The 52,017-nt window shown below is 32.3% G+C and carries 46 protein-coding genes; 32 read left to right on the forward strand and 14 right to left on the reverse strand.

All coding sequences use genetic code 11. The features are described 5' to 3' along the window. The 13 genes from SPJ17_RS06295 to dnaA form a co-directional block, all read right to left on the reverse strand. On the reverse strand, nt 1–1,298 hold a 1,298-nt coding region (locus SPJ17_RS06295; protein ID WP_321093719.1), incomplete at its 3' end, for a nitrilase-related carbon-nitrogen hydrolase. Further along, complete coding sequence (locus SPJ17_RS06300) at nt 1,298–1,816, reverse strand: adenylyltransferase/cytidyltransferase family protein (RefSeq protein ID WP_321093722.1); 519 nt, start codon at nt 1,814–1,816, stop codon at nt 1,298–1,300. The genes SPJ17_RS06295 and SPJ17_RS06300, both read right to left, overlap by 1 nt. Next, nucleotides 1,813–2,328, reverse strand: coding sequence for an isochorismatase family cysteine hydrolase (locus SPJ17_RS06305; protein ID WP_321093725.1), 516 nt, complete (start codon nt 2,326–2,328; stop codon nt 1,813–1,815). The genes SPJ17_RS06300 and SPJ17_RS06305 overlap by 4 nt, the downstream gene beginning before the upstream one ends. 2 nt (nt 2,329–2,330) lie before the next feature. Then, entirely contained in the window at nt 2,331–3,521 is a 1,191-nt protein-coding gene (pncB, locus tag SPJ17_RS06310) for a nicotinate phosphoribosyltransferase (protein WP_321093727.1), read from the reverse strand. A gap of 18 nt (nt 3,522–3,539) precedes the next feature. Next, nucleotides 3,540–5,855 (reverse strand): helicase C-terminal domain-containing protein, encoded by a 2,316-nt coding sequence (locus SPJ17_RS06315; RefSeq protein ID WP_321093728.1) that lies wholly within the window; start codon nt 5,853–5,855, stop codon nt 3,540–3,542. A gap of 254 nt (nt 5,856–6,109) precedes the next feature. Next, on the reverse strand, nt 6,110–6,409 hold the full coding sequence (locus SPJ17_RS06320; RefSeq protein WP_321093730.1) for a type II toxin-antitoxin system RelE/ParE family toxin: 300 nt from the start codon (nt 6,407–6,409) through the stop codon (nt 6,110–6,112). Then, entirely contained in the window at nt 6,399–6,656 is a 258-nt protein-coding gene (locus SPJ17_RS06325) for a type II toxin-antitoxin system Phd/YefM family antitoxin (RefSeq protein ID WP_321093732.1), read from the reverse strand. Before SPJ17_RS06325 ends, SPJ17_RS06320 begins: the two co-directional genes overlap by 11 nt. A gap of 392 nt (nt 6,657–7,048) precedes the next feature. After that, entirely contained in the window at nt 7,049–9,595 is a 2,547-nt protein-coding gene (gyrA, locus tag SPJ17_RS06330) for a DNA gyrase subunit A (RefSeq protein WP_321093734.1), read from the reverse strand. Nucleotides 9,596–9,610: 15 nt separating this feature from the next. Beyond that, a complete protein-coding gene (gene gyrB, locus SPJ17_RS06335; protein ID WP_321093735.1) occupies nt 9,611–11,611 on the reverse strand; it encodes a DNA topoisomerase (ATP-hydrolyzing) subunit B in 2,001 nt (666 codons plus the stop codon). A 1-nt stretch (nt 11,612) separates the two neighbouring features. Continuing rightward, nucleotides 11,613–12,653 carry a DNA replication and repair protein RecF gene (gene recF, locus SPJ17_RS06340; protein WP_321093738.1) on the reverse strand — a complete coding sequence of 347 codons (1,041 nt, stop codon included), beginning with the start codon at nt 12,651–12,653 and terminating at the stop codon, nt 11,613–11,615. Next, on the reverse strand, nt 12,650–12,856 hold the full coding sequence (yaaA, locus tag SPJ17_RS06345) for a S4 domain-containing protein YaaA (RefSeq protein ID WP_321093740.1): 207 nt from the start codon (nt 12,854–12,856) through the stop codon (nt 12,650–12,652). Before yaaA ends, recF begins: the two co-directional genes overlap by 4 nt. Before the next feature lie 209 nt (nt 12,857–13,065). Continuing rightward, nucleotides 13,066–14,208, reverse strand: coding sequence for a DNA polymerase III subunit beta (dnaN, locus tag SPJ17_RS06350; RefSeq protein WP_321093743.1), 1,143 nt, complete (start codon nt 14,206–14,208; stop codon nt 13,066–13,068). A 134-nt stretch (nt 14,209–14,342) separates the two neighbouring features. Continuing rightward, nucleotides 14,343–15,665 carry a chromosomal replication initiator protein DnaA gene (dnaA, locus tag SPJ17_RS06355; RefSeq protein ID WP_321093745.1) on the reverse strand — a complete coding sequence of 441 codons (1,323 nt, stop codon included), beginning with the start codon at nt 15,663–15,665 and terminating at the stop codon, nt 14,343–14,345. Nucleotides 15,666–16,015: 350 nt separating this feature from the next. Here dnaA and rpmH point away from each other — a divergent pair, with 350 nt between their 5' ends. The 17 genes from rpmH to ispE all read left to right on the forward strand — a co-directional run bounded on the left by rpmH (nt 16,016) and on the right by ispE (nt 28,932). Continuing rightward, nucleotides 16,016–16,150: a 50S ribosomal protein L34 gene (gene rpmH, locus SPJ17_RS06360; protein ID WP_119016491.1), complete on the forward strand. Its 135-nt coding sequence runs from the start codon at nt 16,016–16,018 to the stop codon at nt 16,148–16,150. 96 nt (nt 16,151–16,246) lie between these two features. Further along, on the forward strand, nt 16,247–16,600 hold the full coding sequence (rnpA, locus tag SPJ17_RS06365) for a ribonuclease P protein component (protein WP_321093753.1): 354 nt from the start codon (nt 16,247–16,249) through the stop codon (nt 16,598–16,600). After that, entirely contained in the window at nt 16,593–17,588 is a 996-nt protein-coding gene (locus tag SPJ17_RS06370; RefSeq protein ID WP_321093755.1) for a YidC/Oxa1 family membrane protein insertase, read from the forward strand. Before rnpA ends, SPJ17_RS06370 begins: the two co-directional genes overlap by 8 nt. A gap of 10 nt (nt 17,589–17,598) precedes the next feature. After that, entirely contained in the window at nt 17,599–18,204 is a 606-nt protein-coding gene (locus tag SPJ17_RS06375) for a R3H domain-containing nucleic acid-binding protein (RefSeq protein WP_321093759.1), read from the forward strand. 79 nt (nt 18,205–18,283) lie between these two features. After that, a complete protein-coding gene (locus tag SPJ17_RS06380) occupies nt 18,284–19,045 on the forward strand; it encodes a hypothetical protein (RefSeq protein ID WP_321093762.1) in 762 nt (253 codons plus the stop codon). 11 nt (nt 19,046–19,056) lie between these two features. After that, nucleotides 19,057–20,946, forward strand: a complete 1,890-nt coding sequence (gene dnaX, locus SPJ17_RS06385) for a DNA polymerase III subunit gamma/tau (protein ID WP_321093766.1) — start codon at nt 19,057–19,059, stop codon at nt 20,944–20,946. Nucleotides 20,947–20,950: 4 nt separating this feature from the next. Further along, the gene (locus SPJ17_RS06390) at nt 20,951–21,244 is read left to right on the forward strand and encodes a YbaB/EbfC family nucleoid-associated protein (RefSeq protein WP_321093769.1); all 294 of its coding nucleotides are present in this window, start codon (nt 20,951–20,953) and stop codon (nt 21,242–21,244) included. Beyond that, the gene (gene recR / locus SPJ17_RS06395) at nt 21,244–21,846 is read left to right on the forward strand and encodes a recombination mediator RecR (RefSeq protein WP_321093772.1); all 603 of its coding nucleotides are present in this window, start codon (nt 21,244–21,246) and stop codon (nt 21,844–21,846) included. The genes SPJ17_RS06390 and recR overlap by 1 nt, the downstream gene beginning before the upstream one ends. After that, a complete protein-coding gene (locus SPJ17_RS06400) occupies nt 21,846–22,205 on the forward strand; it encodes a DUF1934 family protein (protein ID WP_321093773.1) in 360 nt (119 codons plus the stop codon). Before recR ends, SPJ17_RS06400 begins: the two co-directional genes overlap by 1 nt. A 68-nt stretch (nt 22,206–22,273) precedes the next feature. After that, complete coding sequence (gene rpoE / locus SPJ17_RS06405) at nt 22,274–22,792, forward strand: DNA-directed RNA polymerase subunit delta (protein WP_321093776.1); 519 nt, start codon at nt 22,274–22,276, stop codon at nt 22,790–22,792. Nucleotides 22,793–23,031: 239 nt separating this feature from the next. Further along, entirely contained in the window at nt 23,032–23,703 is a 672-nt protein-coding gene (locus SPJ17_RS06410) for a response regulator transcription factor (protein WP_321093778.1), read from the forward strand. Next, nucleotides 23,700–25,109 (forward strand): HAMP domain-containing sensor histidine kinase, encoded by a 1,410-nt coding sequence (locus SPJ17_RS06415; protein ID WP_321093781.1) that lies wholly within the window; start codon nt 23,700–23,702, stop codon nt 25,107–25,109. Before SPJ17_RS06410 ends, SPJ17_RS06415 begins: the two co-directional genes overlap by 4 nt. A gap of 11 nt (nt 25,110–25,120) precedes the next feature. Continuing rightward, nucleotides 25,121–25,444: a metalloregulator ArsR/SmtB family transcription factor gene (locus SPJ17_RS06420; protein ID WP_321093783.1), complete on the forward strand. Its 324-nt coding sequence runs from the start codon at nt 25,121–25,123 to the stop codon at nt 25,442–25,444. Nucleotides 25,445–25,520: 76 nt separating this feature from the next. Beyond that, nucleotides 25,521–26,735 (forward strand): HD domain-containing protein, encoded by a 1,215-nt coding sequence (locus SPJ17_RS06425; RefSeq protein ID WP_321093786.1) that lies wholly within the window; start codon nt 25,521–25,523, stop codon nt 26,733–26,735. Between the two features lies 1 nt (nt 26,736). Next, entirely contained in the window at nt 26,737–27,270 is a 534-nt protein-coding gene (rnmV, locus tag SPJ17_RS06430) for a ribonuclease M5 (protein WP_321093788.1), read from the forward strand. Further along, nucleotides 27,255–28,121 carry a 16S rRNA (adenine(1518)-N(6)/adenine(1519)-N(6))-dimethyltransferase RsmA gene (rsmA, locus tag SPJ17_RS06435; protein WP_321093791.1) on the forward strand — a complete coding sequence of 289 codons (867 nt, stop codon included), beginning with the start codon at nt 27,255–27,257 and terminating at the stop codon, nt 28,119–28,121. Before rnmV ends, rsmA begins: the two co-directional genes overlap by 16 nt. Beyond that, nucleotides 28,111–28,932, forward strand: coding sequence for a 4-(cytidine 5'-diphospho)-2-C-methyl-D-erythritol kinase (gene ispE / locus SPJ17_RS06440; RefSeq protein WP_321093793.1), 822 nt, complete (start codon nt 28,111–28,113; stop codon nt 28,930–28,932). Before rsmA ends, ispE begins: the two co-directional genes overlap by 11 nt. A 13-nt stretch (nt 28,933–28,945) precedes the next feature. Here ispE and SPJ17_RS06445 read toward each other — a convergent pair whose 3' ends face one another. After that, the gene (locus tag SPJ17_RS06445; protein WP_321093795.1) at nt 28,946–31,183 is read right to left on the reverse strand and encodes a U32 family peptidase; all 2,238 of its coding nucleotides are present in this window, start codon (nt 31,181–31,183) and stop codon (nt 28,946–28,948) included. A gap of 210 nt (nt 31,184–31,393) precedes the next feature. Here SPJ17_RS06445 and SPJ17_RS06450 point away from each other — a divergent pair, with 210 nt between their 5' ends. From SPJ17_RS06450 to mnmE, 15 genes are all read left to right on the forward strand, one after another. Then, a complete protein-coding gene (locus SPJ17_RS06450) occupies nt 31,394–31,774 on the forward strand; it encodes a hypothetical protein (RefSeq protein WP_321093797.1) in 381 nt (126 codons plus the stop codon). A gap of 36 nt (nt 31,775–31,810) precedes the next feature. Then, nucleotides 31,811–33,082: a hypothetical protein gene (locus SPJ17_RS06455; RefSeq protein WP_321093799.1), complete on the forward strand. Its 1,272-nt coding sequence runs from the start codon at nt 31,811–31,813 to the stop codon at nt 33,080–33,082. Between the two features lie 5 nt (nt 33,083–33,087). Then, complete coding sequence (locus SPJ17_RS06460; protein WP_321093801.1) at nt 33,088–34,392, forward strand: ABC transporter ATP-binding protein; 1,305 nt, start codon at nt 33,088–33,090, stop codon at nt 34,390–34,392. Then, nucleotides 34,392–35,414: a sugar ABC transporter permease gene (locus SPJ17_RS06465; protein WP_321093803.1), complete on the forward strand. Its 1,023-nt coding sequence runs from the start codon at nt 34,392–34,394 to the stop codon at nt 35,412–35,414. Before SPJ17_RS06460 ends, SPJ17_RS06465 begins: the two co-directional genes overlap by 1 nt. An 8-nt stretch (nt 35,415–35,422) precedes the next feature. Beyond that, nucleotides 35,423–36,370 carry a carbohydrate ABC transporter permease gene (locus SPJ17_RS06470; RefSeq protein ID WP_321093805.1) on the forward strand — a complete coding sequence of 316 codons (948 nt, stop codon included), beginning with the start codon at nt 35,423–35,425 and terminating at the stop codon, nt 36,368–36,370. A 65-nt stretch (nt 36,371–36,435) separates the two neighbouring features. Beyond that, a complete protein-coding gene (locus SPJ17_RS06475) occupies nt 36,436–37,941 on the forward strand; it encodes an extracellular solute-binding protein (protein ID WP_321093808.1) in 1,506 nt (501 codons plus the stop codon). A gap of 2 nt (nt 37,942–37,943) precedes the next feature. Next, nucleotides 37,944–39,329 (forward strand): thermonuclease family protein, encoded by a 1,386-nt coding sequence (locus tag SPJ17_RS06480; protein WP_321093810.1) that lies wholly within the window; start codon nt 37,944–37,946, stop codon nt 39,327–39,329. A 36-nt stretch (nt 39,330–39,365) separates the two neighbouring features. Beyond that, nucleotides 39,366–43,076, forward strand: a complete 3,711-nt coding sequence (locus SPJ17_RS06485; protein ID WP_321093812.1) for an immunoglobulin-like domain-containing protein — start codon at nt 39,366–39,368, stop codon at nt 43,074–43,076. Nucleotides 43,077–43,269: 193 nt separating this feature from the next. Next, the gene (locus SPJ17_RS06490) at nt 43,270–44,322 is read left to right on the forward strand and encodes a hypothetical protein (protein ID WP_321093814.1); all 1,053 of its coding nucleotides are present in this window, start codon (nt 43,270–43,272) and stop codon (nt 44,320–44,322) included. 21 nt (nt 44,323–44,343) lie between these two features. Then, nucleotides 44,344–45,651 (forward strand): tRNA lysidine(34) synthetase TilS, encoded by a 1,308-nt coding sequence (tilS, locus tag SPJ17_RS06495; protein ID WP_321093815.1) that lies wholly within the window; start codon nt 44,344–44,346, stop codon nt 45,649–45,651. After that, a complete protein-coding gene (gene hpt, locus SPJ17_RS06500; RefSeq protein ID WP_321093818.1) occupies nt 45,641–46,177 on the forward strand; it encodes a hypoxanthine phosphoribosyltransferase in 537 nt (178 codons plus the stop codon). The genes tilS and hpt overlap by 11 nt, the downstream gene beginning before the upstream one ends. A gap of 10 nt (nt 46,178–46,187) precedes the next feature. Continuing rightward, entirely contained in the window at nt 46,188–48,221 is a 2,034-nt protein-coding gene (ftsH, locus tag SPJ17_RS06505) for an ATP-dependent zinc metalloprotease FtsH (RefSeq protein ID WP_321093820.1), read from the forward strand. 2 nt (nt 48,222–48,223) lie between these two features. After that, nucleotides 48,224–48,478, forward strand: coding sequence for an RNA-binding S4 domain-containing protein (locus SPJ17_RS06510; protein ID WP_321093823.1), 255 nt, complete (start codon nt 48,224–48,226; stop codon nt 48,476–48,478). Nucleotides 48,479–48,573: 95 nt separating this feature from the next. Continuing rightward, entirely contained in the window at nt 48,574–50,229 is a 1,656-nt protein-coding gene (locus tag SPJ17_RS06515) for a hypothetical protein (protein ID WP_321093826.1), read from the forward strand. A gap of 63 nt (nt 50,230–50,292) precedes the next feature. Then, nucleotides 50,293–51,633, forward strand: coding sequence for a tRNA uridine-5-carboxymethylaminomethyl(34) synthesis GTPase MnmE (gene mnmE / locus SPJ17_RS06520; RefSeq protein WP_321093829.1), 1,341 nt, complete (start codon nt 50,293–50,295; stop codon nt 51,631–51,633). Nucleotides 51,634–52,017 lie beyond the last annotated feature (384 nt).

The following is a 52,017-nucleotide window of genomic DNA, read 5'->3' on the forward strand; positions in this document are numbered from 1 at the left end:
ATATCAAATACACCATCCTTATGATGAATATCCTTAAAATGCTGAATACATGCATCCTTTATGGATATTTCTCTAAAATCTGCACCATAGGATTGAATCAAAGTCTTAGAATTATTATAGGTTCTACCACTCGTGCCAAAGCCAGGCATAGTAATTGCAATAACATTCTTTTTATCTAAATTTAAGATGTTGCATACTCTCATAGTAATTAAGAAGGCAAGGGTAGAATCTGCACCACCAGATATACCAATAACCATCTTAGAATTACCTAAATGCTTTACTCTTTTTGCTAAAGCATAGGATTGAATGTTTAAGATTTCCTCTAAGCCTTCCTTTGTATGAGATAGGAATGGCTTTTTATTATATACTCTTAATAATTCATTCTTATGTGTTGCAAGACTAAAATAGGTTTTTGGAAAAGTAATACCAAAATCCATTTTTTCATAGGAATTTTGTTTTACTCTATCATTTTTTATTTTTTGAATATCAACATCCTGGAATATCATATTCGATTCAAATTTAAATCTTTCATTTTCTACCATAGTTCCGTCTGGTTCTGCAATAAGTGCATGACCAGAGAATAAAATATCTGAGGTAGATTCACTAATTCCACTAGATGCATATACATATGCAGATAATGTTTTTGCTGCCTGCATGGAAACTAATTTTCTTCTATAGGATACCTTACCTATCGTTTCATTTGAGCTAGATAAATTAAAGATAATTGTAGCACCGTTTAAGGATGTGAAATTCGATGGCGTATTCGCCACCCATAAATCCTCACAAATATCTATTGCATAGGATACATCATAATTATCGCATTGATAGCATAGCATATTGGATATTTTAACATTCTCACCGAAAAGATTAATTTCATTAACCTTTAAATCATTTGCAGATTTAAACCATCTTGCTTCATAGAATTCATTATAATTAGGGATATAGGTTTTAGGTGTAATACCTATAATACTTCCCTTATAGAAGGATAATGCGCAATTATATAATGAATGAAATACCTTAATTGGAGCACCTACAATAAATACTAAGGAGGAATTTTTTGAATACTCCTTTAGCATTTCTATTGCCTTTAATACTCCTTGATATAAATCATCATTTAAAAACATATCCTGTGCTGTATAGCCAGTTAAGGATAATTCTGGTGTAGTTACAATTTCTACACCCTTTTCCTCTGCAATTTTTAAGTTTCTTATGATTTCTAATGCATTCCAGATAGGATCACATAAATGTATTTCATTTACAATTGCACCAACTCTGATATAACCATATTCCTTTAGCATTATTCCACCTCCAATAAATATTTTCTTAGCCCATCAAAATATTTATGAATGAGAGGATTTGTATATTTTTCAAATTCCTCTTTTTTGTTCTTTCTTATAAAGGATCTTAGGGTAGTACCATTAATAGGTATAAGCTTTCTATCTACACTCATATAGGATATCTCACTATAATTCTTATACCATGTGTTTAATTTTGGCTCCTCACCATAAAGAATTAAATCTGGCATACCCAATACCTTAACTGCGTTTTCAATGACATAATCTCCCCATTTCGGTACATTTCCAACACCTAAATCCGGTAAAGGAAATATAGAAATAGAATCCTTATAAATATCATGTAACATATTATATCTTATAGAATAAGGAAAAGGATTTTCCTTTGTTCCTTCCTTATCACTTGAACCAATGAATACTAATACCTTATCACATAAGGCTAAGGCATGCTCAATTATAGATTCATGGCCAATGTGAACTCCTTGAAATCTACCTAAAACTAGTCCTAATTTATATTGCTTCATATTATATCTACCTGACACATTTTCATTGTAGCAATTGCATCCTCGTGGGATTTTTTTGTAACTCCCATACATAATCTTTCAATTACCCTTACAGGGATTTCTGGATATGCAATCTTTAAGGATAATGCATTCGATATTACACAAATATCTGTACAAAGACCAACTAAGGTAATGGATTTAACATCAATATCCTTTAATATATTTCTCCAGGTTCCACTACCAATACCAAAATTTGGTTTATTTATAATTCTATTATATTTAAAGTCCTTTAGCTCATCCACAATTTGCCAGCCCCATGTATTAAACAAACAGTGAGGAATAGGCAAATGTAATCCTTCGTTTGATTCCATATAAGATTCATCGTGTGTATCTCTTGTTAAAATGACATAAGTATCTTCCTTAAGGCTATTTAAATATTCCTTTAGGGGTATAACGATTTTTTGTGCAAGAGAAGATCCTAAGGCGCCTGTAACAAAATCATTTTGCATGTCAACAACAATTAAAACATCCATAATTATTTCTCTCTTTCAAGTCTGAATTTTACTGCATCTTGTAAATATTCAAAATACTTTTCATCATCACACATGGACTTTGTTGGCGCATCAGAAATCTTAGCTACTGGTCTACCATTTACATATTGTAGCTTAATTACGATATTTAAGGCATCAACCTTTGTATCGTTTGTTACAAAGGTACCAATACCAAAGGATACCCTACATTTATCCTTGAAATATTCATAAATTTCCTGTGCCTTATCAAAATTTAAGGAATCCGAGAATAGTAGCGTTTTTGTCTTAGGGTCTACGCCAAATTTCCTATAATGTGCTAACATCTTTTCTCCCCATACATATGGATCTCCACTATCGTGTCTTACACCACTATAGTTATTTACCATAGATCTATTGAAATCCTTTAGGAATAAATCTGTAGTAACGGTATCTGTAAGGGCTGTACCATTATCTCCTTCATATTCTGTATACCAATCCTTCATTGCATAATAATTTGTATATGCTAAAGGTATAGAATCAATTCCTTGGAACATTTGAACATATTCATGTGCATAGGTTCCAATTGGAGTTAAATTATATTTATATGCATAATATACATTGGATGTACCAACCATATTCTTTGTTTTATCCTTTAATTCCTTTAAGGCATAACCCTCAAATTCCTTAGATAATCTTCTTCTACAACCAAATTCAGCCCATTTGAAGGTGTATTTGCCTGTGTTAAAGAATTCAATCTTCTTTGCTAATCTTTCCTTAGCAGAAGCTAATAATTCATTGTAATCATATTGAAATCTAAAATATACCTCATTAATAATTTCTAAAAGATAGATTTCAAATTGCATTGCACTAAATAATGGACCAGAGACAATAAGCTTTAAAGTACCATTATCTAAACTTGTAGTTACATAATCACGGATAGGATGCCATAATCTTAAGAATTCAACATAGTCATTTTTAATAAAACGAATGCTTCTTAAATAATTAAGCTCATCCTCTTTAAATGTTAGCTTACATAGATAATCAATTTGCTCATTGATTTCATCTAGCATTTCTTTTGTAAACACTACTTCTTCATTTCTACATTTAAAATGATAAACTCCATTTAAATTGGTATGCTTATGGAAAATAACCTGATTCATATTAAATTTATATAAGTCTGTATCTAATAATGATGTAACAATCGGTTCTAGCTTCATAGTATTTTCTCCTCGTATTTATTTATTATAAAAACTGAATAGTTCTTTTTTCAATAAGTAAGTGTTTGTAATAACCTTTTTATTCTTCCAATGTGGCGGAAATAAAGCTAAATAGGAAGAATAGGTAAATCTTTCATCCATCAATATGGCAATACCCTTATCCATCTTATCTCTTATAACTCTACCTACGGCCTGAATGACCTTAGTAAAGCCTGGGTATTGGTATGCATATTCAAAGCCTTTACCATATTCTAATTGGAAATGATCCTTCAAAATATCATTTTCACTACATACCATAGGAAGTCCTACTCCTACAACAATAACTCCATTTAGTGCATCTCCAATTAAATCGATTCCCTCACTGAAGGCTCCACCCATTACAAAGAATCCAAATTTGGTATTCTTTGTATTTTTAAATTTATCTATAATCTCATTCTTTTCCTTATCCTTCATTGAATTCTTTTGAATAATAATTTCATAATCTGAATCATTTATAGAATCGATTACCATATTCATATATTGGTAGGATGGAAAGAATACAATATAATTTCCTGGCTTAACACTTGCAATAGAATCTATAGTTTCTATGATTTCATCAACGGTATTGATTCTATTTTTATATTTTGTAGATATTTTATTATTTATAATGATATCTAAATTCAAAGGATCAAAGGGGCTTTGTAATTCTATATATTTCCCTTCTCCATGGGTAATTAAATTCGAATGGTATTCTAAAGGATATAGGGTTGCAGAAAAGAATACAATTCCATGCATGGAAGATTTTATTGTTTCTAATATATATTTTGATGCGTCTAAGCAATAATATTCTATAGATATAATATCATCATCAAGCTTAATAATTGTTTTATGATTTTCCCCATAAATATCTGCAACATTTAAAAAGCTTAATATTTTATAATATATCTCTATTGCATCATCCTTATTCTTTATCTTTTTATTCTCCTTAAAGCATTCATCACATTTATTCGATAAATTCTTTAGGAAGGTGTTAAAATCTAAATCCATTGTATTTTGACAAATTAAAGCATTCTCTGTTAATAAATCCATATATTTTTCTAATGCTTCAATCGATTTATTCGCATCACTTCTTATACTAGGCTTTAAGCCGGTTAGGCTTCTTCTTAAAATCCTTAAATCCTCTGTTGTAATTTTTGCTGAATACATATCCTTAGATCTTTGAATTAAATTATGTGCCTCATCGACTAAAATTTTAGGATTATAGGTATCATCATCAAAATATCTTATTAAATGTGCATGTGGATCAAAACCATAATTATAATCCGCAATAATTACATCACAAAAATAAGATAAATATAATGAGAATTCAAATGCACATATATTATGCTTATTGGCTATTTTTAATATGGTATCCATATCATAAATATCATATTCATCAAAGATTTCTATAGTAGCATCCTTTAGTCTATCAAAATAGCCTAATGCGAATGGACACTCCTCAGGTGTACAGCTTTTACTTCCCTTATTGCATATTTTATTCTTAGCTGTAATATCGATAGTTTTAATCTTTAATCCATTTTTCGATAATAATTTAATTGCATCTAGTGGTGCATTTTTACCTGATCCCTTCGCTGTTAAATAGAATAATTTATCATTCTTTTTTAACGCTTTTAATCCAGAAAACATAGTAGCCATCGTTTTACCTATTCCTGTTGGCGCAATAGCATATAGAATGTCTTCATTATTTAAAGTATCATATACAGCCTTCATTAATTCCTTTTGGCCATGTCTTTTTTCTTTAAAAGGAAATTCCATTTCCTCTATCGTTTTTTCTTTTATGCTTTCTGCATGATTCATCATTTTTATGAAGCGAATATATTCTTCTAATACCTTAAAGAAGAAATTTTCTAATTCTTCTTGACGAATTAAGGAATCAAAGCTTTTGGTTTCATAATCAACAATAGATATATAAGTTAATCTTATATGCATTAATTCCATATTGTTTTGTATAGAATATAAATAAGCATAAAGCTTTAGCTGAGCTAAATGCTCCTTATGATATTCCTCTGTAATGAAATCTAAATCCTCTGCAGTGGATTTAATTTCTTCTATTATTTTTTCACCATGAATATCTAATACTCCATCCATAAAGCCATGAAGTAGATATTCCTCTTGCATATAAGTAATCTTTTCCTTTATATACACCTCAGAAATAGAATTCTCGTTATATTTACTTTGAAGATAATCATGGCATTTCGTGCCCATTCTTAAATCCTTGTTGGAGAAATATTCATTTGTAAGATTACCACTTGCGCAAATAAAATAAGCAAGCTCCTTAATAGCAATTTTGTGCATGAATCGTCACTCCTATAGTTAATTTCTATTATAATAGAAAAAAACTTTTTAATCTATAAAGAAATACGTTATCGCAAACACTTTCATTAAAATAAAAACACCAAAGCATTTTTTTACTTAGTGTTCATTTTTATATTGACTTTAATATTGTTTGAATAAAAATCAACTGTTGGTTGTTTTTAATTGTATGTTAGATAGTAACGAAATGGAATAAAGTTACCTCAAAAAAATCAAGTGTAACATAACACTTGATCTTATAATACTTTATTTTGTTTTGAATATTTAAATCTAAGAAAAACTATCTTTGTTTCATAAATCTTAAAAACCAAAATGTAATTGTTAATCATAGCATGTCTAATATTTTCATCATTAATATAATAATATTTACAATCAGGATATGCCTTTGGAAACATACAAATATTATAAATGCTTTTTTCGATAGCTTTCATCAAATCTACTGCTGCTTTTTTATTGCAAAGGTTATTTGTAATATAATTTAATGTTTCATCAATGTCATTAATAGCTAATTTTGTAAATTCATAATTACAAATCATATTTAGCTTTTAACTCCTTTAATACACATGGACCATCTTTTAATTTGCCTTCTTCTAAATTTGTAAGACCATTAAGTATAGATTCATACATTTCAATTCTTTCTAATTTTTCTTCATATGTTTTTATACTCATAATAACCATATCACCATACCCATTTTTAGTAATAAAAATTGGTTCATTGCTTTCCTTACATAAATCTGATATTTTATTTGTATCTCTTAAATCTTTTATTGGAATTATTTGCATAACAGTACCTTCTTTCTTTGACATAATTATAGCATAATTATGTTTATTTTTTCAACATTATTCGTATAATATTTGTGTTTCCTAATTTTTTAATTCATGTAAAAAAATGCCAAAATTATGCCATTCTAAAGGGAACATGCATTACAGTAAATAAATCCCTTTTTCGAGGTTTTCTTTTGAGATATAATTGATTGAAATATCATATGAAAGAAAAAAGAACAGATTTGTGTTATTAATAAAATAAGCTGAAAAAATTTTGAAAACTACGGTTTTCCTTTTAAGTATGCCCAAAATTGGGTATTTTTTTATTATTTAAGTCTTTGGGCAAAAAGAAAAGAGCTGTAAGCTCTAAATCTCATTGCTGAAATTTATTTTTTTACAGCCCCTAATTCTTATTCATTTACTTCTGGATTCTCATTAAGTACTTCAGTTACTACATCTTCTTTATTTTCTATTTCTTCTAATTCTTCATCTTCCTTTTCTACAACGGCAATTGTAGAAATAGCTTGATTGTCACGAATAGAAATTAATTTAACACCCTGAGTTGCACGTTTTGTTTGAGAAATAGTATCACAGTGCATACGAATGACTACACCTCTATCGGTTGTGATGATTAAGTCGTCATCCTCTGTTACACCTGCAAGACAAACTAAATTACCGTTCTTTTCGGTTACGTTCATAGTCTTAACACCAGAACCACCTCTACCCTGTAATCTATATTCATCTGCAGCGGTTCTCTTACCATACCCCTTCTTTGATACAACTAAAATAGAATCCTCTTCAGATTTTACGATAGCACAGCCTACAATTTCATCTTCCTCACCTAGAAGCATACCACGTACACCAGCACCACTTCTACCAATGGATCTGATTTCTTCTGCAGCAAATCGTATTGCCTTACCATTCGATGCACCAAGCACGATGGATTCATTCCCCTTAATTAGATAAACTCTAAATAATTCATCGTGCTCGTCTAAGGTAATTGCGATAATACCTGTAGAACGAATATTTGCAAATTCCTTCATTTGTGTTCTCTTTACTGTACCACGCTTTGTAACGAAGAATAGATATAAATCATCATTAATTTCTTCTACCTGCGTAATGGTTTGAACATGCTCATTCTCCTGGAGTGGTAATAAATTTACAATAGGAGTACCCTTTGCTGTTCTAGAACCCTCTGGGATATTATAGGCCTTCATGGAATATACTCTACCCTTATTTGTAAAGAACATCAAATAATTATGAGTAAATGTAGGAATAATCATATTAACATCATCATCGGCATGAGTTTTCATACCAGATACACCAACACCACCTCTAGATTGAGCACGGTATTCACTTTGCTTCATTCTCTTTACATAACCCTTGGTTGTTAATGTAATGATAACATCTTCCTTTTCAATTAAATCCTCATTAGAAATATTCAATGCTGTATTAAGGGCAAGCTCACTTATTCTTTGATCTGCATATTTATTTTTAATTTCTTCCATTTCAGATATTAATAATTCATTCTTCTTTTCAGGTGATGCTAGAATTTCTCTATATTCATCTGCAGCCTTTAATAAGCTATCACGCTCTTCTTTAAGCTTAGTGTAGTTAAGACCTGAAATTCTTTGAAGCCTCATATCTAAGATAGCCTGTGCTTGTGCATCATCTAAATTGAACCTGTTCATTAATTTTTCTTTTTCTGTACCATCCTTGGTATTTCTAATTAAATGAATAACCTCATCAATATTATCCTGTGCAATTAATAAACCATCTAGAATATGAATTCTATCTAATGCCTTATCTAAATCGTATTGTGTTCTTCTTGTAATAACATTTAATTGATGCTTTAAATATACATCTAATGCATCATGTAATGTAATATTTACAGGTCTGTTATCTACAATACATACCATATTCATACCATAGGAGGATTGAAGTGGTGTGTATTTATATAGCATATTTAAGATAACCTCTGGGTTTACATCTCTTCTAAGCTCAATGACAATTCTTAAGCCTGCCATAGAGGATTCATCTCTTAAATCGATAATTCCATCGATAATTTTATCCTTAGCAACCTCGGCAATTCTTTGAACAATTCTTGTTTTATTAATTCCATAAGGAATCTCTGTAACAACAATTTCAGCCTTGCCATTATCGAATGTATCAATATGAGCTTTAGAACGAATTGTAATCGAACCTAAGCCCTTTGTATAAGCATCAATTAAGCCTTCCTTACCTAAAATTAATCCACCTGTAGGGAAATCTGGACCCTTTACATATTCCATTAATTCTAAGCTTGTTAATTCAGGATTTCTTATTAATGCAATGCATCCATCAATAACCTCACCTAAATTGTGTGGTGGAATATTTGTTGCCATACCTACAGCGATACCTGTTGTACCATTGACAAGTAGGTTTGGAAATCTTGCAGGAAGTAATACTGGCTCAATTTCAGTTGCATCGTAGTTTTCAGCAAAATCCACAGTGTTCTTATCGATATCTCTTAGCATTTCCATAGCAATTTTTGATAATCTTGCCTCAGTATAACGCATGGCTGCAGCACCATCACCATCGATGTTACCAAAGTTACCATGTCCATCAACTAAAGGATATCTATAGCTAAAATCCTGTGCCATACGTACCATAGCTTCATAAATAGATGAGTCACCATGTGGGTGATACTTACCCATTACATCACCGACGATACGAGCAGATTTTTTATGCTGTACATTAGAAAATATTTTAAGCTCATTCATTCCATATAGAATTCTTCTTTGAACGGGCTTTAATCCATCTCTTGCATCGGGTAATGCTCTTGCGATGATAACACTCATCGCATAATTTAAGAAGGATTTCTTCATTTTAGAATTCACATCTAACAATTCAACGGCTTCATCTTTTCTTTCCTCAAGAGCCTTTTCAAATTCAATATCTTTTTCATTCATAGCCATTTTGAATCACCATCCTTAAATATCCAAGTTGTCTGCAAAATGGGCATTTTCTTGAATGAATACCTTACGTGGATCAACCTCTTCACCCATTAATTCTTCAAATATTCTATCTGCTTCTACAGCATCCTCTAAATGTACTCTTACTAAGGTTCTATATCTTGGGTCCATCGTTGTATCCCATAATTGCTCAGCATCCATTTCACCTAGACCTTTGTATCTTTGTACATCATATTTCTTGCCTTGATATTTTGTCTTCTTTAATGTCTCTAAATCTTCATCAGAATATACATAATCCATTTGTTTTGCATATTGAATTCTATATAGTGGTGGTTTAGCTACATAAATATATCCAGCCTCAATTAAGCCCTTCATAAAGCGATGGAAGAAGGTTAATAATAAAATACAAATATGCTCACCGTCGACATCGGCATCGCTCATAATAATAATCTTATGATATCTCGCCTTAGTAATATCAAATTCCTCACCAATACCTGTACCAATCGCACGAATCATTGTTTGGATTTCTTGATTTTCTAAAGCTCTTGCAAGCTGTACCTTTTGAACATTTAAAACTTTACCACGAAGTGGTAGAATTGCTTGGTAATTTGAGTTTCTACCCGATTTTGCAGAACCTCCCGCAGAATCTCCCTCGACCAAATACATTTCGCATTTTTCAGGGTCCTTACATCTACAATCCGCAAGCTTTGAGGATAGCATTAAATTATCTAAAGGCGATTTTCTTCTTGTTGCTTCTCTTGCCTTTCTTGCATTAATTCTTGCACGAGATGCAAGTAGGCACTTTTCAATAATCGTCTTTGCATCCGCTGGATGCTCTGCCATATATCTTTCTAGAGTTTCACCCCAAGCCTTTGAAACTAATCCTCTTACCTCAGGGTTACCAAGCTTTGCCTTTGTTTGTCCTTCAAATTCTGGGTTTGGATGCTTAATAGAAATAACTGCAACAATACCCTCTAAAGTATCCTCTCTTGTTAATTCTTCATCCTTCTTTAGCATCTTATTATCTTCTGCATATTTCTTTAATACTCTTGCTAAGGCCATCTTGAAGCCCTCTTCATGATGTCCTCCTTCATGTGTATTAACATTATTAACAAAGGAATAAATTGTCGTATTATAGGATTCATTATATTGCATTGCAATTTCAATAATAACATCTCTTGTAACTTCATTACCCTCGCTATTTAATTCCTTATAAGAACCGATAGAATTATTATAAATAATATCCTTATTTAGGGTTGTCTTTTGACCAGTTAGGAAGGTTACATATTCCTTTACACCACCCTCGTAATGATACGTATTGGAAATAATATTAGAACTATCTCTTCTATCCTCAACCGTAATCGTTAAAATACTGTTTAGATATGCAGTTTCCTGCATTCTCTTTCTTATCGTTTCATAATTGAATACAAGAGTTTCATGGAACATTTCATAATCTGGCTTAAATGTAACAATAGTACCTGTATGATCTGATGTATCATGCTCATATAAATCCTCTACAACAAGACCACGCTCAAATCTTTCTGTATATTGCTTTCCATTACGCATTACAGTTACTTCTAGCCATTCGGATAATGCATTAACTACAGATGCACCTACACCATGTAATCCACCAGATACCTTGTATGCACCATCATCAAATTTACCACCTGCATGAAGAACTGTAAAAATAGCCTCTAGTGCTGGTCTTTTTGTTTCTGGGTGAATATCAATAGGCATACCACGTCCATCATCAGTAACCTGAATTACATTATCTGGTAGTATTTCAACCTTAATATGAGATGCATAGCCAGCTAGTGCCTCATCTACAGAGTTATCTGCAATTTCCCAAACTAAATGATGTAATCCAGTTTCACCAGTAGAACCAATATACATACCTGGTCTTTCTCTTACTGGCTCTAGGCCCTTTAGAATCTTGATTTTATCCGCACCATAGTTTTCACTATTTGGATTATCACCAGTTAATTCTTCAATTTCTTTTTTAACATTGTTTTCTTCCATGTTATCTCTCCTTTTTTTCTAATCTAATAACTAAAGCATTTTTTAATAGCTCATCAGGTATTTCTAAAACGGATGTCGTAGTAATAAATGCTTGATAGGAATTATGAATATAACCAACAAGCTTTTCTATTCTTGTTTTATCTAATGCCGCAAATACATCATCTAAAAGTAAGATAACATCCTTTTTACTTACTTCCTTGATATATTCCATTAAGGCTAATTTTATTGCAATACAAATCAATCTCGATTGACCCTCAGATGCATATTCTTTTGCATCTAATTGATTCATTTCAATAATAAATTCATCTCTATGGGATCCAATACCTGTAGATTTCATAAATAAATCGCTTTTTTCGTGTTTTTTTATAGAATCCAATACATCGTTAGGATTATAAGTAGATTTATAAATTAAACGAATATTTTCACTATTTAAATTTAAAGTAATATCCTTTAATAATTCATTCATTCTATCTAAGAATAAAATTCTTCTATTATAAATTGCTTTTATATATTCACTTAATCTTTCATTTATGACATTTAACAAATTAAAATCAATAGTATTTTGCTTTAGAATTTCATTTCTTTCCGCAAGTATTTTTCTATATGCATTTAAATTTCTTAAATAAATTTTATCTAATAAGGATATTTCTATATCTAGGAATCTTCTTTTATCTAGCTTAGAGCCCTTAATTAAACTTATATCATCTGGTGAATATAAAACCTCAGGAAGATTACCTACAAAATCACTTATTTTTTTAATTTCATTTTTATTAATAAATAAGCTTTTGGAATCCTTAGATATAACATATTTAAATTGCTTATCCCCTTTCACTTCAACAATACTAAAGGGATCGTCCTTACGTATTAAGGTAGATAAATCATTCGTTCTATGACTTTTACCTGTTGAGCATAAATAAAGAGCCTCTAAAATAGAAGTTTTTCCTGTGGCATTTTTTCCACTAAGGATAACTAATGGATTAGAAACATCTAGGTCTAGGGAATCAAATAATCGAAAGCTCTTTAGCTTTATTTTAGATATCATACAATTTTGTATTCTTCTTTATCAATTAAAATGATATCTCCTACCCTAAGCTTCCTACCTCTTCTATTTTCTTCTTCGCCATTGACAAATACCTTATTCTCTAAAAGAAAATATTTTGCCTGCCCTCCAGAAGAAATATAATTTTCCATTTTAAGAAGCTGCTGCAGCTCTATATATTCTGTTTTTATGCTAACATTTTTCATAATTTCTACCTTTTCTTTCTATATGATTATATCATATAGGTAAAAATTTTTCAAGAAATTTGGCTTATTTTTGATTTTTTTATTTTGTGAGGTAAATATTAAGTAAAATAACAAAAATTCATTTATAGTTAAAAATATAACGATTTTAAGGATATATTTTAGAAAAATAAAAAGAAAACAAGAAAAAAAGACACCCGAAGGTGTCTAAATTATTCCATATTTACTGGTAAGATTAGTTGTGTTAGATTTGCATCTCTATCGCCACGAATGATAAATGGACGAATCGCTCCAGATAGATTTAAGGATACCTCAGTTGAAATGAAGCTTCTTAAAGCTTCAATTAAATATCTACTCGAGAATCCAATGGTAATAGGATTTGTTGAATCTATAGATGTAGGAATTAATTCTTCCTTAGCATCACCTACAGATGCGTTTGTTGTAGATATTTCGATGATTCTATCCTTTTTGATAGAAAGCTTGATAATAGAATATGTGATTTCTCTATCCGATGCCTTATCTCTAGGAGATAATAAGGATACTCTTTCTACAGCCTCAACAAGCTCATCCTTGTTGAATTTTAAAACGATTGGGAAATCCGCTGGAATTAATCTTGATGTATCCGGATAATTACCATCTAATAATCTTGTTTGGAAAGAAATATTCTTAAATGAAACTAATAATTTGTTTGTTCCAAAATATAATGTAATTCTTTCAGAGTATTGGTCGATCGTCTTTAATAATTCATCAAAGCTCTTATTAGGCACTGTAATGTTGAAATCCTTATATTCAGGATCAATAGATACTACCTTTTGGCTTAATCTAAAGGAATCGGTAGCAGTAGCAATTAATTTACCACCCAAGTTCTTTAAATTAACACCAGTTAATATAGGCTTCTTTTCACTTGTTGCAGTAGCAAAGACCGTTTCTTTAATAACTCCCTTTAATACATCTGCATCAATTGTTAATGGATTTTCATGTAATACGAAATCAATCTTTGGATAATCTACAGCATCCATAATCTGTAGCTTATATTCACCACGGTCTGCCTTAATAACTAAAACCTTGTCATCCGATACATATAGATTTATTTTTTTGGAATTAATCTTACGAATGATATCAATAAATACCTTTCCTGGTACTACAGTTTGACCAGGCTCTTGGATATTTAAGGATTGATCGTTAATAACAACCTCAACGCTGATATCCGAATTCGAAGAAGTCATATATAAATCTGTATCTGTAGCATAAAGCTTAATTCCTGTTAATATAGGCATAGGGCTTCTTACGGGTAAGCCTCTTGCGATAGTGTTTAAATTTTCAAGTAAGATTTCGCGGTCAATTGAAATGTTCATATTGGTCTCCTCGTAAAAATGTATTTATGTTTTATATAATAATTATAATAATGTAATGTGGGTTTGTGGAAAACTCTAAAAACCCTTATATAATCAAGATTTATTATACCATAAGGAATGTGGAAAATGAAGAATTATCCACCAATCTTTTTTAAAACAGTTTCTATAGCAAGCCTTAATTCCTTGTTTTCATTGATATCCTTTTCTATTTTTGCAACACCACTCATTACAGAGGTATGATGACATGAGAAAATGGCTGCAATTTGCTGATAGGTAAGGTCATACTTACTTTTCAAAACATACATTGATATATGACGTGGAGTAACATATTTTTCTTGTCTAGATTTACCTAGCATATCCGCTTGTGGTATTTGATACATATCTGCAACTACAGATAATGCATTTTCGTAATTATTATCCTCTTTAGGCTTTTTAACCTTAATTAGAATTTGAAGCTCATCTTTAGCAAATTGTAATGTAGGCTCTGTATTAAATAGCTCAGACATACGAATAACTCTATTTAATGCGCCCTCAAGATCTCTAACGTTATCGGTAAAGTTTTCAGCAATAAAGGTTAAAACATCATCATGAATCGTTTTAGATGTCATTTCCTCTGCTTTTTTCTTTAAAATAGATACTCTTTGGTTAAAATCTGGTTGATTAATATCAACGACAATTCCCATTTGAAATCTAGAGGTTAAACGATCCATAAATCCATTAAGCTTAGATGCTGGTCTATCGGATGTTATGACCACTTGTTTTTTATTGTTGATCATTTCATTAAATAAATTAAAGAATTGTTCCTGTGTAGAATTCTTTTTTTCAAGCATTTGAATATCATCAACTAATAAACAATCGATATTTGAGTATTTCTTTTCAAATTCTTGGAAATTATTATTCGCACAAGCCTTTGTGTAATCAGAAAAATATTCCTGTGCCTGAATATATAGAATTTTAAATTCAATGTGCATTTCTGAAATGAAATTACCAATCGCCTGCATTAGATGGGTCTTACCTAGTCCTACGGAACCAAATATATATAAAGGATTTACAAAGAATCCTGGGGTTTCAGCAACCTTAGTTGCGGTCAACCAGCTTCTTTTATTTGATTCTCCTACGACAAAGGATTCAAAGGTATAATTTAAATTTAAATTGTTTACGGATATTTTTGGTGTATCGGCAGAATCTTGCTTCTTTTCTACAATTTCATTTTCCAAAACAAATTTAAATTTTACCTGTCTTGTGGTAATTTTTCTCAATATGCTTTGAATATTTGGATAGTAAACCTGATTGATTTTAAATTTGGTTACCGAATTCGGACAAACAATGTATATGAGCCCATTTTCTTCCTTCGCTGTACGTCTAACATTTTCAAAAGTCTCCTCAAAGGTAGAAGGTGCTAGTATATTTTTTAGTTCGTCTCTAACGGAATTCCATAATGCTTGGTATTCCTGCATAGTATCACCTGCTATTCTCGGCTATTAGTGTATCATAAAACAAGGGCATTTCAATAAAAAGTTATTCACAAAAAATGTGGAAAACTCTATAGGTTGTTTCATATCATAAATAGTAAAATGTGGAAAACTTTTTTTAAATATTTATTTTAGGTAAGCCATTTTTTAAAATTATATACTTATACACAAAAAAATTAAAATGTGGAAAAATTATCCACAATTACATCACATTTTCATAAAAAAAAGTAATGGAATATTTTAAAGGTATAAAAAAATAAATAATTGTTGACATCATAGGTGTATTTTGATAGAATGAGATAGCATGGTTTCTTAAAGAAAGGCAGGTAAATGAGATGAAAAGAACTTATCAACCTAATAAAAGAAAAAGAAAAGTAACTCATGGTTTCCGCGCTAGAATGGCAACTAAGAATGGTAGAAAGATTTTAGCTGCTAGACGTAAAAAGGGCAGAAAACAATTAACAGTTTAATTTCATATTTTTAATAATTGACATAACTAGTACGACCAGAACAATTAATAAAATATTTTTGGTCGTATTTTTTATTGTTCATTTTGGAGATATTCTATGAAAAAACAATATCGCGTAAAAAAATCAGAAGAAATTGAAAAGATTATTAAGGAAAAGAATTATAAATCGAATCCTTATATAACCTTATATAAAAAAGAAAATACAGAAACCGGCCACTTCCGTTATGCGATTAGTGTAGGAAAGAAAATAGGTAATGCTGTTGAAAGAAACCGAATCAAAAGGCTTATAACAGCAGTTATAGATAACCTCAACATTGATTTGGATTCTTCTACAGATGTTTTTATCATTGCTAGAGTTGCAATTAAGGATTTATCCTATCTTGAACTAAGAAAGCAGTTAGAATATCTATTTAGAAAACAAAAATTAATAAAAGGAGAAAAAAATGGTTAATTTTTTCTATAGGAATAGACATAAATTAATTTTGATTGCTCTTTGTGCATTTTTGGCTATAGGTTTAACAAGCTGTAGATGGGATTCTAATGTTTGGTATCCAAAGGCATATACTTCTTATGGACAGGAATGGATTGACTTATGGGATGGTGGAAAGGGATTTTGGTTTGCCCTATGGGCATGGCCAATCAATATTCTATCATGGCCAATTGCTTGGCTTTGCTCAACAATTGGTAAAGGAATGGGGAATTCTTACTTCTTTGGTATTTTATTTACTACATTAATTGTAAGAACCTTAGCTTGGCCTATTTATTCTAAGCAGAATAGCTCATCCTTAAAGATGCAGCTAATGCAGCCTGAAATGCTAAAAATTCAAGCAAAATATGCAAACCGTAAGGATCAAAGAAGCCAGCAGATGATGCAGCAAGAAATGATGAAGCTGTATAAGAAGTATGGTATGAATCCTCTTGGTTGTATGGGTACAATGATTCTTCAGTTCCCAATATTTATGGCTATGTATGAGGTTGTTCAGAGAATTAATGCAACAACTACTGTTGTAGTGAATAATGCAGTAAGCTACACTTATTCTGGTGCTTTTGCATTAACAAATACTAAAGTATTTGGTTTATTCGAAATGAACACAAGCTTCTTCCAAGCAACAATGTGGTATGACAAGGTATTTGCTGCCGTTGTTGCCTTATTATTCATTGGTATGACTATCCTTTCTCAAAAGCTTAGTCAGCGTCCTCAGAAGTATCAAAAAACTCATCCACAAGACAAACTTAAGAAAAATGATCAAGGTAAGCAAATGCAATACATGATGATCATTATGAATGTTATGTTTGGTTTTATGGCATTATCCAATACTTCTTTAGGTATTTATTGGTTAATTGGTAGTATTTATCAGATATTCCAATCTCAGGTAGGTCGTTGGATTAATGCTTATAAGTGGGAAAAGGCTCAAAAAGCAAATAATATTATTGACTAGGTGAAAAGGTATGCAGAAAAAAATTGATTTTACTGCTCCAAGTGCTGATTTAGCAATGGAAACTGCAGTACAAAAATTACATATTGCTAGTGATAAAATTTACATTAATGTTCTTGGTGAGACTGCTGAAGGTGTTAATTGCGAGGCTTTAATTGATTTAAATCTAACTCTTGAGGGTAAAAAATACCTAGAAGGTATTTTAAAGGCTTTAGGAATTGGATACCAAATTGAGGCTAGAAGCATTAATGGCGAAGAACAAATTTATTATATGATTGATTCTTATGAGAATTCATTATTAATTGGAGTAAAGGGTAAAACTTTAGAGGCATTACAAATTTTACTTCGTAATTTGATTTCTATTTATTCTAAGGATCATGTGATTACTTCCTTAGATGTTGGTGGATATAAGTCAAATAGAGCTCGTCAGCTTGAAATTTTAGCTACAAAAACAGCAAAAGAGGTTGTAAAGACTAAGGTTGCTGTTAAGCTTCAGCATATGAATTCATATGAGCGTAGAATCATTCATGAAAAGCTTTCGGATTGGAGAGATGTATATACGGAATCTGAAGGCGAAGGCGAAAATAGAGCGATTGTTGTTAAGCCAAAAACAAAGTAATAGTGTATAGTTATAAAATTGTCAGTTTACTGACAATTTTTTCTTTCTCATTTTTCTATTTTTGTGGTAAAATATTATTATGAGAAAATTTTTAAAAATTTCTTGGATTGTATTAAGAAGTATACTTCTTTTTATATTCCTTACATTTACTACCTGTGTTATTGTAGAACATATTTCAAAGGATATTTTAGTAAATCAATTTATAAATAAGGGAGTATATCAAGAAGAACTTTCCACGGAAAAAATCAAATATTATAAAATTTCATATGATGGTAGTCCAACAATGGTTTATAATCCTGTGACACATGATTGTTATCCAGGTGGGAAGGGGGATATTCTTGTAAGTGCTGAACAGACGACAATCGCACCAATTTTAAATGAGATTATTACCTTTTATGCTGGTGGACACGCCGCATATTGTGTAGGTGATTATCAGGATTATAGCGTAAAGGTCGAGGATGATAAAACTATTGAAACTACAGAGACACTTGAAATCCATTCTGCTAAAATTTATAGTAAAGAGGATTGGATGACAAATAAGTATTTCAATACGGTAATCGGACTTAGAGTTGATATGACAGAGGAGGAATACGAGATGGTTACTTCTGTCATTATGTCCTATCTTGATGATCCCTATAATTCTACATTTTTCTTTAATACAACAAACGCAAAATACTGCTCAGATTTAATATCTAGTGGTTTTTCATACATTGGAAGAAATTTAAATAGAGATTCTTCTACTACTTCCATTTATGATTTAATTGTTTCACCAGAAACATATATATCCTATTATCATTATTTTGATGGTAATGGAGTTAAGCATATTTATTATCTTGGATAGGAGGAATAAAAATGGCATATGTAGCATTATATAGAGCCTATAGACCACAAAAATTTAGTGATGTCGTAGGACAGGAGCATATTATTAAAACACTTCAAAATGCAATAAAATTAAATAAGGTGGCACATGAATATTTATTTTGTGGTCCAAGAGGTACAGGAAAAACAACTCTAGCAAAAATTATGGCTAAGGCCATGAATTGTGAAAAAGGTCCTACAATAGAGCCTTGTTGTGAATGTGATATTTGTCAAGGAATTACTAAGGGAACAATTTCTGATGTTGTTGAAATCGATGCTGCATCGAACAATGGTGCAGATGATATTAGAGCCTTAAGGAGTACAGTAAAATTTTTACCATCTCAGGGTAAATATAAGGTATATATCATCGATGAGGTTCATATGCTATCGGAGGCGGCCTTCAATGCTCTTTTAAAGACACTAGAAGAACCACCAGCACATGTAATCTTCATTTTAGCTACAACAGAGCCTTATAAATTACCAAATACAATTCTTTCTAGATGTCAAAGATTCGATTTTCAATCGATTTCTATTGATGACATTTTAAAAAGATTAGCAATTGTAGCTAAGGAAGAAAATGTATCCATTACGGAAGAGGCAATGCATCAGATTGCAATTAGTGCCGAAGGTGGTATGAGAGATGCATTATCTTTATTTGATCAATGTATATCCTATTCACAAAATCCAGAGATTACATTAGATGATGTATTGAGTGTAAGTGGAAATATATCTTATATAAAGATTATTGAATTATTGAATGCATGCATCAGCAAGGATGAAACAAACGCAATTGTTTTATTAGATAATATTATTAAGGAAGGTAAGGAAGTACCACGAATTATTAATGATATTATCCTATTCCTAAGAGATTTATTATTATTCAAGAATAATGCAGTCTTAGAAGAAAAGCTAATGTTTAAAAATAAAGAATTTATTAATTTAGCGAATAACGTCCCTAAATCGGTTATCTATCAGTGGTTAGATATTTTAAATGACACGACAAATCAAATGAGATTTTCAACGCAAAAGCGTGCATTTATTGAGCTAGCTATATTAAAGATGAATGATAATGAGCAAAACGATATTGCATCCTTTAAATCAAGATTAGAATCTTTAGAACAAACCATTCAAATGATGAGTGAAAATAGACTTGGCCTAAGGAGCACGCAGAAGGAAAATCGCTATTCAAATATTCAAAAAATTCCTTCCAAAGAGGAATTGATGTCATATAAAAACAACACGATAGAAACATCTAAAAATGTTGTAAATACAACAAAACAAAGCATTAATAATGATATAAATAAACCAAATAGTGTTGTAAATACAACAAAAAATGAGGTAATACAAGAAAACATACAACCTCAAACTGTTGCAAATACAACAAACTTAGATGGTGTTATACCCGTTACAGTTAAAGAGGTTGAGAATGTAATTAATAATGCATCTAAGGAAAAAAGAGAAGCCTTATTAAAGATATGGCCATTAATATCTACAAGATATGATATCGTTGGAATTCAAATTCTTGTAAATGGTAAGCTTATGGCAGCAAGCGAGGATTCCTTTATTGTAGAATTAAAGGATACTTCCTTCTGCAATCGTGCAATGCAGCATGAAAATTTTGTAAAAATTATTGAAATTTTGAACGAATATGGTTTAAATATTAAAGATTACATATGTTTACCACAGCAAGCTTGGAGAAGAATTATCCAAGATTATAAGAGTAAATATAGTAAGGATAATCCAAAGCCTGTTTTAGAGGAATTCAATTTAGGAGTTGTAAGAAGAAATACGCCAAAGGCAAAGATGATAGCTCCTGAGGAAAATTTGGTGAATCAGGTTTTAGAATATTTTGATGATAATGAATTGAAAATAGTGGAGGAATAAGAAAATGAATCAACAGCAAATGATGAGATTAAGGAAAATGCAAAAACAAATGATGGAGGCTCAGGAAAAGCTTGAGTCAACGGTATTTACAGGTACTGCAGGCGGTGGAGTTGTTTCTGTAAATGTAAAGGGCTCTCACGAGGTCGTATCTATTGAAATTGATCCTGAGGCAGCTAAGGATGATTTAGAAATGGTTGAGGATATGCTTGTTTTAGCATTAAATGATGCAAATAAGAAGATTGAAGCTGAATCTCAGAAGCTACTTGGTGGCTTTGGTGGAATGGGACTTGGATTTTAATGAATAAATATCCATCCTCATTAGAAAATTTAATTGAATGCTTCTCTAAGCTTCCCTCTGTAGGTAAAAAAACTGCAGAACGCTTTGCCTTATATACATTTTTTCATATGGACGAGGTAGAACTTACGGATTTTTCTAATGCTTTGCTTAGTATAAAGAAGGATATTCATATTTGTCCATCCTGTGGAAATATGACAGAAGATAGTCTTTGTAGTATTTGTCAAGATAGCACAAGAAATCATAGACAGGTACTCGTTGTTGAAACCATTAAGGATTTAATTACCATTGAACGAGTCAATGAATTTAAGGGAATATATCATGTATTAAATGGTGCAATTTCCTTTTCTCGAGGAATAGGTATTCATGATTTAAATATAGAATCCTTAACTAAGAAGGTTAAAAATAAGGAAATTGATGAGCTTATTTTAGCAACAAACGCGACCATTGAGGGTGAAACAACCGCAAGATATCTCTATGAGCTCTATCGAAATGATGATGTTAAAATCACAAGAATTGCTCATGGTCTTCCGGTTGGTTCTGATTTATCCTATGCCGATGAAATGACAATTTTAAAGGCCTTTGAGGGTAGGAGGGAATATTAATGGAATTGGTTTTTTATAGCTTAGATAATGATAATAATAAGGTATTTTTTCGTGCGAATTATGAGAAAATAAATAATCAAATTATTTTTCCTGATAAGGCAACAGAAAATACGATGATTTATTTAACTATAAATGAGGATTCCTTACTATTTGAGCGTAAAGGAAATACCAGTATGACAATGACTTTAAAGGAAAATATAGAAACATTTGGTCATTATGAAAACTCTACTGGTCTTTTTTTTGATTTTAGTATAGTAACGAAGAAATTAATGGTTTCAGATAAACGTATTGAAATCGAGTATACATTATTCATTTTAGGCGATGTAATCGGTACGCATAAAATATGGATTACAAAGTAAGAAATCACTTGCAAATTGCAAGTCTTTTAGGTAAAATATAATAGCATTTTTATTATGGAGGCAATATTATGGAAAATATTTCGCAGATGTCATTATTAGAAGTTGCTTTAAAAATCATGGAAGAAAAGGGAGGAGTTGTAAATATTTACAACTTAATTGAAGAGGTTTTAGCATTTAAGGGTCTAGAAGATCCAGACAATATCCTTGCAACTCAGCTATATGTTGACATCACAACAAGTTCGAAATTTGTATATATGGGCGAAGACAATTGGGATTTAAAGTCTCGCCAATCCTTAGATCAATTTGATAAGGATGGAGCTTCATTCAATCCTAAGGATGGTCTAGTCGAAGAAGATGATGAAACGGATGAGGACGATCTAGACGAAGAGGAAGAGACTGACGAAGAGGATGAGGATGAAGACGAGAAGGATGAATCTGATGAGGATGAGGAATCTGAGGAAGAAGAGGAATACTTCGAGGATGAAGAATCCTATGATGAAGAGGATGAGGCCGATGAGGATGATTCCATCGACGAGAAAAAATATAACGAATATATGGATGATTACGAGGACTTATACGAATCATAATTCGATAATTTCCCACAAAATTTTGGAAATTCCCCAATTTTGTATGATAAATTAACAATATTTACTTGGTAGAATATAGTTGTCTTAGGAAAGACCAATTGTCTCTTTTGAGATATACTTTTTCATAAGCAACCTAAAACTCTCCCAATCTCTGATAAAGAACAACTTTCCTGAGTTGTTCTTTATTGCTTTTAGGGAATAAATAAATTAAAATATAAGAATAGAAAGATGGTGGAATTATGTATAAAATTGCTTTCGTAGAAGATGAAAAGAATTTATCTTCCTTAGTAGAAAAATATTTAAAAAGTGAAGGATATGAGGTATTTTTATTTCACGATGGTGAGGATGCAATTCCTCATATATCTGAAGATTTTTCCTTGTGGATTTTAGATATAATGCTACCTGGAACTATATCTGGCTATGACTTAATTAAGAATATCAGAAAGGAAAAGCCCAATATGCCTATTATTTTCACCTCTGCAAGAGATCAAGAAATTGATAAGGTTATGGGACTTGAGCTTGGTTCAGATGATTATGTTGCAAAGCCATATTCTGTTCGTGAATTAATGCTTAGAGTAAAAAATTTATTAAATAGAACCTATGCGATGAGCACGAAAAAGGATTCCAACAAGGAAGAATTTAATGGTTATGAAATTGATTATGATAAAAGAATAGTTACAGAAAATGGTGTAAATATTAATCTTACATCCAAGGAATATGATTTATTATTATTCCTATTACAAAATAAGACAAAGGCCTTCTCTAGAGATCAAATTCTAGATAATGTATGGGGTATGAATTATTTTGGCTCGGATAGAGTTGTAGATGATTTAATGAGAAGGCTTAGACAAAAAATGCCAAATCTTTCTGTTGAAACGATTTATGGCTTTGGGTATCGTTTATTAGTATGATGAAGAAATTTTCTATATCCTCACAATTATTGATCTTAGTATTTACTCTTCTATTATCTACATCGGTTCTCTTTATCATAATCACTTATTTTTCTTTGCAAAGAATCGCAACAGAACAAGCGGTAACTCGCATGTTCTCTATAAAAATAAATAATGTAATTGCGGATGATACGACAGTTGCTCTATCCGATTACCCAGATATGCCACTTTACTATATTGATTTTAAGAGAGAATATGTAGGCAAGAATGAAAATAATTATGTTGATGGCTATAAATTTTCGGAGAATGCGGATAATTTTATTACAAAAGAGGAATATGAGAGCTTCTTAAATAGTGTTTTATTTCCCCAAATGGATTCTAAATTTAATGAAGAAGAAGGAAGGGGAAATCCTAATATTAGTCCAAAGGATAATAAAGAGTCCCCTGAGAGTTTATATAAGGGCGCGAACATATATAGAACCAATTCCGGGGCTACTATATATTATTTCTTCTCTTGTAATAAGGAAAAAACCAATTATACCTTTATTTTTACGGATAATACCTTTGTTGGTGGTTTCATAAAAAGTGTAACTGTAAGAATGTTTTCAACATTCTTGGCCATATTATTTGTTGCGGTAATGTGTATTTATTATTGGAGTACAAGAGTTACTAGAAGATTAAAAAATATTCAAAATCACATTTTGGATTTACCAAAGAATAAATACGAAAAGGAATATGTGGATGACGGAGAGGATGAAATTGGTGATTTATCTAGATCCGTTGAGGAAATGAGAAAGGAAATTGGTCATAACGAAAAAACAAAACAGGAAATGCTTCAAAATTTATCTCATGATTTCAAAACTCCTATTGCAGTAATTAAATCCTATGCAGAAGCATTAGAAGATGGAATGGCCCAGGATGAGGCCATTGGTATTATTATTGAACAGGCAGATTTATTAAAGAAAAAGGTAAATCGTTTATTACAATATAATTCACTAGAATATTTAACAAAGGATAAACCTTTTGAAGAAATTAATATGACAGAGCTTGTAAATCGTGTGGTTACAAACTATAAATTTCAAACAAGCATAAACTTTAATTTGGATTTAGAAGATGATATCATCTTCATGGGGTATGAGGAAAACTGGTCAACTGTCGTTGAAAATATTATAGATAACGCAACGCGTTATGCAAAATGTGAAATTAAAATAACACTAAGAAATAATTGCTTAAGGATATATAATGATGGTGAGGCAATAGATGAGCAATTCTTAAATTCAGTATTTAGGCCATATGAAAAGGGCTCTAAGGGTCAATTTGGCTTAGGCATGTCTATTGTTAAGAAAACCATTGATTTCTTTGGAATGAATTTAAGTGTAAGAAATGAAGAGGGTGGAGGAGTATCCTTCATCATAAACAAGCTATAGGGGGGCTTATTATGGAAAAGAATTTAAAGCTTGATAAAGAGGATATTGATTCCTTTTTAGTTGAAATTGATTTAATGAGCAATTTCTTTAAGATGATGGCAGATCCTACAAGATTAAAAATACTATTATTTTTAGGTAATGAAGAGGTTTGTGTCAATGATATTGCAGCAGGAATTAATATGACAAAATCTGCAGTATCTCACCAGCTTGCATTACTTAGAACTGCAAGATTGATTAAGAATCATAAGGTTGGTAAAGAAGTCTTTTATTCCTTAGCCGATGATCATGTTAAAATCTTAATAGAAGCAGCCTTCGAGCATGTCAATGAGAGATAGCCTATTGTATAGGCTTTTTCTTTTCCTAGTGACTTATCATGTTTTTTTGATATAATTGTAATGCGAGGTGGTATTCGTGTTTACAAAGCTAAATCGTGCAAAGGTATTTAGAGACCCATTATATGGGTATATTCAGGTAAATTATAAGATTATCAGCGATTTAATCGATTCTAAAGAATTACAAAGATTGAGAAGAATTAGGCAATTAAGTGGTGTTGCGATGGTTTTTCAGACGGCCGAGCATTCTAGATTTGTCCATTCTTTAGGTGCATATCAAATGGCTAATTTAGTCATTCAAAATGTAGATGGAATGGATAAGGTATCGGAATATGAAAAATTAGTTTTTTTAATTGCGGCCTTACTTCATGATATAGGACATGGTCCATATTCTCACGCGTTTGAGAATGTAATTGAATGCTCACATGAGGATATGACAGTAAAATTAATTCTATCTCCACTTACGGATGTAAATAAAATATTATCGATTCATGAAGGATTAGCTATGGATGTTGCAAGTGTCATTAAGCATGATAATAAGTATCCTTTAATTGAATCCTTAGTATCGAGTCAATTAGATGTGGACCGTATGGATTATTTATCTCGTGATGCCTATATGACCGGTGCAAGCTATGGTCATATTGATTATTATAGAATCTTAAGAAGTATGAAAATTATTGATGGTACCGTATGTGTTAGAGCTTCTGGTGTACATTCGATTGAGGCCTATTTAATGAGTAGATATCATATGTACTTCCAAGTTTATTACCATCCTGTTGCTAGAGCGTATGAAACTATTTTAGAGGGAATTTATGAAAGAATTAAGGATTTAACCCTAGAGGGTGTAAGAATTGATGCATCTATCATTTCCTTCTTAAATGTTTTAAAGGACAATGATGATATAGAATCCTATATCGATTTAGATGATACGAATGTCAATGGCTTTATTAAGCAATTAACATGGTCCAGTGACCCTGTATTAAATAAATTAGCGAACGCTTTTGAAAAGCGTCATTTATATAATTTTATTGAGCTTGTAAATGAGCCTGATGAGAAATTCCTAGAGGAATTAAAATTAAAATATCAAAATATGGAATATGGTAAATATTTCTATAAGAATGTTAAGGTTTCTGGTGTTGCCTATATGCATTCACCAAAGAGCGATATTAATGCGATAAGAGTATTACTTCCTGATGGAAGCTTAAAGACTTTAGATCAATATTCTCCAATCATTAAGGCATTAAGATCATCAAGCTATAAGGAAATAGAAAGAATATTCTATTTTGAGGATTAGTATGGATATAATAGTTGTTGAAGGCACACATGACGAAATAAAGGTTAAGGCTGCATACCCTAATGCGGAATGCGTGATTACAAATGGTAGTGAAATTAGTAAGGAAACAATAGAGCTAATTAAGGAATTAGCAAAGAGGCATAGAATCATTGTTTTTACAGACCCAGATTCACCAGGAGAAAGAATAAGAAGCATAATTACAAACGAGATACCAAATGCTTCACAAGCTTTTTTAAGAAAAAAAGATTGCATATCGAATAACAAGAAGAAGGTTGGTATTGAGCATGCCTCTATAGAAGCGATTCGTCAATCCCTTGAAAATGTATACACCCCATCTATTTTAATCGATACGATTACGATATATGATTTATATTCCTTAGGATTAATTGGGGATAAAAATAGTAAAATTTTAAGAGATAAAATATCTTTCATTTTAAATATTGGTAAGCCTAATGCGAAAACATTTTTAAAAAGATTGAATTTATTACAAATTACGAAAGGAAGCTTAAGAGATCTATTATGCAAGGTAAAATAGGTACTACTTCATATATTCATGAAGCATTAAAGGAAAATGATCTATATGCCAAAAAGAAATTTGGTCAAAATTTCTTAACGGATCAAAATATTTTATCTAAAATTGTGGATGCTGCAAATATAGATAAGGATACCTTAGTTATCGAAGTAGGTCCAGGGCTTGGTAGCCTAACAGAGCATTTAGTAAAGAGGGCAGGCTTTGTTTTAGCTTATGAAATTGATAAGGATTTAATTCCAATTTTAAATAAAACATTCAAGGATTATTCCAATTTAGAGGTTATCCATCAAGATATTTTGGAAGTAGATATTAATAAAGATATCGATTTATATAAAAAAGACCTTAAGAAGGTCTATTTGGTCGCAAATTTGCCCTATTATATTACTACCCCTATCATTTTAGGATTATTGAGTAAAACAGAAAAAATAAGACAATATGTAATGATGATGCAGCTTGAGGTTGCACAAAGAATTACCGGCAAACCGAAAACAAAGGATTATAATGCCTTATCGATTGCGATTGGCTATAGGGCGAAGGCCAGCTTAGAATTAAAGGTACCAAGAACGGTATTTATTCCATCTCCTAATGTAGATAGTGCCGTTGTTAAGCTATCCTTATATGATAATCCACCATATAAGGCTAAGAATGAGGAATTCTTTTTTGATTTTGTAAGACTATGCTTTAATCAAAGAAGAAAGACTCTAATGAATAATTTAAGTCAAAAATATAAAAAGGAATTCTTAGCAGAAATGCTTCATAAATTAGGTATTAAGGATGGAGTAAGAAGTGAAGAATTAGAGCTTAAAGATTTTATAAAAATGAGCGATTATATCGAGGATTATTATGAAAATTAATGCATATGCGAAAATCAATTTAGCCTTAGAGGTTATGGATATAGAAAATGGATATCACAAGGTAAATAATTTAATGGTACCAATAGCACTTCATGATGAAATTGAAATGAAGGTTTCGGATTCTATTCAAATAGAAGATGATCCATTTCCTATGGATAATATTATGAGGAAGGCTATAGAGTTATTCTTTTTAAAAACCAATATTTCTAGTGGAGTTTATATCAAGATAAAGAAAAATATTCCCAGTCAAGCAGGGCTTGGGGGAGGATCTAGCGATGCTGCTGCAACGCTTTTAGGCTTAAATATGCTATATGATACAAATTTAAGTGATGATGAGCTTATTTCTTTATCTTCCTCTTTAGGTAGTGATGTTGGTTTCTTTATTAAAAATAAGGTGGCTCTATGTACAGGAAGAGGAGAAATTGTAAACACATTAGATATTAAAATGCCAAAATTAAATGTTTTATTAATAAAGCCTAATGTTGGATTATCTACAAAGGAAATTTATAAGAATTATGAATATTTAGGTGAACCTAAGGAAGATAAAATTAATGGAATTATTAATGCTTTAAAGAATAAACAAATAGATGAATTAAAAAGGAATATTTTTAATGATTTAAAGAGAGTTTCCTTGGATATTTCTAAAGAATTAAGAGAGCTTTATAATGAAATTAAAGAATTAGGTATTGATGTATTTGTTTCAGGGTCAGGACCAACGATGTATGTTGTTGATCCAACGATGGAGGAAATATTAAAAATAAAAGATGTCGCTAAAAGCGACACCTATATACTTCTTACAAACACATTCTAGATGGATGTGTTTTTTACAATATTTCTTTGTTAAAATGGCCCCTTGTATGTAAATCCTTATTGAAGGTTTTTGATAAGTCTCCATTCAATTTCTTTTTTAGTGTATTTATAATATTTTTTGATTCGTTATAATCCTCTATCGTCAATTGTATTCTATAGACATTTACATGAGAAATTGATGTTAGATCATCCATTAAATTTAAGATTTTACCATTTAAAATAGAAGTAGTACAATCCTTATGGTTTTCTATAGGGAATGTGCCAAATTCATCCTTTAAAACGTATTTATTTTCTCTACATTTACCACATTGATTATAGACCTTTAAAGGACAATAATGTGTAAACATCATTAATGCGTGACCATATACAATCATTTCTAAATTAGGGTATCCACTAAAGGCATTATAATAATCTCTTGTCAAATCATCGATTTGACCTTTGTTGATTTCTAAGGATAAGCAAATTCTATTTATACCTAGCTTGTGAAGCATATATACACTCTTATAATTTACGACATTCATCGTATAATCTGATGCAATTTCATTCTTGCCTCTATAGGCATAAATTCCACCATAGCCACCAACTAATACCTCACCATTATATTCTTTGTAGGTAACCTCATTTCTTCTTATGAAGTTATCATAATAGATGATATCAACACCAAGCTCCTTAGCCGCTTGGTATTGCTCTTTCGTTGTACAAAATACAGATATTTTTTTGGTCTCTTCAAAGATAATTCTATCATAAGAGATTTCTTTTTTTATTATCGGAGCTCTTTTGGTTAATCTTTCCTCATTCATTAAATTTACAATGATTCTTCTTAAATCATTGATTTTAGAAACAGGTAAGAAAACATTAGAAACATTAAATTCTAGGCTTGCTAGAGAATAAATGGAATCATTTAGCTTCGATAATTGCTTTAAGAAGGTATTATAATCTGTAGGCTTATTTTCTGCTTTATCAAGGGTGTAGTCTGTAGTGTAGGAAACATTTTTACCCTCACATTCTGCAAGAATCGTAAGTGCCTCATTTGGGCTTCCATAAAGGGTAATATGTAATGGGAATCTTTTAAATTCCTTTGGATAGGATTTTAATAATTCCTCTTGGAATTTTGTATCCTTTGTTTTATATACCTTATCGCTTGTAAATAGCTTTTCCTGTATTTTTATATAAATCTTTTTATCCGATTCTTTAATTAAATTCTCATTTGCATCATATATTTTTGTTAGGGATAAATTGATATCCTCACCCATATGATCAATTCTTATGATATCTCCTTGATGAACCTTCATCGATAGAGTTATTTCATAATATCCATTTCTTTTACCGGATACATATCCAATTAAATATCCGTAATTATTAGGCTTATCTATATTGGTAATATTCTTTTTATCCTCACCAAAAATATAGCCCTTTGTGAAGGTTCTATTGAAGGTTTTATATAGATTGAATTCCTCCCCCTTGGATATTTTACCATCTAGGGCATCCCTATAGGTTTTTATGATATTTGCAACATATACGGGTTCCTTCATTCTTCCTTCGATTTTTAAGGAATCTGCAACCTTTAATTCGTTGATGTGATCTAATGTTTTTAAATCCTTCATAGAAAGAATATAAGAGGTACCTAAGGATTTGTTCTCTGTTACGTTAATGAGCTCATAGGGCTTTCTACAAGATCCTACGCATCTGCCTCTGTTTCCGCTTCTATAGCCAATAAGACCAGACATATAGCATCCACCACTATAGGATACACAAAGTGCACCATGGACGAATACCTCAAGAGGAATTTTTGTCATCTTTTTGATTTCCTTTATTTTTTCTATAGAAACCTCTCTAGATAATACAATTCTTTTGGCTCCCATTTCCTTTAAAAGAAGAGCACCTTCTATATCATCAATACCCATTTGAGTAGAGGTATGAGCCTCAAGCAATGGATAATTTTCTACAACATAGGAGAATATGGCAAGATCCTGAATGATTAATCCATCGACCCCAATTTTATATAATTCATCAATTTGACTATATGCATCCTTAAGCTCACTATCGAAGACAATAGTATTCATAGTAACATATATTTTTACACCTCTTAGGTGGCAATAGTTAAGAGCTTCTTTAAGCTCATCAAGGCTAAAATTATTCGCATAGGCTCTCGCACCAAAGCGGTTCATACCTAAATAAATGGCATCTGCGCCATTCGATACAGCGGCAATTAATGCCTCCATATTTCCGGCTGGGGCTAAAAGTTCGCTCATTTTCTCACATCCTCGGGGTTATTATATAATATTTGGGTATAAAAACAAGTAGAAAAAGTGTGCAGTTTTTCTTATATTATTTCACGATTTTAATCTTTTGATAAATTACATTCAAAAACAAGGTTTTTATGAAAACGTTTTGAAAAATTTGTTGTAATATTTGACAATATAAATTATAATTTATACTATAGAGAACATCGAGGTGATTTTATGTTTTTATTGCATGGTTTTAAAACGGTCGACATCTGGTTCTTTGTTATATGTGGCATCATAATTGGCTTAATTGTGATCATATATTTCCTAATTCCGGTATTTAAGCGTAAGCAATTTGCTGAGGCTAGAAAGAATTTGGCAAGAAGAGAAACCTTATTTAGACAAAACCAAGAAGATGAGCTTTTAGAAAATATCTCTGTTGATTCTAAAAGCGAAGATAAAAGCGTTGCTGCGGAGGTAGATCCTACGGAAAAAGAAGAATCTGTAGCGAATGCTTTATCTGAAGAAGAAATCAACCAAGAATCTAAATTAGAGCCACAAGATTCAAAGGTTGCGATGGATGATTTCATGAAATCTGAAGAGAAAAAAGACGAATAAGCACCTGCTGAAAAATAAAATGTAGGTAAATCAAAAATGAATAAGAAGTTGAAAATTTTTATAAAAGTAATTTATTACATTTTCACACTTGGAATTGGTATTCTACTTGCTTTTGTGTTGCCCGGCCTTTTGATGACTGTGGATTTACCTGGGCATATAGAGGATTACCTAAACAATGGTGAATTTGCAAGAAGTGTAAATCTATTGGCTGGTTATGACGATAAAGAAATTGCATATGAACGTGTCTATGATGATGGATATGGCATTGTGCTATTTAGAACTTTAGTCATTATCGATAACCAAGAAGAGGATAAAAAGCAAAATGACAATGCATATTTTGCCTATTCTGGCTTTTTGTATAAGCTTGGTGGAAAATATAATACCTATAAGCTTCAAAATAATAAAACGAAATTAGTTGTCAACCATGATGAGGATTATAAATCTGGTAAGGGGACAGCGGATGGTTTAAAAAAGAATGCTGAGATTGAGCTTTTAGGCTATGACACGAATAGGGATGAAATGTTTGATAATGTTTTAACTCTTGTGAAATATAATTACATCTATTTTGAAATTCTAGAAAAAAGACTTTCTGAAAACATCAATAATATTACCTTCATTGATGCTGAAGGTAAGGTATTCTTAAAGGTAGATGGATTAAATCTTGATTTTAGTAATGTTTTTTATCAAAGATTAAAAGAGTTTAAGGACGTTTACAATACAGATTCAACGGATTTGAGGCTTGTAGATTTACAAAAGGATTTCTTGTCTTCGAGTGAAAATTATGAGAAATGCAGCTATCAAGAAGAAACAGGTATTGCGGCGAAAAAGGGAGCAATCATTGTATTAATCTATTTCATATGTATTTACATATTAGCTGATTTCTTGGTTGGACAAAGATTTATCATTCGATTTGTCTCATTTATCATTAAAAAGATTCGCAAGAAGACGGGAAAAGAAGAAGAACCAAAACCTGTTGAAGAGGTTTATGGTACAGACTATTATACAATGCTTACGGTTACCCTTAAGGTGCCAGAGGATTGTTTAGTAAACATGACGATTCATTACCATAATGAATCGGATGAAATCAACATGATTTTTACAAAGGATAATAATTATACGGTAACACAAAGAACACATGCGGGTGTTTATAAAAATGCATGGCTTGAGGCTCCAGGCTATGTATCACAGAATTTACCAAAATTCTTATCCGTTAGAGGCTTTAAAATGAATGTTGAGGTAAGCATGAAAAAGGCTTTAGAGAATGAAAATAATCTGGTTGAAGAAAAAGAAAACAAAAAAGAGGAGTAGTTAAAATGAAGATTACTATTAATAACTTGACAAAAATCTTCCCCGCTAGAAAGAAAACAGAGCATGAAGTAACTGCAGTAAACGACATGTGTATTGAAATTCCTAGTGGAAAGCTTGTTGGTTTATTAGGTCCTTCTGGATGTGGTAAGTCAACAACACTATTTATGCTATCTGGACTTGAAGAGCCAACAAGCGGTAGTATTTATTTTGGTGATGATGATGTTACAGATTTAGCACCAGAAAAAAGAGGTATTGGACTTGTGTTCCAAAATTATGCCTTATATCCTCATATGACTGTAGAACAAAATATTATGTTCCCATTAACAAATATGAGAATTCCTAAGGAAGAGGCAAAGCAAAGAGCACTAGAGGTTGCAGGATTAGTTCAGATTGAAGAACTAATGGGAAGAAAGCCATCTGAGCTTTCTGGTGGACAGCAGCAAAGAGTTGCGATTGCGAGAGCCCTAGTTAAGATGCCAAACGTATTGCTGTTAGATGAGCCTCTATCGAACCTAGATGCAAGATTACGTTTACAAACTCGTGAGGAAATCAAGAGAATCCAGGTTGAAACTGGTATTACTACGGTATTCGTTACACACGACCAGGAAGAAGCAATGTCCATTTGTGATATCATGGTTGTTATGAAGCTTGGTGTAGTTCAGCAAATTGGTGAGCCACAGGCTATTTATGATGATCCTGCAAATCTATTCGTTGCAAACTTCTTAGGTACACCACCAATTAACATTTTTACAGGATATATTCATGATGGTGGAGTATATATTGGAAACGAAAAAATTGCAGATTATGATAAGGATTTAACTGAAAAATATACAGCGAATATAAAAGCACTTCAGGATAAGGTTGAAGCTAAGCACAATGATTATCTTGCAATCAAGAATTTATATGATGAAAAAACAGCTGGTATGGAAAAAGAGAAGGCTGAAAAGGCTCATAAGAAGCTATTTGTTGAATTAAAAGCTAAAGAAGCTGAATACGAAAATATGGTTACAAAGATTGCTGACCTTGAGCAAGCAATTAAAACAAAGACATTTAAGATATTTGTTGGTATTCGTCCTGAGGGCTTTATCTATGATCCAAATGGTGTATTATCTTTGAAGACCAATCATGTTGAAGTAATGGGCAGAGATAAAACAATCGTTTCTGTTCATGAGGAATCCGTTAAGCCAACCGTTCGTACAATTGTTGAAGCGGATTTAAAGCTTCCTGAAGGAGCAACCTCATTAAAATTCAATTTAAAGCCTAATAAGTTCTTCTTGTTCGATGGCGAAACGGAAGAGAGGTTGAGATAGTGGAAAATGGAATTATTGTTAATGATGCTTCAAGAGAAGAGGAAATAGCAAACGAAAGAAAAAGAAGAAGAAAGAACCACATAAAAAGAGTAGCTAGAGATACTATTGGTGGTTGGCTATTCGTTTTACCTGCAGTTATTCTAATGGCTATATTTACCTTCTATCCAATTGTGAATTCCTTCGTTGCTGCTTTCTTAGAGCATTTTGAGCAAGGAGTAATTGGACAGAATACAAAGATTGGTTTTGACAATTTCCGTGCAGTTATTCTAAACGAAACTGGTTCAACCGGAATGCAATTTTTAAGAGCATTAGATAACACATTGTTCTTCGCAATTGTTTCTGTTCCTATTTCTACATTTTTAGCATTATTAATTGCAGTTGCGCTTAATTCGATTAAGCCTCTTCAAAAGCTATATCAAACGGTATTATTCTTACCATACTTAACGAACGCATTATCCATGGGTGCAGTATTCGCTACATTCTTTGATGTCATTGGTACAAAGAGAATGAGAGATAATGGTACAGCATCCTACGGTTTAGTTAATGATATAATCATGGCCTTTGGTGGACATTGGCAGGATTGGCTATCAACAGGAAATACCTGGGGTAACCGATTGGTTGTTGTCATCTATTCTATTTGGTCTGGTCTACCATTTAAGATTTTGATTTTATTTAGTGCACTTCAGAATGTTAATAAGCAATACTATGATGCAGCTAAGGTGGATGGTGCTTCTAAGGCTACCACATTATTCAAAGTAACGGTTCCACTAATTTCACCAATGCTATCCTATTTAATTGTTACAGGTATGATGGGTGGTTTAAAGGCTTATTCATCTATCGTTGGTATTTGGGATGCAAAGATGAACAGTGGTGAAATGGGTACCATGGTAGGTTATGTTTATGCATGTATCCAAAATAATCAAACGGGTTACGCCGCGGCGGGATCGTTGATGCTGTTCGGTATAATTATGATATTTACGGCAATTAATATGTACGTAAGTAAAAAGAAAGTTCATTATTAAGGAGGGGTATGATGGAAGCTACAAACAAAAAAGCAAGCCCAGAAAAAACCGGTCTTGATATTGAAAAAGAAAAAAGAAAACAAAAAAGGTTAGATATTGTTAAGGCTGCAGTTGCTTATATTTTCTTAACGATTTGTGCTGTTTTAGCGTTCTTGCCTTTCTATTGGATGATTATTTCGTCCCTAAAGACAGAGGATGAATATAGATTAACTCAGCCAACCTTCTTCCCAAGAGAATTTAAGTGGCAGAATTATTCTTATATGCTGACAAGCGAAACAAACGGCTTTGGACAGCCACTATTCAATACTATATTAATTGGTGTTGTATCTACACTATTGGGCGTAGTTGTAATTATTCTTACAGCCTACGCTCTAGCAAGAATTGAATTTAAGGGAAAGGGTATCCTATTCTCCTTAATGCTTGCAACCATGATGATTCCTGGTGAATTATATACAATTACAAATTATGTAACAGTTTCTAATTTTGGCTGGTCGAATACATATATTGTTATGATTTTACCGTTCCTAGTAAGTATTTATTATGTATACTTGCTAAGAAATACATTTAAATCGATACCTGAATCGCTTCATAAAGCGGCTAAAGTCGATGGATGTGGCAAAATGGCATTCTTAGTTAAGGTAATGATCCCACTTGCTGCACCTACACTTATTTCTGTTACTCTATTAAAATTCATCGCTACATGGAATTCCTATATTTGGCCACAGTTAGTTAATACACAGGATTATCATTTGATTTCTAACTGGATGACATCAGGATTTACAAACGATGGAACATTATATCCATTAACTGGGGTAGGCTCTTGGGCTAAGTCTGAGTCACTTACAACTTTACGTATGTGTGCTGCATGCTTAGTATCTATGCCTCTATTTGTATTGTTCCTATTCTTCCGTAAATACATCATGCATGGTGTATCTAAGAGTGGAACAAAAGGCTAAAATTGTTAAAAATTACGTAATAAAACGTATTTTAAAAATAAAAAATAAAAGGAGAAAAAATAAAAATGAAAAAGATTTATTTTGGTGTTGCTGCATTAGCTGGTTTAGCATCAGTAGCTTTAGCATCCTGCGGTGAGGAAGTAGGTCCTACAACACAAAATCCAGGTGAAACTACAACAGAAGTAGATCCTGGCACAACAACAACAGAGGTTCAAGAACCTCAGGAAGGTATGCATGAGGACAAGACAGTAGATTTAACTGCTGCTTTAAAAACTTCAGATTTTTCTGGAAATGCTGAAGATAAGACGATTGTTTTCTATCATACAATGGGTGATTCCTTACAAGAAACTTTACAGGTTGCCATTGATGCATTCAATGCAAAATATCCTGATTGGACAATTGAGCATTCTCAAATCGGTGGATATAACGATGTACGTTCTAGATGTATCGCAGGTCTAGCTGCAGGTAATCAGCCAGACTTAGCATATTGCTATGCTGACCACGTTGCACAGTATTTAAAGACTGGTAAGGTAGTTGATATGAGCGATTATGTAAATGCTACAGGTACATTAAATGGTGAAGCTATTGGTTATACTGCTACAGAAATCGCTGATTTCGTTCAGGGTTACTATAAGGAAGGATTTGCTACAAACTATGGTGCATATTCTAATTATGGTTACAAGGATGGAGATATCTTAACATTCCCATTCGTAAAGTCAACCGAAGTTCTATATTATAATAAGGATGCATTAAAGGATGCAGGTATTGAAAAGGTTCCTTCAACTTGGGATGAGCTTTGGGATGCTTGTGAGATTTTAGTTAATAAGTATCCTGATTGTACTCCTTTAGGATATGACTCAGAAGCAAACTGGGTAATCACAATGGCAGAACAAAACGGTTGGGGTTATACTTCAGCTAGCGAGCCTCATTATCTATTCAACAACGAAAAGGTTGCAGCTTGGTTAGATGACTTATACGATAAGTATCAAGAGTATTATTTCACAACTCAAACGGAAAATGGTGGATATACATCCGGATTATTCACTAAGGGTCCAGAAGCAGGTGGAACAGTATTCTCTATTGGTTCATCTGGTGGAGCATCTCACCAAGGAACAGATGCTTTCCATTGGGGTGTAGCTCCAATGCCAGGATCTAAACAAGCAGATGGTACAGTTAATGCTGCAGCAATTTCTCAGGGTCCATCTTTAGTTATGTTCCAGTCTGAAGCTAAGAACGAGACAGAAAGACAGCTAATGACTTGGGAATTCGTAAAGTGCCTTGAGGACGCTAAATTCCAAGCAGCATTCTCTATGACTTCAGGTTATAACCCAACTAGACTTAGTACATTTGAAATCCCAGATTATGCAGAGTTCTTAGAGGGTGATTCCATCGTTGCTGTTACTGCAGGTGTTGCTGCAACAATGAGCGACAGATTCTATACATCTCCAGCATTCAGTGGTTCTTCAACAGCCAGAGACCAGATGGAAGCTGCATTATTATACGTAATTCGTGGTCAGAAGACTGGAGCAGATGCTTTAACAGATGCTTACAAGGCTTGTGGCGGTAAGTAAAAGTGAAGAAAAAAATATTTAAATTTTTGGCATTGTCTGCAGCAACTCTTGCTGCAGGCATGGGCCTTGTTGGCTGTGGAGAATCTAGTCCTACAACAACAAAGGAAGAACCACTTCCTACCACAACAGAAACTACAACAGAATTACCACAAGAGACAACAACAGTAGAGCCAACCTCTACATCAACTGCTTTTGTTCCAAAGGATAATTATGATGATATTACAAAGACATTGAAGCTTACAAAGAGCTATAGTGATGCATCAAAGTTCCTTACCGATGGTATAGAAGAGGTTACATTACAAAATGCAACCGATGGCGATACTGCTAATTTCAAGTGTAAGTATAGTGGTGAATCCGTAACGATTCGTTTTTATTCCGTAGATACACCAGAATCTACTGGTAGTGTTGAAAAATGGGGAAAAAGTGCTTCTTTATACACGAAGAAGAAGCTAGAGAGTGCTTATGCATTATTACTAGAAGGATCTAAAACTCCTCCAGTAGTAGACTCATATGGTTCTAGATATCTAGCTTACATTTGGTATAAGGAAACAGCAGATTCAAGCTGGAAGAATTTGAATCTTGAAATTGTTGAAAATGGTTATTCAAAATCTAAAGCATTAGTAGAAGATACATATTTTGATTATTTCGAGAATGCTCAATCCTTTGCAAGAAAAGTTCCTCTTCATATTTGGAGTAACGAAGAAGACCCATATTTTTCTGAGGATGCAGAATATGTTACTGTAAAGGAGCTTCATGATAATTTTAGTAATTATTATGATAGCGAAGAGGGTGTTGGTAAAAAGGTAAGCTTTGATGGATATGTTTCAAGCGTTCAGATTTCTGGTTCTGGAACATATACATGGAAGGTAACGGATTATGATTCAGAAGGTAATCAATACACAATAAATGTATATACTGGATATACAAGCTCTACTGCAACAAAATACATTAAGGTTGGAAGCTTATATACATTCACTGGAGCAGTTCAATTCTATGGTAGCTCATACCAGGTTTCTGGTATTACCTATGTTCCAATGCAAACTGGTGGAGATTACTTAACTCGTAAAGAAAAAAATTATTACATGCAATTTAATTCTAATGTTGAATATAGGGATTACATTGAAAAAAAGACATTATATAAGGATGCAACAGTAGCTACAGCAACCGTAGATGGAACTACATTAACTATCACTGCAACAACTGTAAATACTTATAACTTTAATAAGGATGATTATGAAACTGAAACCTTTACCTTCTATACTACGGTTGAGGAAGGATTTAATCCAACATCTTTAGTTGGAAAGAAATTCTCTACAACGGGTATTCAAGAAGAAGATGGAAGTAAAATAATCCATGTATTACGTTATCAAAACTTTAATTTTAAATAATATTATATAAAAAAGGTTTAGGAGGAAATATTTAAAATGAAGAAATTTTTATCGCGTGCTGCATTAGGAGTTGCAGCTGTCGGTGTATTTGCTTTAGCTTCATGTAATGGTCCAGCAGACCCAACTACAACAGAAGAAAAGCCTACAACTACTACACCAGAGCCAACAACTACAGTTGACGATTCAGTCAATGAAGCAGCAAAGAAATTATTAGCTAATTTAATTTTTGAGGCTGATGGCACTGCTGTAACTGGTGATGTTTCACTTCCTGCTTACTTAGCAAGCGGTGAGACTCAGGTTACTATTCATTGGGAATCTGATAGTGAATTAGTCAAGGTTGGTACTACTATTGATGAGGCAAAGGGTGCTTTCACAGGAGCCGTTTCAAGACCAGAAGACAAAGCTGTTACTGTTACTTTAACTGCATCTATTACTTTTGCAGGTGGTGAGGCTCAAAGACAGTTTACTGTATTAGTTAATCCATATTCTGTTTCTGATGCAATTGATTCATTTACATTTGCTTATAATGGTGGAACAGTTGAGAAAGATTTCGAAGTTCCAACTTCATTCAAATTTAATAATCAAGACGTTACAATCGCTTGGAGCATTCCTGATTCTTCAAAGGAATTATTAAGTGTTGATGCAGATGGAAAGACTATCCATGTTGTACAACAGGCAAAGAGAGAAAAAGCTCAAATTAAGGCAGAATTTACATATAAGGGCGAGACTTTATCTCGTAATTATAGATTAAATGTATTCCATGAAAGAACTGCATTAGAATTATTACATACATTCTATGATGATCCAGGTGCTGAAGCATATACATTAAAGGGATATGTTGCACATAAGGCAGGCTATGATGCAAGCTATGGTAATGGTTATTTATACATTGTAGACCAGACTTTAGAGGGTGGTTATTATGTATACCGTGCTTATTGTGATCAAGCAACTTGGGATAGCTTAGCTATTGGTACAGCTGTTGAAATTCCATCATGTAAGTCTACAGAATACAATGGCTTAATTGAGGTTGGTCAGAACAAGGAAAATATCGTTAAGGTATCTACTGAGCTTCCTGCACTTACTGCAGATCAATTAGCATTAGTTACTAATGGTCTTGCAGCAGATCAATTATTCGTAAGATATAGCCAGGGCGATAAGGAATTAATGTATCATACTGGTCAAAGAGTAAATCTTACTTCTTGGAAGGTTGTTGAAATTGATGCTACAACTACAGCTAAGAGCGGTGGTGTACTTGCTACATTAGAGAAGGCTGGCGTACGAGTAAATGTTCAATTATCTAAGTATGCTGCAACATTAGATGGTGATATTGCTAAGGCTGCTGCATCTCAGGTTAAGACACTTAAGGTTGGCGATTTCGTTAACGTAACTGGTATTTTATCTAACTATAATGGTTATTGCATTTATGTTTCTGATGAAACTACATTCACTAAGGCCTCAGATGATGCAAATGCATCCTTAGGTGAATTAAAGGATTTAGTTGATCCAGTATTTGCTGCTTTAGATAAGTTCCCAGATACAATTACTGAGGTATTCAATTTAGATAAGACTACAATTACAACTGCTGAAGGCGTTACTCTTGATATCGTAGCATCTGAATTAGGTAATTTGGAAGGTAATGTATTTACTATTACCCCAACAACAGAAGAAAAGACGATCAAGGTTACAATTCGTGCAACTAAGAATGATGTTTCTTATTCTAAGGAAATTGAGATTTATACAAGACTTACTACAGTAGAAGAAAAGGTAGCTAAGGAAAAGGAAGATTTCAAACTAGGAATTGATGAATTTGGTGTTTATACTTTAGATACAAATGGTGCTACATTTGCTGAGGTTGCAATTTCTTATACAACAGAATCACCTATCGCTTCAATTAATGAAAATAAGTTAACAATCCTTTCTGTTGATGCGGATACAAAAGTTACTATTACTGTTACATTCACTTGTGATACAATAGTGGATACAAAGACTGTTGAATTAACAATTAAGAATAAGCCACGTTATCAAACAGATAATATGGAAGTTACTGCTCCTGAAGCAGATAAGGTTTACTTCTTAGGATTAAAGCAGAATTCATTAGGACAGGTTTTATATGCTAATGGTACAATTGGTTCTAATAGATTAAATACAACTCCTAATGCTTATGAAGCAACAACAGTTACTGCAGAGGCAAGCGAAGGCAAGTATGCATTCAAATTTGCAAACGGCAAGTATTTATCCTTAACATCTGCAGGTAAATTAGATTTTGCTGATAAAGCATTCTATTGGACATATGATACAGAATTACATTGTTGGAAGGCAACTGCTGGCACAACAGATTATTTCTTTGGTACATATAATAACTATAATACAATTTCAGCTTCTAAGACATCTTACCTTTCAGGTGCTAACCAGTATATCGGAAACTTATATTTAGCAACTCCATTAACAAAGACAAAAGAAGAAAAAGTTAAATATGAATTACCGAAAATCGAATCAGCACTAAAGTCAAAGGTTGATTCTGGTGAAACTATTACATTACCTACAGTTGGTGGTGTATTTGAGGATGTTAAGGCAGTATATGCATTAACATCTGCAAAAGGTGCTACAATTGATGGTGGCAAGATTACTTTCGATACAGTTGACGCTCCAACAACATTAAATTTCACGGTTACATTAACTTGTGGTGATGCATCTGTTGTTAAGAATTTCTCTGTTGACGTTCAGCCAATAGAGTTCTTAGATGTAACTGCTGCAATTGCAGCAGCAACAGAAGGCGAAAATATTTATATCCAAGGTGTCGTAGCAAGCATTAACGCAACAGCATCTACTCCATACTGCTGGATTACAGATGGTGAAAATGATTTTGAGGTTTATGGTGCAGTTGTAGCCGGATCACCTCTTAATTACAAAGGCATTAAAGTTGGTGATGTAATTCAGGTATCCGGAAAATATACAGTATATAATGGTACAAAGGAAACAGCTAGAGATTCTGCTACAATCCATGCAAAACTTGAAGCAACGGATGCTCAGAAGGTTATGATGACTGCAAGAGAGTTAACTGATTTAGATGACATCCAAGACAATGTTGTAAATCGTCAGTTAGCAACAGCTGGTACTGTTTATAATGATGTAGCTATTTCTTGGGCAGTTAAGGGTGGAAACACTGCAACAGTATCTATTACAGATAACAAATTAACTGCAACACAAACGGATGTTGATCAAAATGTTACTTTAGTTGCAACTATCACTAAGGGTGAGGAAACTACTTCTAAAGAAGTTAAGGTAACAGTTAAGAAGGCTTCTGCAACAAAGACAAAGACAATTGCATACACTTCTGATACAGCTACAACATTGAAGGCAGAAATAATAGATAAAGATTATGCAGATGTCTTAGGATTAGATACAGCTATTTTTGATATCAAATTTACAAAGGGAAGCGCAAAAGAGCCTGCTTTATATAAAAATTCTATTCGTTTATACGGACATGCAGATAGCGCTAATGTAATGACCATTTCTTGTGTAGAAGGATATAGAATTGATAGTGTTGTATTAACATATGATACATCAAAGACTGGTGCTACAGCTACAGTTAATACTACTGCAATTGCAGCAATATCTAAAGATCATACTACTGACACAGTTAACTTTGCTGAGGCAGAAAATGTAAAATCTGTAGTAATTACGAATACAAGCACATCTCAATTTAGAATTGCTTCTATCGTAATTACTTATACTAAGATTGCTTAATAGGTAATTTGAGAAAAATTATTTGAGAAAAATGAAATAACAAATTAAGGGTTCTGAGGGTTCGGAGCCCTTTTTTTGCGACAAAATTCAACAAAAGTTTCCTTTAGATAGTTGTGATTTTATTGTATAATATGATATGAAGCAAATTATTTTACCATTGCTTTAACAAAAATTGAATACGAGGAGTGATTATATGAAGGTTAAAAACCGTCTAGCTGCAGCCTTAGCGGCTTTAGCTACCATAGGTCAAACCGCAATGTCATCTCTGCGTAATGAAGATAAAGAAAATACCTTTGGTGCACAAGAAAGATACTTAGGCTTTCATGAAGGAATTGAATCTGTTGATGAAATATTATTAAAAAACACTTTGAATTCTATCGAGCTACCAGAAGAACCAGAAGATACTTTCTTGCTTGACACCTTTATCGATGATATCGTAATTAATTGGGTATCCTCAGATGACAAGGTTTTACACCTCTCTGGTGGAACCGCAAGAGTATACCATCCAAAGGGTGGTATAGATAAAACCGTTACTCTTACAGCATCCGCATTTTTAAGAGATGCTATGGTATCTAGAGATTTTGAAATCACAGTATCGGCTGAAGAGGATGATTCTATTAATATAGAAGAAGTATTAAAGTCCCCTATTGGTTCTAAGGTTTCTATGCACGGAATTGTTTCTGCCTTCCTATACGCTTCTGGTGATCATCCAGAATATCGTGCAGGATTTTATGTTACGGATTCTACTGGTACAATGTATGTGTATGGTAATATGGCAGAGGATGTTGAAATTGGTGATGAGATTTATGTTTCTGGTATAAGAAGTGTAAGATTTAATACCCCACAGGTATATAATCCATATAATTTAACGATTATATCAAGAAATAATAAGCCATCCTGGGATGCGGTAGATACATCAAAAACAGTAGAGGAAATTTATAATTTAGGAAAAGAAGCCGTTGGTAATGTATATGAATTTGATGCCCATGTATCTGTAAACCAATATGGGCTATATACATTAAAGGATATTCATTATAGAGATAATGGTGCAGCATTCAAATATTATTTTGCTGGTACAATTACACCAGAATGTGAAAATTATGCGAGCGAATTAAAGGGGAAGGAAAATCAAGTGGTTCGTGTTAAATTTGCGGTAGGCGCAAATCAGGATTGGGACTTACGTGGTGACGTATTAGATATCGTATCTTATGAAAAGGAAGAAGAAAAAGACTCTCATGAATCCTGATGACCATTGAAAAAGAGGATTATGGATAATATTATTGCAAGCTTTTTAAAGGAAAACAATTTAATAATTGATAAGCCAATCATTGTTGCATGCTCTGGTGGAGCGGATTCTGTTTGTCTTTTATATGTATTATATAAATTAGGCTATAAAGTAATATTAGCTCATGTTAATCATCATAAAAGAATAGAATCAGAAACAGAAGAAGATGCAATGCGTAATTTTGCGAATGAATTAAATATTCCCTTTGAGCTCTTAGAATACCATTATGATGGAATGGATAATTTCCATAATGATTCTCATAACGCAAGATATAATTTCTTTAGAGGTCTATGCAAAAAATATGATACGAATATTATTGCAACCGCACACCATCAAGATGATCAAATTGAAACGGTATTGATGAAGATCATGGAAGGATCTAATTTATATGGCTATGGTGGTATTGCAATTGTAAACGATGATGGAGAATATAAGATTATAAGACCACTACTTTGTGTAGATAAGGAATCAATTTATTCTTATGCAAAAAAGAATAATTTAATATATTTTGAGGATAAATCCAATCAGGAGGATGATTTCTTAAGAAATAGAATAAGACATCATGTTGTGCCTCTTCTTAAGAAGGAATCACCATCTGTTGGCGAAAAATTTGAAGAATATTCCATTCAAGCACATGAGGCCTTCCAATTTATTAGAAGCTTAAGTAAAGCATATTTAAAGGAAAATAAGGACTCTTTAATAGTGGATTCATTCAATAAGCTAGATATCGCATTAAAGAAGGATATTATTGCATTAATGCTAGAAAAATATAATATTCGCAAGAATAAAGAAATCGTATTAAATATATTATCTTTAATGGAGGATAATCATGGTACAAAGACGATTCATCTTGAAGGAGATTATGTGTTTTCTAGAATCTATACTATAGGAAAAATCAAAAAAGAAGTTGTAAATAACGATATCAGCTATAAGATGAATAAAGATGATATCATTATGATCGGGAAGTATAAGTTTTATTTCACAAATTCACATAATAATATTTGTACAAAATCGATTAAACTATGCTATAATGTTTTAGAATTCCCTCTTTCCATTCGATATAAGAAAAAAGGGGATAGTATAAACTTAGCTGTTGGTACAAAAAAGGTATCAAGAATATTAATTGATAAGAAGGTGCCAAAGGAAGATAGATTATCTATTCCTATTATAGAAAATGGAAATGGAGAAATACTTTGGGTATATGATTATGCCAAAAGTGATTTTGTTTCAAAACAAAAGAATAGTGGAGATATTTATTTAGTCTGTGAGGTTTTAAATCATGATGAATGATGATATCAAAAAGGTTAGTGTTTCTGAGACTGAAATTAAGCATATCGTTGAAAAGCTTGGAACACAGATTTCTAAAGATTTTAAAGATAGAAATCCATTATTTATAGGATTATTAAAGGGATGTATTCCTTTTATGTCTGATTTATTAAAATATGTAGATATCGATTGTACCCTAGAATATATGAAGGTTTCCTCTTATTCAGGTACTGAATCTACAGGAGTTGTAACAGTAAAGGGTGGATTACCAGAGGTAGTAGGTAGAGAGGTCATCTTAATTGATGATATCCTAGATACAGGTAGAACATTAGCCAATGTTAGAAAAATGCTAGTGGACGCTGGAGCAAAATCTGTTACTATTTGTGTATTATTAGATAAGCCAGAAGGTAGAAAGGTAGATATCACACCTGCATATGTAGGCGGACTTGTACCTAATGAATTCGTAGTAGGATATGGCTTAGATTATAATGAGCACTATAGAAATTTACCATATATTGGTGTTTTAAAAGAAGAAGTTTATTCAAAGTAAGGAGGTCATTATGCAGAATAATAACAACAAAGAGCCTCAAGAAAAAAAGTCAAGACGTAAGTTTGACATTGTCTTTATTCTTGTGGTCATCATATTAATTATTGCTATTTTCTTTTTAATTCGTGGATTTACTACAAAGAATCCAGAGAATTTAGATTATCAAACATTTGTTACTGCATTAAAGAATGGTAAGGTTACAGATACCATTAGTGCAACACCTGTTGGTGGAGACAATTATTTAATGTATGGCTTATCTGGTACATATATTAACGCAGAGGGGAATAAGGTATCCTTTAGTATAAATGTTACAAGTACTATATTAGAAGAGCTTATCAAAGATAATGCAGGATATAAATTCTATATCGTACCTGCATCAAATAATTATTGGCTATCTATATTAGTTAGCTTCCTACCATATATTATTATGGGTGTAATCTTCTTCTTCCTATTTAGAGGAATTATGAAGTCTCAGGGTGGAGCTGGTGGAGCATTTGATTTTGCAAAATCTACAGCAAAGCTATCGAAAGGAAAGAGTGTTACATTTAAGGATGTTGCTGGTTGTGATGAGGAAAAGGAAGAAATGGTTGAAATCGTTGACTTCCTTAAGAACCCAAGAAAATATAATGAAATTGGTGCTAGAGTACCTAAGGGTGTTATCCTAGTTGGCCCTCCAGGAACGGGTAAAACATTACTTGCGAAGGCAGTTGCAGGAGAGGCAGGAGTACCATTCTTCTCGATTTCTGGTTCTGATTTCGTTGAGATGTTCGTTGGTGTTGGTGCATCTAGAGTTCGTGATATGTTTAAAACAGCTAAGGAAAATGCGCCATGTATTATCTTTATTGATGAAATTGATGCTGTAGGTAGACAGCGTGGTGCCGGCTTAGGTGGTGGACATGATGAGCGTGAACAAACATTAAACCAGCTATTAGTTGAAATGGATGGTTTCAATGGTAATACAGGAATTATCATTATGGCTGCAACAAACCGTCCTGATGTACTTGATCCAGCACTTTTAAGACCAGGTCGTTTTGACCGTCAAATAACTATTTCTAATCCAGATGTTAGAGGTAGAGAGGCTATTTTAGCTGTTCATGCAAGAAATAAGCATTTATCTCCTGATGTAAGACTTGGAGATGTTGCACAAAGAACTCCAGGCTTCTCTGGTGCAGACTTAGAGAATCTATTAAATGAGGCTGCCCTACTTGCAGCAAGAGATAACCGTAAGGTCATTACTCCAAGAGATATTGATGAAGCAACAGACCGTGTAATGATGGGTCCTGCAAAGAAATCCAAGAAGTATACGGAGAAGGAAAGAAAGCTAGTTGCTTACCATGAGGCAGGCCATGCCGTAATTGGTATTAAGCTTGAAAACGCAAGCCAGGTACAAAAGATTACGATTGTACCAAGAGGTCAGGCTGGTGGATATAACTTAATGATGCCAAAGGAAGAAACCTACTTCCATACAAAAACGCAAATGCTTGAAACGATCACAGGCTTCTTAGGCGGTAGAGTTGCTGAAGAATTAGTATTTAACGAGGTTTCAACTGGAGCATCAAACGACTTCCAAAATGCTACAAACATTGCTAGAAGCATGGTTACTCAATATGGTATGAGTGAGCTTGGTCCTGTTCAATATGAGCAGCAGGGTGGTTCTGTATTCTTAGGTAGAGATTACCTAAAGGAAAAGAATTTCTCTGATCAGGTAGCACTTGAAATTGACCGTGAACAAAGAAGAATCATTGAAGAATGCTATGAAAGAGCTAAGGATGTTATTTCTTCCAATATGGAATTATTAACAAACATTGCTGAATATCTTCTTAAGGTTGAAACAATTAACAAGAGAGATATTGATGAAATTGTTGCAACAGGCCATTTAGCATGGTGTGATGAAAAATATGCACCAGGCGTTTCCCCTAAGGAAGTAACTCCAAATGAGGAAGTAAAGGAAGAATCCGCTAGTGTAGAGGATTCAATTGAGACAGAGGAAGTCAATATTGATGATCATATCGTTTTAGCTCCAAAAGAAGATAATGACGGTGAATAAGCATGCGTCTAGATAAATATCTTAAGGTTTCTAGATTAATAAAAAGAAGAACTCTAGCGAAAGAGGTTGCTGAAGCAGAAAGAATTTTAGTGAATGATAAGCCAGCGAAGCCCTCTAAGGAATTGAAGGTTGGAGATTTAATCACTATTGAGTTTGGAAATAAGATTGTAACAGTAAGAGTTGTATCCTTAGAGCCAACAGTAAAAAAGAGTGAAGCTATAGACCTTTATGAGTTCGTAAGTGAACAAAAGAAGTAAAATCTGCAAATTTTTGCAGATTTTTTTCTTTTTCGTGAAAAAAATTTTTTGATTTTGACTATTTATTTAGTGAAAGGAAAAAAAGGTGATAACAAATGAAAACAAAATTAACCTTAAGTATTGCAATTATTTTTACTGTATTTATATCTATTCTTTTTATGCTACCTGTACAGGCAGGAATCGTTGAACATGGAGATTATAAGCCCATTTCTATGCAAAGCTCCTTTAACGCGATGAGAGGACTATATTCTTCTGAGGAGGAAGCTTATGAACATATTTGCTATTATGTAGGAAATCATGTAGGTGATGGAGTTGTCTCTTATGAAATGCCAGGTAAGGTATTAGGTGTAGATCATACGATATGGGAATATCAAACCTATAAGGATGGACTATTAATTAAAATCGAGGATTATTTGGATGATACCTTATTTTACTCTGTTGATATCTTTGATGATTTATCCTGTGAAATAATTAAGGATGAGGAAATCAATTTTCCTTATCTATTTCATGATGCATCAGCAAAATTCGAAAAAGGGGATAATGTTTATATTCTATTAAACGATGAACAAATCGTAGATTATAATGCATTTACGGATATCTCATGTTATTCCTATTCTTATCTTTTTGGTATTACCTATACCTTTAATGAAGCATATATAGATAATGATTTACATGTCGTTATGGGATATCAAAACAAACAAACAATAGATGAAATTGTATCGGACTTAGAAATCATAGATGTATCTACTACAGGCTATGAAATTATAGATAATACCTATGATTATCAAGAATCAGGAGTAGGAAGCTATACATTTACTATTGTTGCATATGATGATGCAAAAAATGTTACTCTTCAAAAGGTAATTGTAGATGTTGTAGATTTAGTAAAGCCGGTTATAGTTCAAAAGAATACCATTAGGACAAGATATAATAATTCTTTAGATGAGGATGCAATTTTGGCTTGTTTTGACATTTCTGATGCATCGAATATAGAAATAAAGCTAGATATAGAAAATTACTTAAATAACAAAAATACTGTAGGAGAATATGAATGTAGGATAACCGTTAAGGATAATTCGGAATATCAAAATGAGGCATCCTTAGATTTTAGTATTTATGTAATTGATGATGTACCACCTCTACTTGCCTATGGAAGAATTATTAATACGGATTATCATACCTATTATACAAAAGAGGATATAGTAAATTTATTTACAGCTATCGATGAATATGATGGTAATATAAGGGATTCTATTCAAATAGAGGATTTAGATGATTACGAGAATAATTATATGAATATAGGTACTTATCAATTTATGGTTTCTGTTCAAGATTCTTCATCCAATTCTGTTTCTGTTAAATTTAATCTTTATGTTAGAGATTATACAGCTCCTATCATTAAGCTTGAGCGATATGTAATATTAACAGAAAAGGGAAAGCCTATAACAAAGGAGCAAATTGTAGAATTATTCCAAAACTTGGGATATTCTATGGATGGATCTATGGTGAATAGTGAATGCTTTAGCTTAGATGCATTAGATGGAGAATATCCTTTAGAAATCATATTTGAAACAGGAGATATTGAGCATGATATTATTTCAACAGAGCATGATATAAATATTTCCTTTGATGAACCCGCAAAAAATGAAAACAATATCAATTTATCCTTAATATTATCCTTATCTATTGGAGGATTCTTAGTATTAAGTATCGCTACTATGGGAGTTATCATTTATAAAAAGCGTCATTAAATTGAAAATATAATACAAATTATGTATAATATACGCATACTTTTATGAGGAATGGTGATATTCATGGTGGATAATATTTGTGCAATCGCAACCCCCTATGGTGTAGGTGCAATCTCTATAATTCGTGCATCTGGTCCTGATGCAATTCCATTGGTAAATAAAATATTTAAGGGTAAGGATTTAACTAAGGTAGAAAGTCATACCATTCATTATGGTCATATTATGGATCAAGATGAAGAGGTAGATGAGGTATTAGCCTTAGTATATAAGGCGCCTAAATCCTTTGATGGAGAGAATATGGTAGAAATATCTTGCCATGGTGGTATTTATGTAACAAACCAAGTATTATTAACCTTACTTAAGAATGGATTTAGAATGGCAGAAAGAGGAGAATTCTCTAAAAGAGCATTCTTAAATCATAAAATGGATTTAACACAGGCAGAATCCATTATGGATATAATTTCTGCATCCAACAAAATAGCACTAAAATCCTCGAATGCTTCCTTAAGAAGCCAAACATCGAATTTAATAAAATCCTTTAGAGATGAAATCTTAGATATATTAGCAAAAATAGAAGTGAATATAGATTATCCAGAATATGAGGATGCGTTTGAGGTTACGCATGATTATTTAAGACCTATCGTAGTCAAGTTAATTGAAAACATGGATAAGATATTAAAGAATTCTTTAATCACAACCGTTGCTATACATGGTATAAAGACCGCTATTGTTGGTAAGCCTAATGTAGGAAAGAGCTCTTTATTAAATATGTTATTAGATGAGGATAAGGCTATTGTATCTAGCTATGCAGGTACAACGAGAGATACCGTTGAAGGTACATTAGCCTTAGGTAATGTAACCTTACATTTAATGGATACTGCAGGAATTCATGAAAGTATAGATTATGTTGAATCGATTGGTATCGAAAGAAGTAAAAAGGCTATGGAGGAAGCGGATTTAGTTTTACTTGTATTAGATGTATCTAAGGAATTAGATGATGTAGATAAGCTATTGCTTGAAGAAACGAAAAAGAAGAATCGTATAATTATAGGGAATAAAATAGATTTAACTCCTAAGGTTAAATTAGATGATATTATTTATATTTCTGCAAAGAATAAGGAAGGCTTAGATTTACTTGCGGAAAAAATAGAAGAGGTTACAAAGATTGATTCTATTGATCAAATGAATGGTAATTATTTAAATAATACTCGCCAAATGGGATTAATGGAAAAGGCTATGAAGTCTCTTAAGCAGGCATTAGAATCTATAGATTATGGATATGATATATCCTTAATTGAAATCGATATTAAAAATGCATTTGATTCTTTGGGAGAAATCACAGGAGAAGCGAATCCAGATGAGCTTATTACTGCCCTATTTACAAAATTTTGCTTAGGAAAATAATATTATGACTGTAAATTTGGAATTTGATTCTTTAAAAAATTAATGTGTAAGGAAGAACCAAGCTTTAAAATAATGCGTGTGTAGATAAAAAAACCGATGTGTTTCTTAAAATAGACCCTATAAAGTAGACACTTAAAAAAAGGGAGATTCAGTTTGTTGAAATCACCGGTTTTTGTTTATTCTTTATCATATATATTTTTCTTTTTAATTCCTAATTTGCACAGAGTTGGTATATTAGAGATCAAGTGATGTAATAGAACCAGTTTATAGAAAGGAAAATCACGTGAATTTCTGAGAGCTGGTTAATATGTAATACAATAAGATATCTTAAGGAGCTGGTAATTATGATATTACAAAATGCCCAATTGAATATAACTATAATCC

Source organism: Anaeroplasma sp., assembly GCF_034179385.1.
Taxonomy (GTDB): Bacteria; Bacillota_I; Bacilli_A; order Acholeplasmatales; family Anaeroplasmataceae; genus Anaeroplasma.

Excerpts from the sequence above, each read along its gene's own strand:
- SPJ17_RS06380 (WP_321093762.1), top strand. The coding sequence starts at position 18,284 with ATGAGAAAATTTTTAAAAATTTCTTGGATTGTATTAAGAAGTATACTT.
- yaaA (WP_321093740.1), bottom strand. The coding sequence starts at position 12,856 with ATGAAAAATGTTAGCATAAAAACAGAATATATAGAGCTGCAGCAGCTT.
- pncB (WP_321093727.1), bottom strand. The coding sequence starts at position 3,521 with ATGAAGCTAGAACCGATTGTTACATCATTATTAGATACAGACTTATAT.
- SPJ17_RS06485 (WP_321093812.1), top strand. The coding sequence starts at position 39,366 with ATGAAGAAATTTTTATCGCGTGCTGCATTAGGAGTTGCAGCTGTCGGT.
- ftsH (WP_321093820.1), top strand. The coding sequence starts at position 46,188 with ATGCAGAATAATAACAACAAAGAGCCTCAAGAAAAAAAGTCAAGACGT.
- gyrA (WP_321093734.1), bottom strand. The coding sequence starts at position 9,595 with ATGGCTATGAATGAAAAAGATATTGAATTTGAAAAGGCTCTTGAGGAA.
- SPJ17_RS06445 (WP_321093795.1), bottom strand. The coding sequence starts at position 31,183 with ATGAGCGAACTTTTAGCCCCAGCCGGAAATATGGAGGCATTAATTGCC.
- dnaX (WP_321093766.1), top strand. The coding sequence starts at position 19,057 with ATGGCATATGTAGCATTATATAGAGCCTATAGACCACAAAAATTTAGT.
- SPJ17_RS06315 (WP_321093728.1), bottom strand. The coding sequence starts at position 5,855 with ATGCACAAAATTGCTATTAAGGAGCTTGCTTATTTTATTTGCGCAAGT.
- mnmE (WP_321093829.1), top strand. The coding sequence starts at position 50,293 with ATGGTGGATAATATTTGTGCAATCGCAACCCCCTATGGTGTAGGTGCA.
- SPJ17_RS06300 (WP_321093722.1), bottom strand. The coding sequence starts at position 1,816 with ATGAAGCAATATAAATTAGGACTAGTTTTAGGTAGATTTCAAGGAGTT.
- SPJ17_RS06450 (WP_321093797.1), top strand. The coding sequence starts at position 31,394 with ATGTTTTTATTGCATGGTTTTAAAACGGTCGACATCTGGTTCTTTGTT.
- SPJ17_RS06305 (WP_321093725.1), bottom strand. The coding sequence starts at position 2,328 with ATGGATGTTTTAATTGTTGTTGACATGCAAAATGATTTTGTTACAGGC.
- gyrB (WP_321093735.1), bottom strand. The coding sequence starts at position 11,611 with ATGGAAGAAAACAATGTTAAAAAAGAAATTGAAGAATTAACTGGTGAT.
- SPJ17_RS06400 (WP_321093773.1), top strand. The coding sequence starts at position 21,846 with ATGGAATTGGTTTTTTATAGCTTAGATAATGATAATAATAAGGTATTT.
- SPJ17_RS06510 (WP_321093823.1), top strand. The coding sequence starts at position 48,224 with ATGCGTCTAGATAAATATCTTAAGGTTTCTAGATTAATAAAAAGAAGA.
- recR (WP_321093772.1), top strand. The coding sequence starts at position 21,244 with ATGAATAAATATCCATCCTCATTAGAAAATTTAATTGAATGCTTCTCT.
- SPJ17_RS06490 (WP_321093814.1), top strand. The coding sequence starts at position 43,270 with ATGAAGGTTAAAAACCGTCTAGCTGCAGCCTTAGCGGCTTTAGCTACC.
- SPJ17_RS06475 (WP_321093808.1), top strand. The coding sequence starts at position 36,436 with ATGAAAAAGATTTATTTTGGTGTTGCTGCATTAGCTGGTTTAGCATCA.
- tilS (WP_321093815.1), top strand. The coding sequence starts at position 44,344 with ATGGATAATATTATTGCAAGCTTTTTAAAGGAAAACAATTTAATAATT.
- rnmV (WP_321093788.1), top strand. The coding sequence starts at position 26,737 with ATGGATATAATAGTTGTTGAAGGCACACATGACGAAATAAAGGTTAAG.
- SPJ17_RS06460 (WP_321093801.1), top strand. The coding sequence starts at position 33,088 with ATGAAGATTACTATTAATAACTTGACAAAAATCTTCCCCGCTAGAAAG.
- SPJ17_RS06370 (WP_321093755.1), top strand. The coding sequence starts at position 16,593 with ATGGTTAATTTTTTCTATAGGAATAGACATAAATTAATTTTGATTGCT.
- ispE (WP_321093793.1), top strand. The coding sequence starts at position 28,111 with ATGAAAATTAATGCATATGCGAAAATCAATTTAGCCTTAGAGGTTATG.
- SPJ17_RS06515 (WP_321093826.1), top strand. The coding sequence starts at position 48,574 with ATGAAAACAAAATTAACCTTAAGTATTGCAATTATTTTTACTGTATTT.
- SPJ17_RS06420 (WP_321093783.1), top strand. The coding sequence starts at position 25,121 with ATGGAAAAGAATTTAAAGCTTGATAAAGAGGATATTGATTCCTTTTTA.
- SPJ17_RS06455 (WP_321093799.1), top strand. The coding sequence starts at position 31,811 with ATGAATAAGAAGTTGAAAATTTTTATAAAAGTAATTTATTACATTTTC.
- SPJ17_RS06390 (WP_321093769.1), top strand. The coding sequence starts at position 20,951 with ATGAATCAACAGCAAATGATGAGATTAAGGAAAATGCAAAAACAAATG.
- SPJ17_RS06415 (WP_321093781.1), top strand. The coding sequence starts at position 23,700 with ATGATGAAGAAATTTTCTATATCCTCACAATTATTGATCTTAGTATTT.
- SPJ17_RS06410 (WP_321093778.1), top strand. The coding sequence starts at position 23,032 with ATGTATAAAATTGCTTTCGTAGAAGATGAAAAGAATTTATCTTCCTTA.
- recF (WP_321093738.1), bottom strand. The coding sequence starts at position 12,653 with ATGATATCTAAAATAAAGCTAAAGAGCTTTCGATTATTTGATTCCCTA.
- SPJ17_RS06325 (WP_321093732.1), bottom strand. The coding sequence starts at position 6,656 with ATGCAAATAATTCCAATAAAAGATTTAAGAGATACAAATAAAATATCA.
- SPJ17_RS06470 (WP_321093805.1), top strand. The coding sequence starts at position 35,423 with ATGATGGAAGCTACAAACAAAAAAGCAAGCCCAGAAAAAACCGGTCTT.
- dnaN (WP_321093743.1), bottom strand. The coding sequence starts at position 14,208 with ATGAACATTTCAATTGACCGCGAAATCTTACTTGAAAATTTAAACACT.
- dnaA (WP_321093745.1), bottom strand. The coding sequence starts at position 15,665 with ATGCAGGAATACCAAGCATTATGGAATTCCGTTAGAGACGAACTAAAA.
- SPJ17_RS06375 (WP_321093759.1), top strand. The coding sequence starts at position 17,599 with ATGCAGAAAAAAATTGATTTTACTGCTCCAAGTGCTGATTTAGCAATG.
- SPJ17_RS06320 (WP_321093730.1), bottom strand. The coding sequence starts at position 6,409 with ATGATTTGTAATTATGAATTTACAAAATTAGCTATTAATGACATTGAT.
- rpmH (WP_119016491.1), top strand. The coding sequence starts at position 16,016 with ATGAAAAGAACTTATCAACCTAATAAAAGAAAAAGAAAAGTAACTCAT.
- rsmA (WP_321093791.1), top strand. The coding sequence starts at position 27,255 with ATGCAAGGTAAAATAGGTACTACTTCATATATTCATGAAGCATTAAAG.
- rpoE (WP_321093776.1), top strand. The coding sequence starts at position 22,274 with ATGGAAAATATTTCGCAGATGTCATTATTAGAAGTTGCTTTAAAAATC.
- hpt (WP_321093818.1), top strand. The coding sequence starts at position 45,641 with ATGATGAATGATGATATCAAAAAGGTTAGTGTTTCTGAGACTGAAATT.
- rnpA (WP_321093753.1), top strand. The coding sequence starts at position 16,247 with ATGAAAAAACAATATCGCGTAAAAAAATCAGAAGAAATTGAAAAGATT.